53 protein-coding genes, 1 tRNA gene, 1 other RNA gene and 2 pseudogenes (2 of these 57 running past the window's edge) are annotated in these 57,671 nt (G+C 42.8%); 32 read left to right on the top strand and 25 right to left on the bottom strand.

What is annotated here, in order from left to right; genetic code table 11:
- On the bottom strand, window positions 1-643 hold the 5' portion of the coding sequence (locus HMPREF1139_RS01910) for a CsgG/HfaB family protein (protein WP_009649615.1). It extends 179 nt beyond the left edge of the window; the window shows 643 of its 822 coding nt (coding positions 1-643); its start codon is at window positions 641-643; its stop codon lies off the left edge, out of view.
- Window positions 644-757: 114 nt separating this feature from the next.
- On the opposite strand from HMPREF1139_RS01910, the gene HMPREF1139_RS01915 reads away from it, so the two are divergent.
- The 3 genes from HMPREF1139_RS01915 to flgE all read left to right on the top strand — a co-directional run bounded on the left by HMPREF1139_RS01915 (window position 758) and on the right by flgE (window position 5,528).
- Window positions 758-1,150 (top strand): hypothetical protein, encoded by a 393-nt coding sequence (locus HMPREF1139_RS01915; RefSeq protein ID WP_009649769.1) that lies wholly within the window; start codon window positions 758-760, stop codon window positions 1,148-1,150.
- 91 nt (window positions 1,151-1,241) lie between these two features.
- Entirely contained in the window at window positions 1,242-2,609 is a 1,368-nt protein-coding gene (locus HMPREF1139_RS01920) for a Na+/H+ antiporter family protein (RefSeq protein WP_009649444.1), read from the top strand.
- A 459-nt stretch (window positions 2,610-3,068) separates the two neighbouring features.
- Window positions 3,069-5,528, top strand: coding sequence for a flagellar hook protein FlgE (flgE, locus tag HMPREF1139_RS01925; RefSeq protein ID WP_009649502.1), 2,460 nt, complete (start codon window positions 3,069-3,071; stop codon window positions 5,526-5,528).
- A gap of 481 nt (window positions 5,529-6,009) precedes the next feature.
- On the opposite strand, the gene hutX is transcribed toward flgE, so the two are convergent.
- The 4 genes from hutX to typA form a co-directional block, all read right to left on the bottom strand.
- On the bottom strand, window positions 6,010-6,522 hold the full coding sequence (gene hutX, locus HMPREF1139_RS01930) for a heme utilization cystosolic carrier protein HutX (RefSeq protein WP_009649638.1): 513 nt from the start codon (window positions 6,520-6,522) through the stop codon (window positions 6,010-6,012).
- A 207-nt stretch (window positions 6,523-6,729) separates the two neighbouring features.
- On the bottom strand, window positions 6,730-9,180 hold the full coding sequence (locus HMPREF1139_RS01935; RefSeq protein WP_009649743.1) for a molybdopterin-dependent oxidoreductase: 2,451 nt from the start codon (window positions 9,178-9,180) through the stop codon (window positions 6,730-6,732).
- A 116-nt stretch (window positions 9,181-9,296) separates the two neighbouring features.
- On the bottom strand, window positions 9,297-9,872 hold the full coding sequence (locus HMPREF1139_RS01940) for a hypothetical protein (RefSeq protein ID WP_009649849.1): 576 nt from the start codon (window positions 9,870-9,872) through the stop codon (window positions 9,297-9,299).
- Window positions 9,873-10,023: 151 nt separating this feature from the next.
- On the bottom strand, window positions 10,024-11,826 hold the full coding sequence (gene typA / locus HMPREF1139_RS01945) for a translational GTPase TypA (protein ID WP_009649457.1): 1,803 nt from the start codon (window positions 11,824-11,826) through the stop codon (window positions 10,024-10,026).
- Between the two features lie 131 nt (window positions 11,827-11,957).
- Here typA and fliK point away from each other — a divergent pair, with 131 nt between their 5' ends.
- From fliK to HMPREF1139_RS01960, 3 genes are read left to right on the top strand one after another with little or no spacing between them, the layout of a single operon-like run.
- Complete coding sequence (gene fliK / locus HMPREF1139_RS01950) at window positions 11,958-13,382, top strand: flagellar hook-length control protein FliK (protein ID WP_009649633.1); 1,425 nt, start codon at window positions 11,958-11,960, stop codon at window positions 13,380-13,382.
- A 9-nt stretch (window positions 13,383-13,391) separates the two neighbouring features.
- On the top strand, window positions 13,392-14,099 hold the full coding sequence (locus HMPREF1139_RS01955) for a flagellar basal body rod modification protein (RefSeq protein WP_009649695.1): 708 nt from the start codon (window positions 13,392-13,394) through the stop codon (window positions 14,097-14,099).
- An 8-nt stretch (window positions 14,100-14,107) separates the two neighbouring features.
- The gene (locus tag HMPREF1139_RS01960; RefSeq protein WP_009649627.1) at window positions 14,108-15,709 is read left to right on the top strand and encodes a flagellar hook-basal body complex protein; all 1,602 of its coding nucleotides are present in this window, start codon (window positions 14,108-14,110) and stop codon (window positions 15,707-15,709) included.
- Window positions 15,710-15,754: 45 nt separating this feature from the next.
- Here HMPREF1139_RS01960 and HMPREF1139_RS01965 read toward each other — a convergent pair whose 3' ends face one another.
- Window positions 15,755-16,198 carry a copper resistance protein D gene (locus HMPREF1139_RS01965; RefSeq protein WP_009649513.1) on the bottom strand — a complete coding sequence of 148 codons (444 nt, stop codon included), beginning with the start codon at window positions 16,196-16,198 and terminating at the stop codon, window positions 15,755-15,757.
- A 107-nt stretch (window positions 16,199-16,305) separates the two neighbouring features.
- Window positions 16,306-16,740 carry a hypothetical protein gene (locus tag HMPREF1139_RS01970; RefSeq protein ID WP_009649731.1) on the bottom strand — a complete coding sequence of 145 codons (435 nt, stop codon included), beginning with the start codon at window positions 16,738-16,740 and terminating at the stop codon, window positions 16,306-16,308.
- Window positions 16,741-16,854: 114 nt separating this feature from the next.
- On the opposite strand from HMPREF1139_RS01970, the gene ffs reads away from it, so the two are divergent.
- Window positions 16,855-16,952: signal recognition particle sRNA small type (ffs, locus tag HMPREF1139_RS11075), an RNA gene on the top strand.
- Here the strand turns inward: ffs and HMPREF1139_RS01975 are convergent.
- The 5 genes from HMPREF1139_RS01975 to dnaA form a co-directional block, all read right to left on the bottom strand.
- Window positions 16,939-18,177, bottom strand: coding sequence for an HD domain-containing protein (locus HMPREF1139_RS01975; RefSeq protein WP_011991609.1), 1,239 nt, complete (start codon window positions 18,175-18,177; stop codon window positions 16,939-16,941). The genes ffs and HMPREF1139_RS01975 overlap by 14 nt on opposite strands.
- On the bottom strand, window positions 18,178-18,819 hold the full coding sequence (queF, locus tag HMPREF1139_RS01980) for a preQ(1) synthase (protein WP_009649582.1): 642 nt from the start codon (window positions 18,817-18,819) through the stop codon (window positions 18,178-18,180). It abuts the gene before it with no gap.
- Between the two features lie 18 nt (window positions 18,820-18,837).
- On the bottom strand, window positions 18,838-21,150 hold the full coding sequence (gyrB, locus tag HMPREF1139_RS01985) for a DNA topoisomerase (ATP-hydrolyzing) subunit B (protein WP_009649462.1): 2,313 nt from the start codon (window positions 21,148-21,150) through the stop codon (window positions 18,838-18,840).
- A 9-nt stretch (window positions 21,151-21,159) separates the two neighbouring features.
- Window positions 21,160-22,227, bottom strand: a complete 1,068-nt coding sequence (gene dnaN, locus HMPREF1139_RS01990) for a DNA polymerase III subunit beta (RefSeq protein WP_009649830.1) — start codon at window positions 22,225-22,227, stop codon at window positions 21,160-21,162.
- Between the two features lie 153 nt (window positions 22,228-22,380).
- Window positions 22,381-23,691, bottom strand: a complete 1,311-nt coding sequence (dnaA, locus tag HMPREF1139_RS01995; protein ID WP_009649719.1) for a chromosomal replication initiator protein DnaA — start codon at window positions 23,689-23,691, stop codon at window positions 22,381-22,383.
- A 135-nt stretch (window positions 23,692-23,826) separates the two neighbouring features.
- On the opposite strand from dnaA, the gene ruvC reads away from it, so the two are divergent.
- A complete protein-coding gene (gene ruvC, locus HMPREF1139_RS02000; RefSeq protein WP_009649725.1) occupies window positions 23,827-24,300 on the top strand; it encodes a crossover junction endodeoxyribonuclease RuvC in 474 nt (157 codons plus the stop codon).
- Window positions 24,301-24,335: 35 nt separating this feature from the next.
- Here ruvC and HMPREF1139_RS02005 read toward each other — a convergent pair whose 3' ends face one another.
- The 11 genes from HMPREF1139_RS02005 to HMPREF1139_RS02050 all read right to left on the bottom strand — a co-directional run bounded on the left by HMPREF1139_RS02005 (window position 24,336) and on the right by HMPREF1139_RS02050 (window position 33,029).
- Entirely contained in the window at window positions 24,336-24,656 is a 321-nt protein-coding gene (locus tag HMPREF1139_RS02005; protein WP_009649656.1) for an ArsR/SmtB family transcription factor, read from the bottom strand.
- A 77-nt stretch (window positions 24,657-24,733) separates the two neighbouring features.
- Window positions 24,734-25,615 (bottom strand): radical SAM protein, encoded by an 882-nt coding sequence (locus tag HMPREF1139_RS02010; RefSeq protein ID WP_009649522.1) that lies wholly within the window; start codon window positions 25,613-25,615, stop codon window positions 24,734-24,736.
- A gap of 10 nt (window positions 25,616-25,625) precedes the next feature.
- The gene (locus HMPREF1139_RS02015; RefSeq protein WP_009649726.1) at window positions 25,626-26,435 is read right to left on the bottom strand and encodes an NADH:flavin oxidoreductase; all 810 of its coding nucleotides are present in this window, start codon (window positions 26,433-26,435) and stop codon (window positions 25,626-25,628) included.
- A 42-nt stretch (window positions 26,436-26,477) separates the two neighbouring features.
- Window positions 26,478-26,660: a hypothetical protein gene (locus tag HMPREF1139_RS11485; protein WP_009649897.1), complete on the bottom strand. Its 183-nt coding sequence runs from the start codon at window positions 26,658-26,660 to the stop codon at window positions 26,478-26,480.
- Entirely contained in the window at window positions 26,657-27,541 is an 885-nt protein-coding gene (locus HMPREF1139_RS02020; protein WP_009649670.1) for a radical SAM protein, read from the bottom strand. The genes HMPREF1139_RS11485 and HMPREF1139_RS02020 overlap by 4 nt, the downstream gene beginning before the upstream one ends.
- 210 nt (window positions 27,542-27,751) lie before the next feature.
- On the bottom strand, window positions 27,752-28,774 hold the full coding sequence (locus HMPREF1139_RS02025) for a DUF6892 domain-containing protein (protein ID WP_009649816.1): 1,023 nt from the start codon (window positions 28,772-28,774) through the stop codon (window positions 27,752-27,754).
- Window positions 28,775-28,804: 30 nt separating this feature from the next.
- On the bottom strand, window positions 28,805-29,425 hold the full coding sequence (gene thyX, locus HMPREF1139_RS02030) for an FAD-dependent thymidylate synthase (protein ID WP_034965939.1): 621 nt from the start codon (window positions 29,423-29,425) through the stop codon (window positions 28,805-28,807).
- A gap of 402 nt (window positions 29,426-29,827) precedes the next feature.
- Window positions 29,828-30,892 carry a chorismate synthase gene (gene aroC, locus HMPREF1139_RS02035; RefSeq protein WP_009649556.1) on the bottom strand — a complete coding sequence of 355 codons (1,065 nt, stop codon included), beginning with the start codon at window positions 30,890-30,892 and terminating at the stop codon, window positions 29,828-29,830.
- A 16-nt stretch (window positions 30,893-30,908) separates the two neighbouring features.
- Window positions 30,909-31,580, bottom strand: a complete 672-nt coding sequence (rnc, locus tag HMPREF1139_RS02040) for a ribonuclease III (protein ID WP_009649692.1) — start codon at window positions 31,578-31,580, stop codon at window positions 30,909-30,911.
- On the bottom strand, window positions 31,577-32,026 hold the full coding sequence (rnhA, locus tag HMPREF1139_RS02045) for a ribonuclease HI (RefSeq protein ID WP_009649799.1): 450 nt from the start codon (window positions 32,024-32,026) through the stop codon (window positions 31,577-31,579). The genes rnc and rnhA overlap by 4 nt, the downstream gene beginning before the upstream one ends.
- Complete coding sequence (locus tag HMPREF1139_RS02050) at window positions 32,004-33,029, bottom strand: tetratricopeptide repeat protein (RefSeq protein WP_009649785.1); 1,026 nt, start codon at window positions 33,027-33,029, stop codon at window positions 32,004-32,006. Before HMPREF1139_RS02050 ends, rnhA begins: the two co-directional genes overlap by 23 nt.
- Before the next feature lie 61 nt (window positions 33,030-33,090).
- On the opposite strand from HMPREF1139_RS02050, the gene dnaG reads away from it, so the two are divergent.
- From dnaG to HMPREF1139_RS02110, 12 genes are all read left to right on the top strand, one after another.
- On the top strand, window positions 33,091-34,755 hold the full coding sequence (dnaG, locus tag HMPREF1139_RS02055) for a DNA primase (RefSeq protein ID WP_009649684.1): 1,665 nt from the start codon (window positions 33,091-33,093) through the stop codon (window positions 34,753-34,755).
- Window positions 34,756-34,851: 96 nt separating this feature from the next.
- Entirely contained in the window at window positions 34,852-36,087 is a 1,236-nt protein-coding gene (locus tag HMPREF1139_RS02060; protein ID WP_009649772.1) for a M20 family metallo-hydrolase, read from the top strand.
- A gap of 10 nt (window positions 36,088-36,097) precedes the next feature.
- Entirely contained in the window at window positions 36,098-37,414 is a 1,317-nt protein-coding gene (locus HMPREF1139_RS02065; RefSeq protein ID WP_009649664.1) for an amidohydrolase, read from the top strand.
- A gap of 9 nt (window positions 37,415-37,423) precedes the next feature.
- Window positions 37,424-38,122, top strand: a complete 699-nt coding sequence (gene pepE / locus HMPREF1139_RS02070) for a dipeptidase PepE (protein WP_009649823.1) — start codon at window positions 37,424-37,426, stop codon at window positions 38,120-38,122.
- A gap of 11 nt (window positions 38,123-38,133) precedes the next feature.
- Window positions 38,134-39,441, top strand: coding sequence for a C4-dicarboxylate transporter DcuC (dcuC, locus tag HMPREF1139_RS02075; RefSeq protein WP_009649824.1), 1,308 nt, complete (start codon window positions 38,134-38,136; stop codon window positions 39,439-39,441).
- A 15-nt stretch (window positions 39,442-39,456) separates the two neighbouring features.
- Window positions 39,457-40,686, top strand: a complete 1,230-nt coding sequence (pepT, locus tag HMPREF1139_RS02080) for a peptidase T (protein ID WP_009649675.1) — start codon at window positions 39,457-39,459, stop codon at window positions 40,684-40,686.
- 88 nt (window positions 40,687-40,774) lie between these two features.
- Window positions 40,775-41,764, top strand: a complete 990-nt coding sequence (locus HMPREF1139_RS02085) for an argininosuccinate synthase domain-containing protein (RefSeq protein WP_009649587.1) — start codon at window positions 40,775-40,777, stop codon at window positions 41,762-41,764.
- A 176-nt stretch (window positions 41,765-41,940) separates the two neighbouring features.
- Window positions 41,941-42,017: transfer RNA gene (locus HMPREF1139_RS02090), tRNA-Met, on the top strand.
- Between the two features lie 963 nt (window positions 42,018-42,980).
- Window positions 42,981-43,283, top strand: coding sequence for a hypothetical protein (locus tag HMPREF1139_RS02095; RefSeq protein WP_034965941.1), 303 nt, complete (start codon window positions 42,981-42,983; stop codon window positions 43,281-43,283).
- Window positions 43,261-43,806: a hypothetical protein gene (locus HMPREF1139_RS02100; protein ID WP_009649511.1), complete on the top strand. Its 546-nt coding sequence runs from the start codon at window positions 43,261-43,263 to the stop codon at window positions 43,804-43,806. The genes HMPREF1139_RS02095 and HMPREF1139_RS02100 overlap by 23 nt, the downstream gene beginning before the upstream one ends.
- Window positions 43,807-43,958: 152 nt before the next feature.
- On the top strand, window positions 43,959-44,321 hold the full coding sequence (locus tag HMPREF1139_RS02105) for a plasmid mobilization relaxosome protein MobC (protein ID WP_034965943.1): 363 nt from the start codon (window positions 43,959-43,961) through the stop codon (window positions 44,319-44,321).
- Entirely contained in the window at window positions 44,311-46,764 is a 2,454-nt protein-coding gene (locus HMPREF1139_RS02110; RefSeq protein WP_009649835.1) for an aminotransferase, read from the top strand. Before HMPREF1139_RS02105 ends, HMPREF1139_RS02110 begins: the two co-directional genes overlap by 11 nt.
- Before the next feature lie 58 nt (window positions 46,765-46,822).
- Here HMPREF1139_RS02110 and HMPREF1139_RS02115 read toward each other — a convergent pair whose 3' ends face one another.
- Complete coding sequence (locus HMPREF1139_RS02115; protein WP_009649509.1) at window positions 46,823-48,037, bottom strand: ATP-binding protein; 1,215 nt, start codon at window positions 48,035-48,037, stop codon at window positions 46,823-46,825.
- Between the two features lie 303 nt (window positions 48,038-48,340).
- Window positions 48,341-48,580 carry a restriction endonuclease gene (locus HMPREF1139_RS11945; protein ID WP_083845021.1) on the bottom strand — a complete coding sequence of 80 codons (240 nt, stop codon included), beginning with the start codon at window positions 48,578-48,580 and terminating at the stop codon, window positions 48,341-48,343.
- Window positions 48,581-48,584: 4 nt separating this feature from the next.
- Here HMPREF1139_RS11945 and HMPREF1139_RS02120 point away from each other — a divergent pair, with 4 nt between their 5' ends.
- From HMPREF1139_RS02120 to HMPREF1139_RS02175, 12 genes and pseudogenes are all read left to right on the top strand, one after another.
- A complete protein-coding gene (locus HMPREF1139_RS02120; RefSeq protein WP_083827858.1) occupies window positions 48,585-49,304 on the top strand; it encodes a transposase in 720 nt (239 codons plus the stop codon).
- A 156-nt stretch (window positions 49,305-49,460) separates the two neighbouring features.
- Window positions 49,461-50,351: pseudogene (gene larA, locus HMPREF1139_RS02125) on the top strand (nickel-dependent lactate racemase); the annotation flags it as partial.
- 53 nt (window positions 50,352-50,404) lie between these two features.
- A complete protein-coding gene (gene larC, locus HMPREF1139_RS02130; RefSeq protein ID WP_009649430.1) occupies window positions 50,405-51,823 on the top strand; it encodes a nickel pincer cofactor biosynthesis protein LarC in 1,419 nt (472 codons plus the stop codon).
- Window positions 51,795-52,574 (top strand): ATP-dependent sacrificial sulfur transferase LarE, encoded by a 780-nt coding sequence (gene larE, locus HMPREF1139_RS02135; RefSeq protein ID WP_009649818.1) that lies wholly within the window; start codon window positions 51,795-51,797, stop codon window positions 52,572-52,574. The genes larC and larE overlap by 29 nt, the downstream gene beginning before the upstream one ends.
- The gene (gene larB, locus HMPREF1139_RS02140) at window positions 52,561-53,307 is read left to right on the top strand and encodes a nickel pincer cofactor biosynthesis protein LarB (protein WP_009649768.1); all 747 of its coding nucleotides are present in this window, start codon (window positions 52,561-52,563) and stop codon (window positions 53,305-53,307) included. The genes larE and larB overlap by 14 nt, the downstream gene beginning before the upstream one ends.
- Before the next feature lie 51 nt (window positions 53,308-53,358).
- Window positions 53,359-53,805 carry a ribosomal maturation YjgA family protein gene (locus tag HMPREF1139_RS02145; RefSeq protein WP_009649558.1) on the top strand — a complete coding sequence of 149 codons (447 nt, stop codon included), beginning with the start codon at window positions 53,359-53,361 and terminating at the stop codon, window positions 53,803-53,805.
- A pseudogene (gene ttdA, locus HMPREF1139_RS12020) lies at window positions 53,798-54,696 on the top strand (L(+)-tartrate dehydratase subunit alpha). The gene HMPREF1139_RS02145 and the pseudogene ttdA overlap by 8 nt, the downstream one beginning before the upstream one ends.
- Before the next feature lie 97 nt (window positions 54,697-54,793).
- The gene (locus tag HMPREF1139_RS11495; protein WP_034965946.1) at window positions 54,794-55,096 is read left to right on the top strand and encodes a hypothetical protein; all 303 of its coding nucleotides are present in this window, start codon (window positions 54,794-54,796) and stop codon (window positions 55,094-55,096) included.
- 49 nt (window positions 55,097-55,145) lie between these two features.
- Entirely contained in the window at window positions 55,146-55,448 is a 303-nt protein-coding gene (locus HMPREF1139_RS11635; protein ID WP_050998736.1) for a transposase, read from the top strand.
- 52 nt (window positions 55,449-55,500) lie between these two features.
- Window positions 55,501-56,523 (top strand): FecCD family ABC transporter permease, encoded by a 1,023-nt coding sequence (locus HMPREF1139_RS02165; protein ID WP_009649720.1) that lies wholly within the window; start codon window positions 55,501-55,503, stop codon window positions 56,521-56,523.
- The gene (locus HMPREF1139_RS02170; RefSeq protein WP_009649680.1) at window positions 56,520-57,305 is read left to right on the top strand and encodes an ABC transporter ATP-binding protein; all 786 of its coding nucleotides are present in this window, start codon (window positions 56,520-56,522) and stop codon (window positions 57,303-57,305) included. The genes HMPREF1139_RS02165 and HMPREF1139_RS02170 overlap by 4 nt, the downstream gene beginning before the upstream one ends.
- A 23-nt stretch (window positions 57,306-57,328) precedes the next feature.
- Window positions 57,329-57,671: the 5' portion of an aldo/keto reductase gene (locus tag HMPREF1139_RS02175; protein ID WP_009649659.1), read on the top strand. The gene runs 605 nt beyond the window's last position; 343 of the gene's 948 nt are visible here — the first part of the coding sequence; the start codon lies at window positions 57,329-57,331; its stop codon lies beyond the right edge, outside the window.

Below are 57,671 nucleotides of genomic sequence, written 5' to 3' on the forward strand. Positions count from 1 at the left end.
GCCCGCCAAGTCCTGCAAAGTCGTAATTTCTAGCGCTTCCCTCAGCCGCTGCTAGCTGTACGCCCGAGCGGTTTTCGATGAGAGTCAAAACCGTGCTCGCGTCGCTTGTATTAAAGCCACCAGCGACTGCTCCGGCGATGCCGCCAAAGAGTGCGCCCACTACACCGCCTACACCGCTAGTATCCTCAGCGCTAAATATCACCGAAGGAGTGATAGTGTAATCAGCCGCGACCATCTGGCCCTTTTTGAAATTCGAGTTTTTTCTAAGCTCGCCTGATTGCATCAAAGCGCGCTCTTCCATCATTTGATTGAATGCCTTGCCCCGCTCTACGATGATAAAGCAGTTTGACTGCTGAGCCAAGAGCCTGATGACAGGGACCGTCGAAGGCAGTCTGTAATCTCTCGTAAGAATAGTATACCAGTCGGAGTCTCTATCCTCGTAAATAGTCACCGTGCCCAAAGACTGGCTACATCTTTTAAGCTGCGAATTGGCATTTTGAGCGTTCTCTCCACCTGCCGAGCCGGTGGCTGCGGTCTTAGCATTGCTTGAGCCCATATCCATAGACGATAGGCATCCAGTCAAAAGAAACGGCAAAGAAAGTGCGGCAAATTTTGCTAACCTGTTTGGAAATGATTTTATCATTATTTACTCCTTAATATATCTTGGGATTGTAATATACGTGTGCTAAAAATTTACTTTAATTTTAAAATTTATGTTATAGAATGATTAACGAATTAACATAGCAAGGAGCGCATAGTGAAAAAGCTGCTTTTTATCGGCCTGATCGCGGCATTTTGTGTAAATTTAGCATACGCTTACGATAGATATTCAAACGAATCTTTAATAGTCATCCCAAAAAAATATAAAGACCGAAGACGCCATAACGAATATAACAACAATATGCTTTCAAATTCCGACGTCATCTTGCTTTTAGAAGAGCCGCTCGATGATGGTTACAGAAGAAACTACAAAAGAAGAGACTATCGCAAAGAGATAACAAGAGACTACATGAGGCGAAACAACATCCGCGAATACGGCGACGACTACTACGACAGGCGAAACGACGACAGATACGATAGATATTACGATGACGGATACTATGACAGATACGACGAGCCAAGACCCAGCATCGAGATACGTATCAGATAACCCGCACCAAGCCCAAATTTAACGATTTCTAAATTTAAGATATGCAAATGTATAATTTTACGTTTGCAACAAAATTCATAAGGAAATCCCCATGCTCTCTACAAACCCTGTCGTCGTAAGTATCCTTGTCATGACGATCCTTTGTCTGCTACGTTTTAACATACTTTTATCGATCCTAGTCTCCGCTCTCGTTGCCGGAGTGATGTATAAGCATGGATTTAGTGGGTTTGAAGACGGTCTGGCAAGTGGCTTTAAAAGCCTTCTTGATGCGCTAGCGGACACCACATCTACGTTGATAACGGGCATGAAAGGCAACCTCGAAACGTCGCTTAGCTATATCTTGCTCGGTGCGCTCGCAGCCGCGATAGCAAATACGAATTTAACAGCCATCTTGATAAACGGCATAAGCAAATTTTTAAGCTCGAACCGCATAAATTTCATACTCACCATCGCCTTTGTCGCGTGCTTATCGCAAAATTTGATCCCGGTTCACATCGCATTTATCCCTATCCTCATACCGCCGCTTTTAGTCTTGATGAACAAAATGGGCATAGATCGCCGCGCGGTCGCGTGTGCTCTCACGTTCGGGCTTCAAGCGCCATACGTGAGCCTTAGCGTGGGGTTTGGACTGCTTTTTCACAACATACTGAAAAAAGAGCTCGAAAACAACGGCATCAAAGTCGAGCTAAGCGACATCAGCTCGGTTATGTGGATAGGCGGCGCATCGATGCTGGTAGGGTTATTGCTAGCGGTTTTTATATTTTACGTCAAAAGGCGAAAATACGAAAATACGAAATTTGAAGAGCAGGAGCTTCGCGAAGTCGAGCATGCTAGAAATTTAAAAATGACACGCAAAGAGTGGGCGGTGCTAGGCGGAGCGGTCGTTGCCTTCATAGTGCAAATTTACGCAGGCTCGCTGCCGCTTGGAGCGCTCATAGGGCTCATCATAATGGTGATCTTTGGTGGGATCGAATACAAAAAGATAGACAAGATAATGGATAATGGCCTCGCGATGATGGGGTTTATAGCCTTCATCATGCTGGTAGCGGCAGGCTTTGGCTCAGTCTTAAGGGAGAGCGGCGGTATCGAGCAGCTCGTGAATTTCGCCAGCTCTATTTCTGGCGGCAAGCTGGGCGGAGCGTTTTTGATGCTACTTATCGGACTTCTCGTGACGATGGGCATAGGCACCAGCTTTGGCACGATACCGATCTTAGCCTCCATTTATGTGCCGCTTTCGCTTTCGCTCGGATTTTCAAACGCTGCGATCATTTTACTAATCGGCATCGCAGCAGCCCTAGGAGACGCCGGAAGCCCGGCCAGCGACAGCACGCTGGGTCCTACGTCCGGTCTAAACGCCGACGGACAGCACAACCACATCTATGACACATGCGTGCCGACGTTTATATTTTTCAACATCCCGCTGATGATAGGCGGTATCGTTGGGGCTATGCTCTTATAGCTTTACTATAACGCTTTGCTTGCTTAACTATAACAAAGTAAAGCATCGTCGCTCATCTTATTTTTGCAAAGCATAAGATGAGTTTTCTAAATTTATCAAAAAGAATAAAATTTTAACTATACGAAATTTAAGGCTCTGTTTTAAAAAGTATTGATTTTAAAACTTTAAATGTTCTAGCGTAGTCAAATCTTATGAGGCGACACTATCGCCGCCGATTTTCAGCGAAACGAAGTGAGCGCTAAAATCGTGCTATATGTTCGGCGCCTTGTGGAGCAAGTAAGATTTGCGAAGCGTTCAACTTAAGGATATCAACACCTCTTAAAACAGAGCCTAAATTTAATCTTTGACCTGGCACTGACCCACAAGACAGCCGCTTCCAAATTTCTAACTATAAATTTTTGGAACACCTTTTGCTTATAGCTATACAATAAATTTAAAACACACAAAAAGGATAGACTCATGATGAGATCACTTTGGTCTGGCGTTTCAGGCTTGCAAGCCCACCAGATAGCTATGGACGTAGAGGGTAACAACATCGCAAACGTAAATACCTACGGATACAAATACAACCGCGCGAATTTCGCGGATATCTTGAGCCAGACTCCGCGCGTCGCGACTGCACCGCAGGGCGAGCTGGGCGGTCAAAACCCTATGCAAATAGGCCTTGGAACGACGATAAATTCAACTACCAGGATTTTCTCTCAAGGCACACTCACCTCAACCGACAAGCAAACCGACCTTGCGCTTCAGGGCAACGGCTTTTTCATCGTATCTCCGGACGGCGGCACTACGCGCTATTATACGAGAAACGGCGACTTCGTGCGTGATAAGGCGGGAAATTTCGTAAACAATAGTGGTCACATCGTGCAAGGCTGGACTAGAGATGAAGAGACCGGCACTATCGACTCCACAGGCCCTATCAAAAATATCGTCATCAAAGAGGGTCTAACGACTCCTGCACGCGCTACGACCGAGGTCAAGATAAAGGGAAATTTAGACTCAGGCAACACGATCGGTGCTAGAAGTACGCCTATTTATTCTCTTGACTCCGTTGCCGGTGGCAGGGACTATAACAACAACGGTATTAAAGATAATGGCGAAGATCACCTAGAAAATGATGTAAATAACAACCAATTCTATACAAATTCTAAAAATGAACAAGTCCTAACAGAACGCGGTGTCGATTTGGGAGTACTTTATGATGAATTAGGAAATGGACTGGCACTAAGAAACAATCAAGGTATCTGGGTAAGCTATGCGAATGCAAAGTCTACTCCATTTGATATAGGAGATGCTCCCGGCGGTACTACAACAGGACAAATTAATAGTCCGACTGGAGCGACACTTGATATTGAACTTAATGGTACAAAAATTACTAGTGCGCCAAATGCAATGAAAAATATCAGTGATGTCGCTGCGGCCATAAACGCCCAGTATAACAAAACCGGCGTCCAAGCTGAAATTTCAAATGGAAATAAACTTACTCTTATCAACAGAAATAACTCTGGAACAATCGCTAGTACAAAAAATATTCATTTAACTGTAAACGGGAATGATGGTACTGGGCTAAGAAGTACTAAAATTATTACTGCATATCAATATACATACACTAGCTCACAAACAAATGCTGATCATGACTATGATGACACAAAACCTAGAAAAGTCACTACAACAGAAGATTTGCGTGAAGCTATGCAAGAAGATGCGAGAAATTATGTAGATTATAACGGAGATGGAATTATAAAGAATTCCACTACTGCTGCAGCAGAAGTGACACTAGTAAAAGCTGCCAATCAAACTACGGATAAAACAGGAGCGGATCGTGTATTGGGTAATCCTGGTACTACTTACAGAGATGCTTACGATGAAGCTTACAACCATACTACTGGCACAGCTAGCCAAAAACATACTGCTGGCCTAGCTGCCATAAACGCCTTAATTGATATAAATGATGGTGCTAAATTTACGGTAAATAATGCGGGGCAATATCAACTAGAAAATCCGTCAAATGGAGAATTTGATAAAGCTCTTTATATGACGACTACTGGATTAACAACAGAAGCGACAGGAAGCTCAAATGCCAATGCTGCAGTAAGTGAAAACGTAAGGCTCACAACTATAATGAAAGCCCTTGACGGCGCTCTAAGCCCCGGTCAAGCCCTAAGAAACAGCGGCAAACTAATGATGTCAAGCCACGGCTCGACAGCTGAAATTTACGACTCCCTGGGTTCAAAGCACACAGTCAGCATCAAATGGGCTAAAACAGGCACTACAAATGACGGCGGCACCGAGTGGAGCATGATCATACAAGTACCGGAACCGGCAAAGATAAACTACTCTGGCGAGGGTCCGGATAACGTCATCACCGGCTCTCTTAGATTTAACGCTAACGGCTCGCTAGCCAGCTTTCATCCGGCTACATTTACCTTTACGGCAAACAACGGCTCGCAAGCAGGTCAAAACGTGAGCCTAAATTTTGGTTTAGGCACTGATTTTAACGGCCTAACGAGCTTTGATAAAGACTCATCGACCGAGTCTATCTCGCAAGATGGCTACACCGGCGGAACATTGCGAGATATCAAGATAGACGAGACGGGAACTATCATCGGAGCTTTCACAAACGGAAAGAGCTTTGGCCTAGCGCAAGTAGCACTAGCGACATTTACAAACAACGAGGGCTTGCAGTCTGAAGGCGGCAACGTCTTTTCTCAGACCGCAAACTCCGGTGAAGCGGTCATCGGAGCGGCAGGAACGGGAGATAAAGGCACTGTCGCAGCCTCAAAGCTAGAAGCCAGCAACGTCGATCTCAGCCGAGCGCTCACCGATCTCATCGTCATCCAAAGGGGCTTTCAAGCAAACTCTAAGACGATAACCACAAGCGACGAGATGCTAAATACGTTGCTTCAGTTAAAACAATAATCTACTCTTAAAGGCGGTTCGCCGCCTTTTACTTTTTAAAATTTTAAATTTTATAGGCTATTTTGTAAGATTGAAAATTTAGGCTCTGTTAAAATATTTCATTGATTTTTAGTTTCAAAGCAAGAAAATGCAAATAGCATCCCTGTAAAAACCTTGTTAGCGAGCTTATCGCCGCCGATTTTTCACTTCGCTATCGCTCGTGACGTTCTGCTTGCAGTTGCGAACAAAGTCGAAGTAAAACTACGCTACGAGTAGAAAAGCTGCAGGGCTGAGTAGTTTTTTACGAAGCAAAAAGATTTCCTTGAAACGCTGTTCTACTCGAATGCTGTTCGCATTCTCCTGTGCCAGGTCGCTCCTGGAGCAAGTAAGATCTGTCAAGTGTTCGTTTAAGGATAAAACAGAGCCAATTTAATAGTCAAATTTTAGAGAGAAGCTAGAAAATTTAAGAAAATTTTCTAGCAGATAGATCTAAATTTGGTGATTAAAGCTTAGCCTTAAACTCCTCAAAAGCCTTTACCTGAGTCGGCGAAAGCTCTCTTTTTTCATCGCGAGCGACGTAAATTTTAAAGATATTCTCACCATTTTTGTCATAAAACTGCACAGATTTTGTCACTAGCCCCATAAAAGTCTGCGTGACGAAAAATATCTTCTCTATCACATCAGCTCTCAAATGACCACCCAAAATCCCAAGACCGTGCGACTCCTCGCCTTTTGCACCCATGCCGAAGTTGTAAAAGCCTTGTGCGTTACGACCGCTTGGGATCTTTGTCCTAAATTCTATGATGAAATTAGGCGTATTTTTCACAAAAAGCACCTCGCCCCAGCTCTCAAGCTCTTTTATCACCTCACCAAATCTCTCTCCACCTGCCGCCTTGCAAAGCTCCTCTGGCAAATTTAGCAGCACTTCATAATCGCTGATATTTAGCTCTTTGGCTATCTCACCTAGCGAAATCTTAGGGTTTTGCTCCAAAAGCGCTTTGATCTTTTCTCTCATATGTTCTCCTTTGAAAATTTCGCCTTATTTTAGCAGATTTTTAATAATTACTATCATAAATTACCCACAAATTTAACATGCATCTTGTTTGTCTTTTACCCTAGATACAAATTCTATTTTACCCCGAGTTCAAGTGTCTTTTAGACGAGATTATAATAAAATTTAAGACACAAAAGGATTTAGCCTCTCAAACGGAGGCTAAATTTATTAAAGAGATTGCAAAATTTTCGGCTTTGAAAACGCCGTGAGCGGTCTTATCTCGCCTTTAAATTTCTCGATCTGTGCAAGTGCGGTGTGAGCGGAGTTGCTTTGAGCGAGGCTGCTAGTACCCTTGTCAAAGGTTAGCACATTTACGCAACCATGCTGACAAAGGCTTTTTTCGCCCCAGTTTTGCGGGTCGTACCACGCGCCCTCGCATATGGCTGCTACGCGCGGCGGCACGATGTCCGTCACTAAAACGCCGGCTAAAATTTCGCCGCGGTCGTTAAACACGCGCACGATGTCGCCAGTAGCCAGTCCGCGCTCTTTGGCGTCGGCAGGATTTACGAGTATCGGCTCTCTGCCGCTAACCTCGGCGAAGTTGCGGATGATCGAGTTGTTTAGCTGCGAGTGCAGGCGGTAGCGAGAGTGAGGGCTGACGATATGAAGCGGGTATTTCGCCGTCTTTTTCGCGTCTCCTAGCCACTCTTTTGGCTCGAGCCACGTTGGGTGTGCTGGGCAGTCGGAGTAGCCAAATTTTGCAATGGTCGGCGAGTAAATTTCTATCTTCCCGGACGGCGTACCCAGGCGATTTTTGTTCGGATTTTCGCGGAAAGCCGCAAGGCGAGTGTAAAGCTCAGTTTCAGTGTTATCTTTTTCAAAACGCACGAAGCCGTTTTCGTAAAATTCCTCAAAGCTTGGCATCGAAACGCTTAAATTTTTGGCTTGCTCCTGCGCGTCGGCGTAAAATTCCCTCATCCAACCAAGCTCGTCCTTACCCTCGGTAAAGACCTCCTCGCGACCCCAGCGTTTGCAGATCTGCTGGCAGATCCAGTAGTCCGAGCGACTCTCGCCCATCGGCGTGATGACTGGCTTATACGCGACGATATATTCGCCCGTCGAGCCGGTTTGATTGATATCGTTTCGCTCGACCTCGATCGCGACCGGTAGTACGATGTCAGAAAATTTCGCCGTGCTCGTCCAGTAGGGCTCTGCGGTGATGACGGTGTCAAATTTACGCCACTGCTTGACTATGTTATTTACGTCTTGATGACGCGTAAATATCGAGCCAGACGCCATATACGCCACTCTCATTTGCGGCAGTTTGATCTTCGTGCCGTCGTAGTCGATCTCTTTGCCCGGGTGTTCGAGCGCCTCAATCGAGCGAGATGAAGGGATCGTGATGTTTTTGGTCGTTTTCCATGGCGCGCCGCCTACGTTTTCGTATTTTTCGCTGATGCGCGTGCTGATGCCTTTTAGCACGGGAGCGATCTTATCCGTGCCGCCCGAGCTATTGTATCCGAGGCTAAATTCAAACCCGAGCCCCTCTTTGCCGATGTGTCCTAGCATCGCATTTAGCACCACCAGCGCCCAAAACGGCTGTTCGCCGTGATCGGCACGTTGCAGCGCGCGACCGATTAGCACGGTGGTCGGCTCTTTGGCGATCGTCTCGGCAAATTTAGCGATCGTCTCGGCCGGTACGCCGCAAATTTTACTCGCCCACGCCGCGTCTTTTACGATCTTATCATCAGTCTCGCCCATAAAATAGGCTTTAAATTTATTAAATCCGACCGTGTATTTTTTGATAAATTCCGCGTCGTATAGCCCGCTAGTAAAGAGATGATGGCACATGCCAATTATCATCGCGGTGTCGGTGTTTGGGCGCACGAGGATAGTCTCTGAGCCGTAGTAGCGGGCGGTGTCGTTTGTCATGACATTGACGCTAAATGTCTTCGTGCCCGCCTTTTTTAGATCTTGCATGCCGATGTAGCAGTCGTGTGTAGGCGGTATGGATGAAATTTGATTTGTTACGATCGGATCCGTGCCCCAAAATACGACATTTTTAGCGTTTTTGACGATAGCTTTCCATTTCGTTGGCGTGTCATAGACGGCACTACTGCCAAGCACGTGCGGCATGATCACAAGCCCCGCGCCTGTCGAATAATCGCCGCTTTCTTCCACGTAGCCGCCAAGCACCTTTAGCATCCTGTGCGCGACCGTGCGACCCCAGCTAACCTTACCGCTGCCGCCCCACCAGTAGCATTCGCCGTAGATGCTCTCCGCGCCGTATTTGTCGAAATTTTCTTTTAGAGCTTTGGCTGCCAAGTCCAGCGCCACGTCCCAGCTCACGCGGACGAATTCGTCCTTGCCGCGAAGCTCGCTTTTGCTTGGCTTACCGGCTTTTAGATAGCTTTTTCGCACCATCGGATAGAGCACTCGGTTTTCGTTTTGCAAGCTATCTGGTAGGCTGTAGTTCATGGTATTTGGGAATTTATCGCCCTCAAAATCGCTCACGGAAACGAGCTGGGCGGAGTTTGTGTTCGCCCAAAATAGCCCGAACCTGTTCGCGCCAAAGACCTTTTTGTTGTCAAATATCGTCTGCGTGATACCCTCGATCCTGCTTGCTTGCGCTGCGCTTGCAGCAAGCACCGAAGCCTTGATGAAGTCTCGTCTTTTCATCTTTTCTCCCTTGATTAAATTTTGGTTGTTTTTAAAATTTCATCTATTTTGCTAGTTTCCTATCTAAAAATTTAACGTTAGATTCGCCTTTGCCGTGGTTAAAAGCTCAGGCAAATTTACTCCGCCGCCTTTGCATTGTGTTGCAAATATTTAAGTATCAAATTTAAATCATTTTCTTCAAGTGCGACGTATCCAGCGTCGATCATGCCTTGCAAATTTGCGGGCCATTGATTTGCCGTGAAGCTGTTTGGCTCGTGCAGTCTGTGGCATGCCGAGCAAGTACCTTCGTAAATTTGCTTTGCTTGCTTGTAAAGTGCGTTCGCATCGCCAGTTATCACGTCGCTAGGCACGTCATATACGCCTTGTGCCTCATACCAAACTTCGCCGTAGTCGTCTTCTAGCTTTTTGGCTTTGGTAAAATTTTTCTCATTTTGTGCATCAAAAACCACGAAAATTTCGGCATTTTTCATATCTCTTTGAATTTGCTCTTGATAGCTTTCGCTGACGACGCCTTTTACCTTTACTTTTGCCGTTTTGCCGTCCTTAGATACGACTTCAACTGGGGTCAAAACCTCGATCTTGCCGATTTTTTTACCATCCAGTGAAATTTCACTCGTAGTATTTATAAAATCTGCGCACAAAGCAAGGGCGCCACCTAAAAAACAGGAAAGCAATAAAAATAATACTTTCATAAGATTATCCTTAAAAAAATAAATTATTGAATTTTATATTTAGATCACTTAAAGTTATATTGCTATATTTTGGAGATCTTTTTAATAAAAGTACGAGTATTAGGGATTTAGGGCAAATTTTAAGACCCTAGCGGGCCTTAAAATTTTAGATTTATATTTTTGCCATTCTTCTGCGCTGAGTAGGGTCGAGATAGCGCTTACGAACGCGGATATTTAGAGGCGTGACCTCGACTAGCTCGTCATCCTCTATCCACTCAAGCGCGCGCTCAAGGCTCAGCTTTCTAGGTGGTACGAGCTTGATCGCATCGTCCGAGCCGCTGGCGCGCACGTTGGTCAGGTTCTTGCCTTTTATAGGGTTTACGTCAAGGTCGTTTGGACGGCTGTGCTCGCCGATGATCATACCCACATAGACCTTTGCCTGCGGGTCTAAAAACAATACACCGCGATCTTGCAAGTTAAATAGCGAATACGCTAGCGTGACGCCGTTTTCCATCGATACCAGCGCGCCGTTGGTTCGGTGCTCGACCGTTCCACTTAGCGGGCGAAATTCCAAAAAGCTATGATTCATCACGCCCTCGCCCTTAGTATCGGTCAAAAACTGGCTTCTAAAGCCGATGAGGCCGCGAGCTGGGATCTCAAATTCTATCCTGGTCTGCCCATCGCCGGTTGGATTCATCGAGGTCATCTCGGCCTTTCTTTTGCCAAGCTTTTCGATGACCGTGCCGGTGCAATCATCCGGCGCGTCGATGACTAAATGCTCAAAAGGCTCGCATTTTACGCCGTTTATCTCTCTTACGATGACCTCCGGGCGGCCGAGTAAAAATTCATACCCTTCGCGGCGCATATTTTCCGCTAGGATCGTTATTTGAAGCTCGCCGCGACCGCTTACTTTAAATTTGCCCTCGCCGATGTTTTCATACTTCATCGCGATATTGGTTTTCATCTCGTTTTGTAAGCGCTCGTCGAGCTTATTTGAGGTCACGTGCTTACCCTCGGTGCCTGCAAGCGGTCCGTCATTTACGCTAAAAACCACGCTTAGAGTCGGCTCCTCGATATGAAGCGGATCAAGTGGCATAGGGTTGTTTGGATCGACGACGCTATCGCCCACGTCAAGCGCATCAAAGCCTGCGATCGCGACTATATCGCCCGTGCCCGCTTCGTTGATGTCTTGTCTATCAAGACCCAAAAAGCCGATTAGCTTTGAAATTCTGCCGTTTGTCTTGCTACCGTCGGCTTTCATCAAAGTCACGTTTTGATTTTTTGAAATTCTGCCGTTAAAGATACGCGCGATACCGATCTTACCGACATAGTTGTCATAATCAAGCGTGAAAACTTGAAGCTGAAGCGGATTTTCGTCGCTACCGCTTGGTGCCGGCACGTGAGAGAGGATAGTCTCAAAAAGCGGCTTCATATCGATGTTTTCATCGCTTAAATTTAGCTTTGCGTAGCCGTTTTTAGCCGCAGCATAAACGACTGGGAATTCAAGCTGATCGTCATTTGCCTCAAGCGCGACGAAAAGATCGAAAATTTCATTTACCACGCGGTCAGGATCGCCTGCAGGTTTATCTATCTTATTTATCACGACGATCGGGCAAAGCCCCAAAGAGAGCGCCTTTTTGACGACGAATTTAGTCTGAGGCATGACGCCTTCTTGCGCATCGACGAGCAAAAGCACGCCGTCTACCATCTTTAGCACACGCTCGACTTCGCCGCCAAAGTCGGCGTGTCCCGGGGTGTCGATGATGTTGATCTTAGTGTCTTTGTAGCGTATGGCGGTATTTTTAGAAAGTATCGTGATGCCACGCTCGCGCTCGATATCGTTGCTGTCCATGACGCGCTCGCCGATGCTTTGGTGCTCGTTAAATGTTCCTGATTGTTTCAAAAGTTCATCGACCATCGTAGTCTTGCCATGATCGACGTGAGCTATGACGGCGATATTTCGTATCTTTTCCAAAATTTATCTCCATTTTCTAAAATAGGGGCTGATTATATCTAAAAAATTCTTACAAAAATAATAACTCAAAAATTTAAAATTTGGAACAAAATTTGCATACAAGGCTTTAGTCTAAATCAAAAAGGAACTAAATGCAAGCTTATACGGCAAAAAATAGCGTAGATCTGCTGACGCCAAGCCAGACGAAAAAGCAAGCGCCTAAAAGCGATAGCGGTAAAAGCGGTAACGGGGGCGATTTTTTATCCATGGTGCTCGATGCCGCAGCCTCAAAGGCGAACGCAGGCGAAAATATAACTCAAAAAGATGTCAAAGAGATCGTAAAATCAGTAAGCATGCAGCGCGAGCAGCAAGATAAAGAGCTAAACGACTCGATGGCCAAAATAGCGAGCGAATTTGATGAAAAGCTCGACGATGACACCAAAAACGAGCTTTATGAAAATGCAAATTTCATGCAGCTTTTGCAGGTGCTTGAAATTTTAAACGGCGATGAGAAAGTCAGTAAATTTCCAAATTTCACCGATAAGATCGCAAATTTCTTGAGTGTGCCTGAAAACGTCAAAGAGCTTAGCGAAGTAAAAAGCGTAAAAGAGCTTATTGATCTGGCCAAGAAATTTGACCTGAGGCTTGAAAAGATAAGCATCTCTACGCAGGACGTAGCCAAGCTGGAGGATACATTTAAAAATTTAGGTAAGAAAGAATTTTTTACACCCGTCGCTGCAAAACCTCAAAATTTTTATAGTCAAAATCTAAAAAAAGAGGTCGAGCAGACGATAAATCAAAGCCAGGTCAAAGAGCCGCCAAAACTAAACGAGCTGCTTCAAGAGGTCGCAAAAGAGCCCGCACCAAAGGCTAAGCAAGAGCAAGCCGAGCAGACGAATGTAAAAGAGATGATAACGCAGGCGAGTACTCAAAAGGTCAAAGAGGAGCTGACAAAAGAAAAGCCGCAAACGGCTCAAACGCAAAATTTCGTCCCAAAATCGGTAGAAAACGGCGAAAAAACGCAAAAAGCTCCGACATTAGAGTCGCTTTTATACCCCGAGCGTGAGCAAAACGCACAAGAAGGCATGGAGCAAAATAGCGGCGAAAGCAAGGGTGATAACGAGCTAAATTCCATGATAAAAGATATCTCGCGAAGCGCGCAGCATCAGATGCAAAATAAAGCGCAAGTGAGGGAGACGCTAAGCAATTTCAGCGAGACGCTAAGAGATCAGATACAAAGCTATAAGCCGCCTATCACGCGCTTTAACATCACTCTAAACCCGCTAAATTTAGGCGAGGTCGAGATAACGATGGTAAATCGCGGTAATAATTTGCATGTAAATTTCAACTCCAACACCGCTACGATGAACCTCTTTTTACAAAATCAGGCGGAATTTAAAAATAGCCTCGTAAATATGGGATTTACCGAGCTTGAGATGAATTTCAGCGATCAAAACGCCAAACGCGACAATAATCAGCAATCAAGCAAAAGATATACGCAAGATCAACAAAACGACGATGAGGCTGCACAAGCGGAACAAAATTTGCTTGAGCTTGTCATACCAAGATATATTTAGGAGGTTATCATGGCTTCACTACCAGATGTAACTACGAAAACTACGGAGGCAAGAAACGCCGAGAAAAAGGCTGCGGCAAAGCAAGCGGCGACGGGCACGACGGGGGCAAATCCAAATTCGCAGCTTGATAAGGATGCTTTTATGAAATTATTATTGACCGAGCTTCAATACCAAGACCCTACAAGCCCGATGGATACCGAAAAAATGCTGACTCAAACGAGCCAACTAGCAGCGCTCGAGATGCAAGAAAATACAAATTCCACTATGAGGCAACTGGTAGCCCAGCTTCAATCAAACGCGAACGCCTATGCGATCTCGGCACTTGGCAAAATGGTATCGACCGGCTCAAATGCCGTAAATATCACAGACGATACCAAAGAGATAAGCAGTGCGCTGTATTTTAAAACCGATGCCACAAAAGGAAAGCTCGAGATCAAAAATGCAAATTCTCAAGTGGTAAGAACGATAGAATTTAAAGATGTAGCCGCCGGCGTAAGCAAGATAGGCTGGGACGGAAAGGATGACGCGGGCAATCAAGTACCTAACGGATCATACACGATAGAAGCCCAATACGTCGATAAAAACGGCAAATCCTACACTACTCAAGTAGGTCAATACCCTGTCGAAGCGGTGAAATTCGTCGACGGCAAGGCTCAGATCAGGATCGCCGGCGAATACGTCCCTATGGATAAGATCGCAGAATTTTACGAGGCCTAACGATCATGATGCGAGGTTTTTACAACGGAGTCAGCGGCATCAAGACGCAAAGCTTCGGTATGGATGTATGGTCTAACAACATTGCAAATATCAATAACGCTGGCTTTAAGGCTTCGATCCCGGAGTTTAAAAACCTCATAAATCAAAGTGCAGTGTCCGCAGGAAACTACCCTACTACCGACCAAGTAGGACTTGGCGCGGTCAAACAAACCACGGCTTTAAAAATGAGCAACGGCGGATTTCAGACGACGGATAAAAATTTCGACCTGGCTATCGGCGGAAAAGGATTTTTTGGCGTTACGGACGCAAACGGCAAAATTTACTACACCAGGACCGGTAGCTTCAACATCGACGCAGCCGGAAATTTAGTCAATAATAACGGAAATTTACTGCTTGGGACGCTCGCAAATTTCACTCCGACTACGCCCAGCCAAAACGCCTTGAAAAAATTCGGCCAAAGCCAAAACATACCTCAAGCCTTTACGCTATCTCAAACCGACCTCAGCTTAGCCGCCGAAGGAGCGCAAACGGGCATAAAGCTACCTAAATTTTTATATTTGCCCGCCGAAGCGACGACAAAGGTAAATTTAAAAGGCAACCTCGACTCAAGCCTGATAACCAGTCAAACCAGCACCCAGTTAGACAGCACAAGCTACACATACACGCTGGATAATGCGAACAAGACCATAAGCCTCAGCGGTCAAGTAACCATAGGCGGTGCAAATTCCAGGCTTAAAAAAGGCGACAGCGTCGTCGTAAAGGTCGAAGACGCAAGCGGTAAATTCAGCGAATTCTCAACTCAGATCGACGAAAACGGCAACTGGAGCCTAAATAATCAAAGCATAAAATACATGGATATGGCCTCTCTTAACGTATCTGCAAAGGCCATCGGAAACATCGAAGTAGCAAATACTCAAAAGCTCACGACCGATCTTTTCAACGCCGACGGCACGAAAAGCTTGCTGACGCTAAATTTGACTAAAAAGATCCCGCAAGCAAGCAACGAAACCGTCTGGAAAGCGACTGCGACGATCACAGATAGCGCAGGGAACGTGCAAAACAGTGCCAGCGGAGCTTTGACGTTTGACAGCAGCGGACGGCTCGTGTCAAATACATTAGCCAGCGTCGGCAACGTAGCTTTAAATTTTGGCGGCAACGGCGATGCGAACGTCTATAACGGCATGACTAGCGCGGCTAATAAAAATAAAAATTTCAACATCACAAGAGACGGCTATGCGGAGGGGCTACTCTCTAAATATAGCATGGACGATAGCGGAAACGTGATAGCGAATTTCGACAACACGAGGACTTTCCCGGTAGCCAAGGTAGCGCTTTATCACTTTCAAAACGAGCAAGGCGTATCAAAAGTAGGCGACAATCTATATGAAGCCACGCCGAATTCCGGTGAGGCTTTCTTTTATAAAAACAAAGCCGGCCAGACGATATACGGAGCAAATATAATCGCAAATAAGCTTGAGATGAGTAACGTCGATCTAGGTCAGGCACTGACTGAAGTGATCGTGATACAAAAGGCCTATGACGCAAGCGCTAAAAGCATCACGACAAGTGACGAGATGATACAAACTGCTATCAAGATGAAGCAATCCTAAATTTGAAATTTAGCCTGTCAATAGTGACGAACAGGCTAAATTCCGTCAAACCATAAACATAACTTTCGCAAAAAGCACTATAAAAAATCCAAACACCAACACGATCTTATGAAAATGCTCGCGCATGAATCGAGGCGGCTGCTTACCAAAGGCCTTGTGAGTGAGGTTGAAGATCACGCCGCAAGCGATGAGCAAAGCCAAGATCACTTTAGCCATGAAGACCTTTTGAAGCGGAGTCTCAAAGTATCCACCGGCCTTGCTGCCGACCCACGTACTCATCATCATACCGCCAGTCATCACAAGTAGTAGGAGACAAATCGGCATTATTTTTATAGCTCTTGAGCCGATAGCTTGCTTGACGCGCATAAAGTCATCACCTAAAACGCCCTTAAGACGAGAAAAAATGACTACGTCAAAAAAGACATAACCAAGAAAAATGATCGCCGAGAAAATGTGAACGATCTTTAGATAATCATACATATCAGACATATTTATCCTTTGAAATTTTCGGTGATTTTAGGGTATTTCACCCTTTTATGCAATGATTTTTATCAACGGCTTAAACTTATAAATTTTACATTAAGCCGAGCAAAATTTTATTTATCAGGTAGATAGATCCTGACCTCATTTATCAAAAACTCATAAACGCGCTGCTGGATGAGTATCTCCTCCTCACACCCGCTCATAAAACGGCGCAGGTGTGAAAAATCTATCTTTTTAGCGTATCTACGGTGGTCTTTTAGCTCTTTATCTATGCTTAAAAGTAGTGCATCGAGCGTTATGTGATCGTTCTTTTTGATCCTTGCGACATACTCTTTTGTGGTTTGTATCAAAAAATCCTTACGCGTCTGATCGTTCTCGTAAATTTCGTTTGCTATGTCTGCTAGCGTATAAAAGTCGTCCTCATCGGGGTCAAATTTCGCTGATATTATCGCGGCAAAGACCTTCGCGCGAAATTCCAGTGACTTATGATGATATACTAAAAATTCCCGAAAAGTCGATAAAAGATGTAACCTAAATTTAAATGCCATCCAAAATTCTCATATTAAAATCAAGCGAATTATATAGTTTTTAAATTTAAAAATAGCTAGAAAAGCGGCATAAATGAAATTTTAAGCATTGTTTTAGTATTATTCGTCCGCTCCTTCTTAGACCTGTGCAATGCCGTTTATGAGCACCGCTTCAGGGTGGGAACACAGCAGAGCACTTGTTTATGGTGTGTGCCGCAGTTATCTGAGAGGGGGTTTCTCCAAACCGAAATGCTCATTGAACTCATCGCAAATTTTTAAAAAATCCACTCCGTCGATCTTTGGCTTTTGACTAAAATTTTTATGCATATTATTAAAGCCATCAGTCAGTTCCTTTGACTTCACGCCGTAGCTTATAGATATGCCAGCCTCGATGTAAGCAGCTAGTTTGTCACAGTATTTGAGCGCTTTGCCATCTATCGGGTTAAATTTATCCTCGTTTACGTTTTCCATCGTGCCTTCGTGATGAAGGATCTTGCGCTCGTAAATCCTGTTTTCAAACTCATCTTTTATAAATTTCCCGTCTTGTTGGCGGATGCCTAAGATATAGCTAAACTCATCTCTGAAATTTTCAGGCACGAACGGCAAAATTTGCTCGTCTATGAGCCTCATTTCGTATTCGCTGATTATTTCATTTAGCCCTTTCACACCGTATTTTACAGGGCTTATGATATCTCTTGTGAGGCTTTCTGGCAGGTCGTGAAAAAGCGCACAAAAGAAGTTATTTTCCAAGCGTTTTTTACAAGCTTTCACTTCGAGCGAATAAAAATAACTCAAAATCGCGACTACAAGCATATGGCCAAGTACGGCAGTCTCAGGGATACGCGGTGTTTGCGCCCAGCGCTTTTGAAAGCGTAGCCTGCCGCTAAGATCGACTAGGCGGGCTAGTTTTTGATTCATCGCGATCTTGCGAACACCTATTAGCTCAAAATAATCCTCCATCTCCTCCTCTACCTTGCGCTTTAGCTCGTCGATATCGCTTAAAAACTGGCTCGTTTGATAAACGATGGAAAACTCCCAGCGCGTGGCGAGGTAGCTTGCAGCCTTTAATATGAGCCGCTCTTTTTCATGCTTTTTATCGCTTTTGGTTAGGAAAATTTTAAGACGGCTCAAAAATTCTCCGTCTTCGATATCTTTTGTCAAATTTTCAAGATTGCTTAAAACCCAAGCATTTACCTGCTCTTTTTTACTCTTTTGGATATGATGAAACACATCCGGGCGTATGTCTGTCACCACGACACGGCTTAAAAACTCGAATATCCCGGCCTCGATCATATAGTTCATATCAATATCGCGTTCTAGCTTTGCGATGAAATAAGCGATGATAAATTTATGCGCCTGTTTATCGAGCTCGACAAGATTTGTCATCTTTGGATAATCATTCCAGCGCGATATAGACGCGGCTTTAAAGATATGCTCGATCAGCTCGGGGCTTATCATTTATTTTTCCTTTTTGACGACGCGAGGCTTTTTATCGCCCTCATAGCTTATCTTTCTAAAGCCGTCTTTATTTACAGCTCTTTTTGGCTTTTCATCGCTAAATTTCCTAGTCGAGCTTTTAGCATTATCTCTGCCGGAGCTTCTTTTACCGCTGTCACGCTCGTTTATGCGTCTAGCTGTGGCACGTTTGCTATCATTAAAATATTTGAATTCTCTTACCGGTTCTAAATTCTCACTCTTTTTAAGGATACTCTCAGAGCATACTTCGATGATCGTATGCACGTTGCCACGCGGGTTGAAATCACCGATTATCTTCATAAATTTTGGCTCGAGCTTCGTAAAAAGCACATCATAAATTTCGTTTATACTATCCTCATGACTGATATTGCGGTTCATAAAGCTGTTGATGTAAAGTTTGATCGCTTTTAGCTCGACTACCAGCTTATTTGGGATGTATTCAAGATATATCGTCGCAAAGTCAGGATATCCGGAGCGCGGGCAAAGGCAGCAAAACTCGGGCAAAGTGATCTTTATGGTGTATTCACGCTCGTGCTTGTTTTCCCAGACTTCAAGGTCGGTTTGCGGGTCGAATTCTTTTAAAATTTTCTCGCCGTATCTCATTTGGTTTTGCTCTTCGCTCATTTTTTACCCTTTTAAATTTTAAATATCAAGATGTTTGACATCTTTAGCGTGATCTTGGATGTAGTTCCTGCGCGGTTCGACCTCATCGCCCATGAAAAGGTTGAAGGTATCGCTAGCGCTTATAGCATCTTTTATATTTATCTTCAGCAAGCGGCGATTTTCAGGATTCATCGTAGTCTCCCAAAGCTGCTCTGGATTCATCTCGCCAAGACCTTTGTAACGCTGGATATACGCGCCTTTTTTGGCGTTTTTCTCTATCTCATCTAAAATTTCGATCACATCTTTTTTGAAATTTATCTCTCGCTCTTTGATTTTTTGATTGATATAAACGGCCTCTTCGTAGAGTGGATTTGTAAAGAGTCCCTCGTTTACGATGAATTCTTCCAGTCCACTCTCGGTTTGAACGTAAATTCTGATCTCATCGTCATTAACGTAAGAATTTAAGATATTGTGTCCTTGACCTTTTAAATAGGCCTTTAAAATTTCAAAAATTTCAGGATAGCTCTTTGAGACGATATCAGGATTTTCGATCATATAGCGGATCGCGCTAAGCACGTTAAAACGCTTTTCAAGCTCTTTTAGCACGCTTCTGTAAGCTGCTACAATCTTTAAAAAATCTATGAGATCGGCATTTCCGATACCTTCAAATTCCACGCCCTCGATGCCAGTTTCAATCAAAAATTCATTCAAGGCTTTTTCATCTTTTAGATAAATTTCCTTTTTGCCCTTTTTGTAGCGATAAAGCGGTGGCTGGGCGAGATAGATGTAGCCGTTATCCACGACTTGATGTAAAAATCTAAAAAAGAATGTGAGAAGCAGAGTCTGGATGTGGCTACCATCGACGTCGGCATCGGTCATTATGATGATTTTATGATAGCGAAGCTTTTCCGCGTCAAATTCATCCCCGATACCGCAACCAAGTGCTGTTATCATATTTTTTATCTCGTCAGATTTTAAAATTTTATCGAGACGAGATTTTTCGACATTTAAAATTTTACCTTTTAACGGCAAGATCGCCTGAAATACGCGGTCGCGTCCTTGCTTTGCCGAGCCGCCCGCCGAGTCGCCCTCCACTAAGTAAAGCTCGCTTATCGTTGCATCCTTGCTTTGGCAGTCGGCAAGCTTGCCAGGTAGCGTTCCTACGCTAAGTCCCTCTTTTTTACGCGTTAGATCGCGTGCTTTTTTAGCCGCTTCACGTCCGCGTGCCGCCATTAGCGCTTTATTCATTATAGCGCGCGCTTCGATCGGATTTTCTTCAAAATACTTACTCAAAACGTCAAAAACCATCTTTTGAACGATAGGTTTAACGTAGCTTGAGCCAAGTTTGCCTTTCGTTTGTCCCTCAAACTGCGGCTCCGGTACTTTTACACTTATAACCGCGATAAGGCCCTCTCTGATGTCATCGCCGGTGATTTTAGTATCTTTCTCACGCACAGCGGCATTTGCTGCGATGTAATTTGTTATGACGCGAGTTAGGCCCGCACGAAATCCCGCCTCATGTGTTCCGCCATCCGGAGTTTTGATATTATTTACAAAGCTTAGTAAATTTTCACTGTAAGTGTCGTTATACATAAGCGCGAAATCGACCATCACGTCTTCTTCACCACCACTAAATGACACGGCTTTGCTCACAGCCTGAGCTTTATTCATATCAGTTACGAAACTTTCTAGCCCACCTTCAAAATGATAACTCTCATTAAATCCGTCTCTTTGATCTTTAAAATTTATCGTTATTTTAGGATTTAGATAGGCTAGCTCGCGAAAGCGTTTGGCTAAAATTTCCCTGTCAAATTCCGTAACCTCAAATATACTATCATCTACGAAAAACTCGACTTGCGTTCCGGTGCGGTTCGTAGTTTTTATCGTCTCAAGCGCAGTTACCGGGATACCTTTTTGAAATTCTTGCCTATAAACGTTTCCATCGCGTTTTATCGTTAGTATGAGCTTTTTTGAAAGTGCATTTACGACCGAGACGCCCACGCCGTGAAGACCGCCTGAAACTTTGTAAGTATCTTTGTCAAATTTACCGCCTGCATGTAGCACAGTCAAAACCACAGTCGCAGCCGGTAAATGCTCGGTCGGATGCATATCTACCGGGATACCTCGCCCGTTATCGGTCACTATACAACTTCCCTCGTTCGTTATTTCGATATCTATCGTGTCACAATATCCTGCCATCGCTTCATCTATCGAGTTATCCACGACTTCGTAGATCATGTGATGAAGTCCGCCGATATTTGTGTCGCCTATATACATACCAGGACGTTTCCTGACAGCCTCAAGACCTTTTAAAACTTTGATATTACCGGCGTCGTAGTGTTTTTCTTCCATAAAATTTCCTTATATATTTATCGGCATTATAACCGTCGTAAGCTCTTTCGAACTCACTATGAATGCGAGATTGCTATCGTTAAATCCAAGCTCAAAATCATCATCCTCTATGCTCGTTAAGAAGTCCAATAAGTATCTATTTTTGATGCCTATGAAAATTTCATCTTCAAGCCCTGTTTGATACTCTATCGTTGTCTTTGCTTCGGAGTTGTCTTCTATTATGCTTTCAAATGTTATGCTATCTTTTGTAAACGTTATCTTCATCTGATCGCTTAGCATAGAGATAGTCCTGATACCGTCGATCATCTTGTCTCTGTTTAGTTTTAGACGTTTTTTTATCTCTTTTGGCACGACTCGCTCGTAGTCAGGGTATTTTCCGTTTATGAGCTTGGTGAAAAACTCGAAATTTGCGCTTTGAGCGATCAAAATATTTTCATCGTAATAAATTTCGATCCTGTCAAAAAATAGCTTTTGTATCTCGTTTATCGCTTTTTTAGGGATTATGATAGAAAATTCTCTCTCAGTCGGAGTTTCAAATTTAAATATACTAAGTCTTTTAGTATCGGTCCCTACGATGTTTATGAAATTTTGTCTTATATCTAAAAGCGCTCCGTTTAGCTCGAATTTTGGATTATTGCTATCGATGCTAGGTAAAATTTTCTTTAAGCTTCGTCCTAACATTACCGCATCTACGTCAAATTTTGACTTTCCTTCGCTACTTGGAAATTCCGGGAAATCTTCAAATTTATACATCGGAAGCTTATATTTTGAGTTTTTTTGCTTGATATAGAGGTAGTTATTTACGGTTTCTAGTATGACTTCATCGTCTTTTAGGCTTTTTATGATATCAAGTAGCTTTTTACCGTTTGCAGTGGCATATCCCTCGTCAGTTATTTTGACGTTTGAAAGCTTATAGGCAAGTCCTATCTCGTGATCTGTAGCTCTTATGTTTAAGACTCCATTTTTAGCAGCTATGTAGATGTGAGATGTTATAGCGCTCAGGTCTCGTTTTTCCAGATACGGGTTCGTATTTGTGACTATACTTTCAAGGACATTTTTGTTTATCAAAACTTTCATATGTTTTTCCCCTTTATTTTTAAATTTCTTTTAGTAGCATTAGTAGGTTTCGTTAAAATGTGAAAATCACTTTTCTTTCCTAGAAAATCGATATTTGATATGTGAAAATAATTATTTTGTTTTTCACAATTATTCACGAATTTCATTTTGTAATCATCCTTTTGTCAAAATTTTATTTTTGAGTTCGCTCACTCGAAGGTTGAAAATTTCGTTGTTCTCGATGAGCTCGTTTATTTTTTTTATATTGTGACTGACTGCGCTGTGGTCTTTCATACTAAAATAGTTCGCGATCTGCGGCATGGAATTCGTCGTCAGCATTTTTGCCAGATATATGACGATACGGCGCGCTTCTACGATGTTTTGGACTCTTGATTTGCTTTTTATATCGCTTGGTTTGATGTTTAGCTCTTTACTGACGACTTCTATTATATTTTCTAAATTTATATTTTCACGTTTTTCTTTTATGAGGTCGCGCATCACGTTTTTGGCAAAGTCCAGCGTTATCTCCTGGCGCATCAAATTTGCATAAGCGTTTAAATTTATGATCGCACTTTCGATCTCGCGGATATTATCGCCCATATTTGTCGCGATATAGTTTATCACGTCTTTGTTTAGATAAATTTTGTCGAATTCACATTTTTTTTGGATAATGGCTATTTTGGTATCTAGCTCAGGTGGCGTGATATCGGCCATTATGCCCCATTCAAAGCGCGTCCTGAGTCTATCTTCAAAGCCTTTTAAAAGTTTTGGCTGACGATCGGAGGTCATCACGATTTGTCCGTTTTTGCTGTGAAGCTCGTTAAATGTGTGAAAAAATTCCTCTTGAATTTTATCCGTTTTTCCTAAAAACTGCACATCGTCGATCAATAAAACGTCGCAATTTCGGTATTTTTCACGAAAGCGTTCCATCGAGTGATTGTTTATGTTGTAAGTAAAATCAGTCATGAACTGCTCGCTAGTAACGCAAATGACGACTTTGCCTTGATTCAGGCAAAAATTTCCGACTGATTGTAAAAGGTGAGTCTTGCCAAGTCCGGTCGGTCCGTAGATGAATAATGGATTGTAAATTTTGCCCGGCTGCTCGGAGGCTGCTTTCGCGCTTAAAAATGCGTATTCGTTCGAGCCGCCGACGACGAAATTTTCAAATGTATAAGCCGGGTTTAAAAGCGTGCTTTGAGCCTTTATCTGCTTGATATTGACTTGATTTTGTTTTGAGCTTTTTAGTTTCGTTTGCGTCGTGATCTCGACATTTGGCTTTGTTCCCGTTTTGACCTCGAAAAGATGGGCGATCTTGGTTGCGTATTTTGTTTTTATAAATTTTGCTATCAGTTCGTTTGGTGCGTTGAATACGACTGTTTCGTCGCTCGAAGCCTTTTCGTTGAATTTTAGCTGTTTTATGTAGTATTCATATTCGTTTGGCGATATTTCAGCACTTAAGAGTTCCAAGACTTCGTCTGCTAGCAAATTTTACCCTTAAAATTTTGATATTTACGTGATTACTGATTTTATCTTAAATTTAATAAATTGTTTGTTAAACTAGTTACAAATCAAGTTTTTCACGCCGTGAAAAAAACGTGAAAAACTTTTTAAAAGGTAGCGATGAAAATTTTAGGGATCGATCCTGGAAGTAGGAACTGCGGATACGCGATAATCGAAAAAAACGTTAGAAAAACGGCGCTCATTGAGGCCGGACTGATAAAAATCAAACCAAATACACTGCAATACCAAATAACCGAGCTTTGCGAGGGACTTGACGTGATATTTAAAAATCATAAATTTGACGAGGTTGCGATCGAGGACATATTTTTTGCTTACAATCCTAAAACTGTGCTTAAACTAGCACAATTTCGCGGTGCTTTGAGCCTTAAAATTTTACAGCTTCACGGCGATTTTGCCGAATATACGCCGCTTCAAGTAAAAAAGGCTGTAACTGGCAAGGCAAAAGCTCAAAAGGAACAAGTCGCCTTTATGGTAAAGAAAATTTTAGGCATTACAAAAGAGATCAAACCGCTTGACATCACCGACGCCATCGCGGTTGCACTCACTCATGCGAATAATCTGTGCCTGCGTTAGGCGTTAAATTTTAAAATAGCTGAATTTATTTCAGTTTAAATTTCTATTTTTATATATTCAGCAAGCTTTGTTATCGTCTCCTCGTTTCTGCCGTAATACGTCCATTTGCCGTGTCTTTGAGCGTAGAGTAGCCCGGCTCTTTGCAGCTGAGAGAGGTATTGAGAGGTGGTGGATTGCGAGATATTGAGCTTTTTTTGCAGGCTATCTACACAGACCGCACCGTCAAGATTTACACCTTCGAGATGTGTGCCTTGCGGAGGGAAGTGTTCATCGGGATTTTTAAGCCATTTTAGGATATTTAGCCTAGTCTCGTTCGAGAGTGCTTTAAAAATTTCTATCGCATTTTCTTGAGTCATTTTTATCCTTTTTGATGGCATTATATATTAAAAAATTGCAATTTGTCAATTTCGTAAATACCACTGCAAAGTGAAATTTAAAACGAATTTGCTACTATCTCGCGATATTTTTGCATTTTGCTTTCATCTTTACTTTCGATAAGCTCGCTGATAAAATTTATTAAAGCCTCTTTTTCATCCGGCAGATTATATTTGACATGAAATAAATTTGAAGCATGTTCATTCATAAAAATCGTATGATTATCCAGCCTTACGATAAATTCTCTCGCCTCCTCAAGCTTCTCTTTCTCGCTAGATTGCACGTATCTACCTCTTTGAGCTAGGCGGTAAAGCGGTGTAGCAGGCACCAGCGTCATCATCGACATATTTATAATGCTTGGATGCAGTCCCGAGTAGAGTCGCGCGGTCTCTTGCGCGTTTTTTAGTCCATATCTCTTACCGGCAGCTCCGTTTAAAAAATTTACGATGTAAGGCATGCCCGAAATATCTAATTTTTCTAAAATTTCCCTAGCCATAGCTGCGTCATAGCCTTTATTCATCAGTTTTAGCACGTAATCATCTCCTGATTCCACGCCGATATAAGGATCGGCAAAACCCGCATCTTTCATATTTTCAAGCTGCTGCTTACTTTTATCTAAAAAGCTGTCTATCCTCGCGTATCCACCGATACTTTGCACGGACGGGACATATTTTTTCAGTAGCTCGGCAGTCTTCATTAAGGTATCGTAATCCGCGCTAAATCCGTCCGCACCTTGTAAAAATATCCTTTTTGGCGCACCAAATGTTGCTGGGATTTGCCGTATATCGTCCTCTATCTCCTCGATTGACGATTTTTTAAATTTTTGATCCTTAAAATAGGTGCAAAACAAGCAGCGGTTGTGCGAACAGCCCTGCGTAACTTGTAAATATCCGTCCGCACTCTCGTAAGGCGGTCTGTTTATGGAGCTTGAAAATTTCATATTTTCTCCTTTATTTTAGATTAAAAACGCATTGGTGCCCGGCAGTTCGGTAACAGCCGTTACACGAGATACATTTTGCAGGCGCTAGATCGCCGTTTTGCCAGCGGTTTATGAGATCGCTCTCACGTATGAGCGGGCGAGATAGTGATAAAAGCTCTATCTTGCTATCGTTTAGCAAGCGGTTCATATTTTGCACGCTGCGGTGCCCGCCTACTAGCATCACGGGGATATCAAGGCTTTTAGCTAGAGCCTTGGCGTATGGATAGAAATAAGCCTCGTTGATGCCCGCTTTTACGCCGGTTTGGCTGGTGCCATTCGCGCTTACTTCTATGGAATTTAGCCCTGCATCCGCGGCAAATTTAGCGATTTGCGAGCTTTCGTTAAATTCTAGTCCGCCGGGAGTCATATCGCTCATATTCAGCTTCATGCTTATATGGAAATTCGGCATTTTTTGGCGAATTCCTTTGATGATACGACATAAAATTCTAGCTCTGTTTTGCGTGCTCCCGCCGTATTCGTCGTTGCGATGATTTGTAGTGGGCGAGATAAAACGACTTAAAAAGAAAAAGTGCGCCGCATGTATCTGCACCCCGTCAAATTTCGCTTCTTGCGCTCGAATGGCAGCGGCTACAAAAAGCGATACTATGTTTTCTATCTGCTCTTTACTAAGCTCGTCAGGCTCGAAAGTTATAAAATTTTCACTCGCTTTTTCGTAATAGCCTCCAAGCGCGAGCTGGGCTAAAATTCTGACATTTTTAGCGTGAGCTATCTTGGTTAGCTTTTTGTAGCTTGGCACGAGTTGATCGCTGCCAAGTCTCATCATACCGCCAAAATGGATGTCGTTTTGTGAAACGCTCGTAAATCATCCCGTGATGATCGTGCCTACACCGCCATCTGCTAGTTGGCGCGTCATCTCGTAAAGCTCGGGCGTGATCTCTCCGTCTTTGGCGGCTAAATTTTCCCATGTAGCCGAGCGCACGAGGCGATTTTTGGCTTTTAAATTTACTAAATTTACTTCGTCGAATATGCTTTTTTCGTTTTTCATAGTGTTCCTCTTCTTGAAGTTTGTCGATATGAACCGCTGTTAATTGTGTTTGCAGCGTGTTTTAGAGTGCGTATCATCTCCTCTTTTTGAGTTAGATCCCCGGCTATGGCTACCGCATCTAATGGATGCGCCGCCCAAAAATAGGTATTTGGCAGCTCTAAATTTTCAAGCAAAACGACCTCTTCTTCTAAATTTTCTCTTTCGCTAGCGGGGATGAATCGTCCCGCTTTTATATCCTCGTTTAGCTTCGTATCTTCAAATGCCGACATGGTATTTAGCAAAATTTTGCCGGGGCGTATCTGGTTTTGCAGCTTTGCGGTGGCTTTTGCGACCTCTTCGCCCCGTTTGGCTCCGCCGGTACCTAGCATCAAAAGATCGTTATGAGCTATGCCGGCTTCATTTAGCCTTAGACACTGCGTTTTGATCTGTTGCGCGTCATATCCTTTATTTAAGGCTTTTAGTGCGTCATCATCGCCCGACTCCACACCGACGTAAAGATCGTTTATGTCGGCTACTTTTAGCATTTTTAGCGCTTCGTCGCTTTTAGAAGCGATGTTATCCACTCTCGCATACATCGTTATCGTTTTGATGTTGGGTAGATAATTTTTGATGAGCTCTGCTATTTTCGTCAGTCTCGTCGCAGATAGCGCGAAAGGATCGGCGCCCACTAAATAAATTCGGTCTAAATTTTGAACCCTTGCGTAAATTTGAGCTATTTGCCTTAAATACGCCTCTATCTGCTCGTTTGGCAAAACGCGAAAAGGCACACCTTGATACATATTGCAAAATGTGCATTTGTTGTGCGAACAGCCCTGAGTTACGGGCAGTAAAGGTGTATTCGCCTCTAACGGCGGTCTGTAAATCGTGCCTTGGTATTGCATGAAATTCTCCTTTGATTTATTTTGACGTTATTATATATCTAAATATAACGGTTTATCAATATAGTAATCTGAGAATTTCAAAAATTTTTATCAATATAAGGCTAAATTTCGATATTTAGCTTAGAATTTTGAGCTTACTTTAGAAGCGATCATGGATAGGAGAAAACAAATAATGTTTAGGCTAAGATTATAACACGAAGCAAAAAATTATCACTTGTCCACGACTTCCACACCATTTTGCGCCAAAATTTTCCTAGCCTTAGTGCCGATATTTATGCCTGTGGTTGCGATCGTTTTTAGATTTTTAAACTGCCTAAGCTCGTCTAAGTCAATGCTTTTGATGTCGAATATCCCGTCTTCGCCGTCCCAGTCGGGTGCGATTTGCATGTAAATTTCATTGCCACCGTCAAGCTCGATACGCGTCAGTTCGTCCACAAATTTTGCAGCGATCTCATATTCGCCGAACCACTTTTTCACGGCAGGTATCGCGCCAAGGTAGTCGTATGCGTCCTTGCCGCGCTCAGCGCAGTATTCAAAAACGTCTAATTTTGGCTTTAAAATTTCCCCTTCATACATCAGCTCGTTCATCACGGCGAGCTTGAAATTTAGGTTTTTAAACACGAGTTTTGGCTCGTTTGTGCGCACGATCTCATACTTGTCGCTTGGCTTAGCACGAGATTTTTTAGCATCGTGGTAAAAGCAAATCTCGCTGATCGGCACGGGTGCGTTTCGCACGATACCCTCTATCTCGCCAGTTTCGCTTTTTGCTAGGCGCTCGGCAAAGCTAAATTTCTCGATCCGCTCTCTCACGGCGTCCGCTAACGTCAGCGAAATTTGATACTCGCCGATTCGCACGTCAAGATAGATGTAGGCGTCTCGCAGCTGCTTTTCCTTGACCGCATCAAGCGGGGCTTTACCACCAAAGGTGATCTCGCCGTTAAAAAGCTCGCGCGGAAAGAGCCTTTTGCCTGTGTCTTTTTGGCGTTCGATGAGCAAATTTATCTCTTTTATCCTGCCGCTAGGTTCCGCAAAACACCAAATACCAAGCTCGTCGTAAAGGGCTAAGGCGTTTGGCTCATATCCGCCATTTTTTGCTGCTTTGTAATCAGGCGGCACGATGCGCGGGACGAGGTTTAAAATTTTGTTTAGTTCATCGATCAGAGCGTCATTTGCGAGCAAAATTTCATTTATGAAAACACCTTTTTTACTCACGTCGATTTTTATATTTTGCATGTTTTTTCCTTATAAATTTAAGCCAAAATTTCACTCCGGCGCGATGCAGTCCTCAAAGATAAATTTGTGCTCCTGCGGCAGTATCTCGTAGATCTTGTGCGAGAGCTTTTGGATCTCCCAAAGTGCGGACTTTGACGAGCGCAGGGAGAGGAAATTTTGCAGGCTACGAGCGTTCGCGCTCCACGTGAGCTCGGTTTTGTAGCACTCGGGCAGGCAGTATTTGACGATATCAAGGCTCGTCGTGGTCGTGGCTAAAATTTCTCGCAGGTTTTCGAGCGCTTTGATGCTTGCGTTATCGACCATTTCATTGCCCGTAAGCACGATGTAGTCGCTAGCGCGCTCAAAGCCACCTAGCTCGAATTTTGCCTCTTTTTTGAGCTCTTTTAGCGTGTAGCGCGTGGATTTGACGCTAAGGCTCGCGACTCGGTGACGAGCTAGCTCTTGAAGCAGGGCGCGCGAGATGCCTTGGATGTAGAAGTTATAATAGAGGTGCTCGAGCGTGGAGGCGTGCTTGAATTTATTGCCGACGCGCGAGATGAGCTCGATGTCCTTTTCGCCGCCGTTATCGCCTCGCTCGAAGCTTTGCCAGCACGTGCGGATCGCGTGCGAGCAGATGTTTAGCGGTGTGAAATTTAGAAGGGTGACTTGCATTTTTCGCCTTTGAAATTTTTGTTTTATTTTAGCTATCAAAAGCTTTTTACTCAATAAATCGGGCGCGAATTCACTTGTAAGCGCCAAGCTTTAATGGCTGTCTATTATTGTATGAAAAAGGAAAATTTATAAGTGAAAAAGATTTCGCTGAATTTAAGTTTGACGATGAGACCGAGTTTTTCGAGAGTGAAGTAGAATGGCTAAGCCGACAGATCTGACAAACGACTAGCACGAAAAGAGCGATAAACACGAGATAACGTAGGATGAGTTTGCCGCGTGGTTATCGCTGTATAAGAGTGTTTGATGGTTTGATGATCACAATATCGTCGTAGAGGTAGATGACTGTGCGATCTCGGATGCAAATTTAAAAAGCTAGCACCGTAAATATCGCGATAATTTAAATCAATAAAATTTCTTTAAATTTGCTAAATTCGAGCCTAAATTTAAAAGCATCATATCGCAGATCACGAGCCTTATCATCGCTGTGGCTACGACGCTGCCACGCACTCCGATACAAGGATCATGCCTGCCACGCAGCTCAAATTCCACGCACTCGCCCTTTAAATTTTGCGTTTTTTGGGCTTTAAAAATCGATGGAGTGGGCTTGAAATGGCTCTTTAATACGATGCGTTCGCCCGTGCTGATACCTCCTAGGATGCCTCCGGCGTGATTGCTCAAAAAGCCTTGTTCGCTCATCTCATCGTTATTTTGCGAGCCAAAGAGGCGACTTGCATTTACGCCTTCGCCGATCTCGACGGCTTTCACGCCGTTTATCCCCATCAAAGCCGCCGCCAAAACAGCATCAAGCTTGTAATATAATCCCTCGCCAAGTCCCGTTGGCGCGCCGTCGACGACGCTTAAAACCGACGCTCCCACGCTATCGTGCTGCTCGCGGGCTTTCATGATGAGGCTTTTCATCGCATCTTCGTTTCCAAGCGAGTAAATTTCAGATTTTGATGCCAGATCGAAGTCAGGCTCGCCCGCTACGACGTCTGCGACGCTTAAAACTCCGCTTTTCACGCTCACACCAAACTCGTTTAAAAGCATCTGTGCAAATGCTCCGCCAGCGACCCTGACGGCGGTCTCTCTGGCGCTCACTCTGCCTCCGCCTCTGTGGTCTCTTATGCCAAATTTCTTAAAATAGGTAAAATCAGCATGCCCGGGGCGGAAGATCTCGCGTAAATTTTCATAATCGTTTGATTTTTGATTTTGATTTAAAATCACAAAAGCTATAGGAGCACCGCTGCTAACGCCCTCAAATACACCGCTTAAGATCTCGGCCCTGTCTGCTTCGTCTCTGGCGGTGGCAAATTTATTTCGTCCCGGACGGCGTCGATCAAGCTCGCTTTGTAAAAACTGGGTATCGATCCTCACGCCCGCAGGAAAGCCGTCTATCACGCCTCCGATCGCTGCACCGTGGCTCTCGCCGAAGGTAGTCAAGGTTAGTTTACGTCCAAATGTATTCAAAATTTACCTTTAAATTCTACTTTTTCATCTTCTCAAGTGCGATCTTAGCCGCCATTTGCTGCGCCTCTTTTTTAGAATTTGCGATGGCGCGCGAAATTTCTTTATCGTTTAATAAAAGCGCGATCTCAAATTCTTTCTTATGATCGGGTCCAAACGAGCGCACGAGCTCGTATATAGGCGTCGTGCCCAGGCTTGCTTGCGTGATCTCTTGAAGCGCTGTTTTGTAGTCTTTTACAAGGTGGCTAAAATCGATCTTGGGATAGCAAATTTCAAGCAACCTCACGGCTATTTCACGCACTTTATCAAGCCCAGCTTCAAGATAAACAGCCCCCATCACCGCCTCGAAAGCGTCGCTTAAAAGGCTTGCCTTTTCGCGTCCGCCGTTGTTCGCCTCGGCTGTTGAAAGGTGGATAAATTCTCCGATTTGTAGGTGTCTAGCCATATTTGCAAAGCTTTTTTCATTTACGAGTGCGGCTCTTAGCTTGCTCATATCGCCCTCGTTAGTCTTGCTGAATTTTTTAAAAAGATATTCGCCGACGATGAGATCCATGACCGCATCGCCCAGGAATTCTAGCCGTTCGTTGCTATATGGCAGCTTCGTGCTTTTGTGCGTGAGGGCTTCGTTTAGCAGCTTCGTGTTTTCAAACTCATACCCCAAAAGCTTTTGTAAATTTTCTAAATCTTTCATATATCGGCCTCGTTTTGAAATTTCGTCGCCTTTTCGCGCGCCATCGTATCACACTCCTCGTTTTGCGGGTGCCCGTTGTGGGCTTTTATCCAGCTGGCTGTGACCTTGTGCGGGCGACTGACGCGCAGATACTCTTGCCAAAGCTCGATGTTTTTGACGGGCTTTTTGTCCGAGCCTATGAAATTTTTCTTGACCCAGCCGTCTAACCACGAATTCACAGCATTTGCGACGTATGAGCTATCGGTAAATAGCCTCACCTCGCAGGGCTCTTTGAGTGCTTTTAGCCCTTCGATGACGGCGGTGAGCTCCATTTGATTGTTCGTCGTCATGGCCGCACCGCCGCTATCTTTTTTCACGGCACCGTTAAATTCTAGGATATACGCCCAGCCGCCGGCTCCGGGGTTATTCAGGCATGAGCCGTCGCTAAAAAGTGTTACCGTTTTCATCGTCTGCTTGCGTGATATGAGGCAAAATTTTGACACTTCCTAGCTCGTGGCACATCGGACAGCGGTAAAAGTGCATAGGAAAGGAATTTTTGCAGCTTTTACAAACGTAGTTGAAGCTTAGTGTCGCACCTTTGTAGCCAGCGTCGTTCAGATGCTTTATGACATTTAACTCAAAGCCCTTTATATCGCACTTCTCATCGATCAAGCCCTTCGCGTAAAATAGTGCCCTATACTCGTCGTCGCTTAAATTTACGGGCTTGGTTTGCAGATAGATGAGGTCTATGACTTCGTCTAAAGGCGGGAAATTTTTAAATTCGCTTAAATTTAGCCCGTTTTTTATGAGGATCTGCATCGCCATGCGTTTTAAAAGCGCAAAGTCGCTACTTAAAGCTAAAATTTTATCGCTCTTTTGCTTCGTGTCCAAATTCTTATCGTCAAGGATCGCTATGGCCTTTATATAGGCCTTTTGAGCGCGAACGCTCACGCCCAGCTCTTCTAGGGAATTTAGCGCATAAAGCGCCTCGTCATAGTTTTTTAGCTTCTCGTCTATCATCGTTAAAAAGCGAAGAGCGACCGCATTTCGCGGCGAGAGCTTCAGCGCCTCTAAAAATATATCGTCCGCACGCTTCAAAAAGCCGGCCTTAAAATAAACCTCGCCAAGCTCGTTTAGGATGAATTCTTTCTCGTTTTTGTCCTTGACCTTTGAAAGTGCGATGAGATAGACGCTGATCGCCTTTTCAAAGTCGCCGTTTTTAGCAAAGGTCATACCAAGCACGCTCAGGCTTTGGCTATCTACCTCGGGGCTTAGCAGAATTTGCTTATGTTGCTCGCTGATAGCACTTTGACTGTCAAATTTTCTGATAAATTTCTCGATCTTTTTTTTCTCTTCTTTACTGGAAAATATGCCCCACGCATAGCTAAGTGCGGCTATCATCAAAACGATGCTAAAAAGCACGATGAGGCTAAATATCGGGTCTCGATGCTCTATAAAAAATATATCCACGTTGCTGCTTTAAGTTTAAAATTTACTTGCATTATAGCAAAGCCATAGTATAATTTCGCTTATGATAGAGCCAAAATCCATACAAAAGCTTAAAGATCAAATCGACATCGTAGACATCATCTCACACTACATCCCGGTGCGTAAAATGGGTGCGAATTTCAAATGCGTCTGCCCGTTTCACGACGACAGGAACCCTAGTATGAGCATCAGCCAAAGCAAGCAGATATTCCACTGCTTCGCGTGCAAGGCCGGAGGCGACGCGATAAAATTCGTGATGGATTATGAGAAGCTAAACTACGTAGAAGCCATAGAAAAGATCGCTCAAATTTCAAATTTCAGCCTCGAATACACCAGCGAGCGAAATTTCGCCCCAAAAGAGAACAAACATATCCTTGAAAACGTGAATGCATTTTATAGAAGCGCCTTTTACAAAAACGACGAGGCGGTGCGCTACATCTACTCGCGGGGCATAAACGACGCGATGATAGAGCGCTTCGAGCTTGGCTGGGCGGGCGATAGTGCGCAGACTATAAGGCTACTGGAAAACGAAAAGATCGAGCCGTCCGAGGCGCTGGAGGTCGGCATCGTAAAGCAAAACGAGCGCGGAATTTATGCAAGCTTCATCAGTCGCATAACCTTTCCTATCTATAATCACACGGGAAGGCTCGTGGGATTTGGCGGGCGCACGATCTCGAACAATCCCGCAAAATATGTAAATTCTCCCCAAAGTGCGGTATTTGACAAGTCAAAGCTGCTTTACGGCTATCATTTGGCAAAACAAAAAATTTTCGAGAAAAAGCAGATCATCATCACCGAGGGCTATCTTGATGTCATAATGCTGCATTTTGCGGGCTTTACTAATGCCGTAGCGGTGCTTGGCACGGCTCTAACCGAGAAGCATCTGCCGCTTTTAAAAAGAGACGACATAAGCGTCGTACTTTGCTTTGACGGCGACGTAGCGGGCATAAATGCGGCGATAAAGTCCTCTCATCTTTTAAGCCTGAACGAAATAGACGGCAGCGTCGTCATCATCGCTGGCGGAGCCGATCCTGCCGACATGGTCTTTGCAGGGCGGATAAAGGAGCTTGAGGAGCTTTTTGCTTCAGGTGTGGAGCTTGGAGAATTTTATATCCGTCAAATAGCCAAAAACTACGATCTAACGCGCCCCGTGCAAAAGCAAAAGTGCCTTGAAGAGATCGAGACCTACACGAAAAATCTAAAAAATATCGTCGCTTCCAGCTACGCTCCGTTAGTCGCCAGCTTGCTTGGTATCGATATGAATTCGTTCTCTTTAGGCGGTGCAAGAGCGCAAAATCCACAGCCAAATAGCCAAAATTTCATAAATCGGCCTATCGCTCGCACCCAAAAAGATATCCTTGAAATTTCGATCCTAAAAAGCATGCTTTTTAACGAAAATTTCGCTGCGATCGTGCTAGACACGATAGATGAGAAGTATTTTTTACATCATAAAGAGGGCTTTAGAGCGATCTTGTCTAACAGCAGCGAGAGCGATGAAATTTTACTGCGCGAGATCGAGCTTGACGAGAGTGCGATGGTGATTGGCGATGAGAAAAAGCTGCTGTCGGCCATAGCAAATTTAAAGATAAAATTTTATGAAAATTTACAGCTTCATATCCGCTCTAGTAGCGACTCCGACAAGATAGAAAAGCTACAAAAGATAGCCGCCATAATCAATAATCTAAAATTTCAGATCCGCAACTCATAGATAAATTCCGGGCTTTTTACTACAAAATTACCAAATAGTGCTAAAATTACAAAAGTAATAAAATAATTTAAATTTATTTTTATTTTAGGAGTGCGCATGATAAATCGCAAGAGGCTTCAAGGCGAATTTGAAGCCATTTCTAAATTTGGCGCCCTAGAGAGTGGAGGACTGACTAGGCTTGCCTTCACAAAGGAGGACAAGCAGGCAAGAGAGTATCTGATATCCCTCGTGAAAGAGGCCGGCTTTAGTTTAAAAGAGGACGCGGTGGGCAACATTTACGCTAAATTTGACGACGTGAGCGAGCCGAATTTACCAGCCGTTAGCGTGGGCTCGCACGTAGATAGCGTGCCGTTTGGCGGCTTTTATGACGGCACGCTAGGCGTCATGACCGGGCTTGAGGCCATGCGAGCGATCAAAGAAAGCGGCGTGAAGCTAAAGCGCCCTATTGAGCTCATCGTGTTTTGCTGCGAGGAGTCCAGTCGCTTTAAGATGGCGACCATAGGCAGTAAGATAGTAAGCGGCAAACTGCCTCTTTCAAGGCTGCACGAGCTAAAGGACGAGAGCGGCGTCTCGCTTTACGATGCGATGAGGGATTTTGGCCTAAAGCCGCAAAATTTAGCCGATGCCTTGCTGCCAAAGGGCGCTTTTCACAGCTATCTCGAGCTTCACATCGAGCAAGGCCCAGTGCTAGAGAGGCAAAACATCCCCATAGGCATAGTCACTGGCATCGCAGCGCCTATACGTTATGAGATTTTAGTGCGAGGCAGAGCCGATCACAGCGGCGCTACACCTATGAATATGCGAAACGATGCGCTCGTGGCGGCCAGTCACATCATCATCGCCGCGCAAAATTTCGCCCGAGCTAAAAAGACCGCCGTAGCGACGATCGGCTACGCTCAGACAAAGCCTGGTGTTTTAAACGTCGTGCCGGGCGAAGTGAGGCTTGGCGTAGATATAAGAGATATCGACAAGAGCGATCTTGAGGCGCTTGATAGAGAGCTTAGAGCTTTCGTACAAGATCTTTCGCAAGAGCTGAATTTTAGCTACGAGATAAAAGAGCTCATCAAAGATACGCCGGTCAGACTTAGCGATGAGGTCATAAATTTACTCGAAAACGAGGCGAAAGGACTAGGTATAAAGACGCTGAGGCTTCCAAGCGGAGCTGGGCATGATGCGATGAATATACCGGGTATCGCAAAGCTTGTGGGCATGCTCTTCATCCCGTGCAAGGACGGCATCAGCCACAACATAAATGAGAGCATAAATTTCGATGATGCGTTCAAAGCGACTGAAATTTTAGCCGCTGCAATGATAAAACTATCACAAAACTAAGGAGCAGGATATGGATGAGATCGCAAATAGGGTCTTGGCCCTAAAGGACGAGTTGGTAGCCGATCGTCGCTTTTTCCACTCGCACCCGGAGACCGGCTGGTTCACGTTTTTCACGACCGCCGTCATCGCAAAAAGGATGCGAAATTTAGGCTACGAGGTCAAGCTGGGGCGCGAGGTCGTCGTACCGGAGGCCAGACTTGGCCTTGGCAGTAAGCAACAGTGTGAGGAGGCGATAAAGCGCGCGCGAACGCTTTTAAACGCCGATGAGGCTAAATTTTTAGATGCTATGGAGGACGGACTGACCGGGCTTGTAGCTACTATCGATACGGGCAGGAAGGGGAAATGTATCGCTTATAGGTTCGACATTGACTGCGTCGATGTGACCGAGTGCGGCGAGGATAGCCATAGACCGACGAAAGAGGGCTTTAGCTCCGATAAGCCAGGATGTATGCACGCTTGCGGACATGACGGGCATATCACGATGGGGCTAGCGCTAGCTAAGCTCATAAAGGAAAATTTAAACGATCTAAACGGCAAATTTAAATTTATCTTTCAGACCGCAGAGGAGGGCACTAGGGGCGCCGTGGCGATGGAAAAGGCCGGAGTGCTGAAGGGGGTGGATTATCTTTTTGGCGGACACATCGGCTTTCAATCGACCGAGCCGAGGGCTTTGATATGCGGCACTAAAAAGCTGCTGGCTACGACGAAATTTGACGTGAAGCTCACGGGTCGTTCGGCTCACGCGGCGGGCGCTCCGCAGGAGGGTGCAAACGCCTTGCTAGCCGCCGCTCAAATGGCTCTAAACATGCACGGCATCACTAGAAATTCAAAGGGCGTGACGCGTATAAACGTGGGTGTATTGCGAGCAGGCGAAGGGCGCAACGTCATCGCTCCAAACGGCTATCTAGCGTGCGAGACTAGAGGCGAGACGACCGAGCTTAATGAGTTTATGTTCAACGCTTGTAAAGACATAGTCGATGGCGTTTGTAAAATTTACGGCGTCAGCAGCGAGATAACTATAACCGGAGGCACGGCAGGCGGCGATAGCAGCGAAGAGGTGACGCAAATTTATTACGACGCGGCTTTGGCATCGCCATTTATAGATGATGATAAAATCAAACGCGAGTCTGATTTCAGCGCGTGCGAGGACTTCGCTCACTTTATGCACGCCGTGCAAAACAGCGGTGGCAAAAGCGGCTATCTGATGATAGGCACGAGCCTAAAAGCAGGCCATCATAATGCGAAATTCGACTTTGACGAGGACTCGCTGATGGCAGGGGTCGATGTATTTTTACGATGCGCTTATGCGCTAAATTCAAACATCTAAGGAGGAGAGATGAAAAATGCTTTATTGATCAGCGCTTCAAGCTACCAAGACACGGGCTATCTGCGTCACTGCAAAAACTGGGTCAAGGACTTTTTAGGCGACGCGGGCAAGGATGAAATTTTATTTATCCCATACGCCGGGGTCAGGCGAACGAACGACGAATACGAACAAAAGGTCATCGACCGTCTAAAAAACAAAAATATCAAATCCATACATCACTACGAGGATAAAAAGGCGGCGATAAAGGGCGCAAGAAGTATCTGCGTGGGTGGCGGCAACACCTTCATGCTGCTGCACGATCTTTATAAATTCGGCCTAATCGAGCCTATAAAAGAGGCCGTAGAAAAGGGCGCGAAATACTTCGGCTGGTCCGCAGGAGCGAATATCGCGGGCAAGACGATGATGACCACAAACGATATGCCTATCATCAGGCCTCGCTCTTTTAAATCGCTGAATTTATTTCCCTATCAGATTAACCCTCACTTTATCAGCGGTAAAATTTCAGGTCATAACGGCGAGAGCAGAGAGGAGAGGCTGGAGGAGTTTTTGATAGCGAACAAAAAAGACATCGTCTATGCGCTACCAGAAGGTACGGCACTTGTCATAAAGGGCGACCAAGCAGAGGTGATCGGATATAGCGATATTTTGAAATTCGCTTACGGCAAAGAGATCTCATACATCAAATCAGGAAGCAAATTTAAAATTTAAAGGGGGAGAGAATGCAGACTTTAAAGTTGATCTTATCGGTCTTAGGCGTCATCGCCGTCATCTATCTTTTGATCAAGAAAAGAGAGACCAAAACCGTGCTCATAGCCGTGGGTCTGATACTTTGCGTAGTGGCGTTAAAGCCGATGGGTGCTCTGAGCGCATTTACCGAGTATATGACAAAAGCTGGGCTCATAAAGGCTATTTGTGCTAGTATGGGCTTTGCCTTTGTTATGAAATACACCAAATGCGACCAGCACCTTGTCACGCTACTAACAAGACCGCTTAGGAACATCGGCTTTGTTTTGATACCGATGACTACGATACTGACGTATTTCATCAATATCGCGATACCTTCGGCCGCCGGCTGCTCGGCTGTCGTCGGAGCTACTCTCATACCTTTACTCATGGCTAGCGGCGTTCATCCTGCGATGGCTGGTGCAGCCGTGCTTGCCGGCACATTCGGCGGCGTTTTGAGCCCGGGCTCGGCTCACAACATCTATGTGACCGATCTAGTAAAGAAAAGCGTCGAGACTTACACCGTCCAAGACGTCATCAAAGTGCAAATTCCAAGTGCGTTTATCGCTCTTGCGATAGTTTTGGTCGTTATGATGGTGATGGCGGTCGTTTTTAAAGACTATACCAAAGGCAAAAACTATATGAATGAGAGCGATGCTGTCCAGCCTGAAGCCAGCGAATTTAAGGTAAATTTGATATATGCGCTCATGCCGCTCGTTCCTTTGGCGATATTAGTCGTGGGCGGAACGGAGCTAAGTAAGATAGAGCTGCTCAAATGGACCAAAATGGGCGTGGCTGAGGCGATGATACTAGGAGCTATCGTCACTATCATAGCGACTCTTACAAATCCAGAGAAGATAACGAAGGAATTTTTCAGTGGCATGGGAAAAGCCTACGCCGATATCATGGGTATCATCATCGCAGCCGGGGTATTTGTCGCGGGACTAAAGGCTTGCGGAGCGATAGATGTGGTCATCGAGTGGCTAAAAGTCGATCAAAGCTATGTGAAATTCGGCGGGACTTTCGTGCCTTTCATCATGGGCGTAGTCACGGGCTCTGGCGATGCGGCTACATTTGCGTTCAACCAAGCCGTCACTATCCACGCAGCCGATCTTGGCTTTGCGCAAGATAAGCTTGGTATGGCGGCTGCTATTTCAGGAGCGCTTGGCAGGAGCGCATCGCCTATCGCTGGAGCTGCTATCGTGTGCGCCGGACTTGCCATGGTAAATCCTATCCAACTTGCGAAGCGAACGTTTTTAGGTATGCTGCTTTCAGTCGTAGCGATCGCATTTTTCGTTATCTAAATTTAGGAGGCGGACATGGATATAGTGCAGAGGTTTTTAAACTACACCAAGATAAACACGACCACAAACAGAGCTAACGGCGCAGCAGGCATCATGCCGTCAAATCCTACCGAGCTCGAGCTGGCCAAACTCATAAAAAGCGAGCTGGAAGCGCTTGGCATAAAAGATATCAGCCTCGATGAAAGAGCGATATTGATCGCCAAAATCCCGGCAAATCACGATAAAATTTCGCCCAAGATCGCCTTTTTCGCACATCTTGACACGAGCGCAGAGCAAACAGCCGACACGAAAGCCAAGATCGTAAAATACGAGGGCGGCGACATCTGCTTAAACGACGAGCTTGGAATTTTTCTAAAATTTAGCGACAACCCAGAGCTTGAAAACTACGTAGGAGACGATATCGTCGTGACTGACGGCACCAGCCTTTTAGGAGCGGACGATAAAGCCGCGATCGCCAGCATCGTAAATGCGCTTGAATATTTCGTGAAAAACCCGGACGTCAAGCACGGCGAAGTGATCGCTTGCTTCGTGCCTGACGAGGAGCAGGGTTTGCGTGGTGCAAAGGCGCTTGATGCGAGTAAGCTGGGGGCTGATTTTGGATACTGTCTGGACTGCTGCGAAATAGGCGAGTTCATCTATGAAAACTGGAATGCCGGAGACTGCGTGCTTACTTTTAAAGGCGTCTCGGCTCATCCTATGAACGCCAAAGGAAAGCTCGTAAATTCGCTTTTGATGGCGCATAAATTTATCTCGCTCCTACCGGGTGGCGAAGCACCCGAATACACCGAGGGCAAGGAAGGATATTTTTGGGTCAAGGAGCTTAGTGGAAACAGCGCGAAAACGATCCTAAAGCTTGATATAAGAGAATTTGACGAGCAAAAATACAAAGAGCGGATGCAGTTTTTGCAAAATTTAGCCGATGGCCTGAACGTCGTTTGGGACGGCCGCATCGAGATCACGCTAAATGACAGATATAAAAACGTTTATAGCTTTTTAAAAGACGAGAGTGCGCCGGCGATAGTGCTGGCCAAGCAAGCCTTTAAAAACCTCGATATCGTGCCAAAGATCAAGCCTATGCGCGGCGGATACGACGGAGCGGTGATCTCTAGCAAGGGCGTGCCTACACCAAATATCTTTACCGGCGGGCATAACTTTCACTCCATTTACGAATACTTGCCGGTCAGATCGCTAAGAGCCGCGAGTGAGGTGATAAAAGAGATAGTAAAACTAGCCGCAAAGGGGTGAGATTAAAATTTCACCCCCGCCACTTACCGCGCCATCTTTACAAAATTTCAAATTTTAAGTAGTATTTTGGCTTTAAAATGGAGTTAGGATGAAGGCATTAGCGTTATTTAGCGGCGGACTTGACAGTATGCTCGCGATGAAAATCATCAGCGATCAAGGCATCGAGGTCGTGGCGCTTTATATGGATACCGGCTTTGGCGTGGACGAGGACAAGCACGCCGTTTTAGAGCGCCGGGCGAATTTAGCCGGGGCGAAATTTAAGGTCGTAGATATGCGAAACGAGTATCTACGCGATGTGCTTTTTAGCCCGAAATACGGCTACGGCAAGCAGTTTAACCCCTGCATCGACTGTCACGGTTATATGTTTAAGACCGCCTTAAATATGCTAAAAAGCGAGGGGGCGGACTTTATCATCACGGGCGAGGTCTTGGGGCAGCGACCGATGAGTCAGCGCAGGGAGGCGCTATTTCAGGTCAAGCGCCTAGCAGACGATGAAAACGACCTCGTGCTTCGTCCGATGTGTGCGAAGCTCTTAGCCCCTACAAAACCCGAGCGCGAGGGCTGGGTCGATCGCGAAAAGCTCATGGCCATAAGCGGGCGCGACAGAAAACCGCAACTAAAAATGGCGGCGGAATTTGGCTTTGAGGACTATGCGACGCCGGGCGGTGGGTGTTTGCTCACTATCGATAGCTTCGCCGTAAAGATAAAAGACTATCTGAAATTTGACGCGCAGATGCGCGATATCGACGTTACATGGCTAAAGCTGGGGCGTCATTTGCGCCTAAAAAACGGCGCGAAGCTAGTCATAGGGCGCGACGAAGCGGACAATAACGCGCTTGAAGCCAGCCCGAACGATAAATTTAAAGCCGTAAAATTTGACGAAAATGACGATATCGTGGGGGCTAGAAGCTTTTTAAGCGTAGGGGCTGATGATGAGGATGCGCGCTTTGCCGCTCGTCTCGCGCTCGCTTATACAAAGGCCGCCAAGGATAGGACTTACAAAGTAACGATCGCAGATAAAATTTTAGAAGTAGAGCCTATCGATAAAAGCGCGGCGCAGGAATTTTTCGTCAAGTAGCTTGAGATGAGATCGTGCGCGTTTGACGAGAGCTTGCTTTTTGAGATGTGAGTAGAGCGATTTAAAGGCGCTTGAAGCTCTAAATTTCGGCTAGATTTGCTGAAATTTAAAATTTGCTAAATTTTAGCTAAAAATAAGTTCGCAGATTGTATAATCCACGCACTCATTATTTTGTAGTCACGGTAGCTCAGCTGGTTAGAGCGCTGGTCTCATAAGCCGGAGGTCGGGAGTTCAAGTCTCCCCCGTGACACCATAAATACCTAAACTACGATGTTTCTACAATATTATATTGCAGTTACCTTTCATTAAATATAGCTTAATGTTTGTAGCAAAACAAAATTTTATGTAGCAAATTTTTAAGCTTGCAGTAATTTTAACACGTTTTTTGTAAAATTTTAAAAAACAAGTAAAATTTTTTAACGAATCATCTACTATGATATAATCTGTCACTCTACTGGGTTAAATTTTTACCATAACTTAAATAAAATGAGTATAGATGTGTAGTAAAAATGGCGTTTATAGCTATTGAATATGGGCTAAAAAATATTTTTGATGATTATGATTTATTCATATTTCCTAGCAATAAAACACAAAATAGAGATAGGCTGCATAAGCATCACGAGATCCTGCGTGTGTCAAATACCGGCTCCCATTTATAAAGATAAAAGAGCCAGAGTATTTAAAGGCAAAATTTGAGAATTTGCTTGGAGAGTATTTGGTGCGCAATTGATGATGATGCAATAATTTTTATTTGGTAATTTTAAGATATTTGTTTCGATTCCTCATATAAATACTAGCATTAAGTAATTCATAAGTATTTTTATGCTATACAATCAATTATAAGCAAAAACCCCTTGATATATCGTGCTTTTTAAAACATAAAATCATTTTTTTATTCTACTTACTATCAAATTCATTGACTCGACTATAAAAAAAGATTATAATGCTCACAATTTTTAAAAATATATTAATTAAAAAAGGAACCAGCATGAATAAAACTAATTAAAAGCAGAGGCTCTATTTAAGTTGTTAAAAGAGAACCTCTACGATAGGTTGTTAGGACTCCTATTGTAATAGTTCTCTACTTTTAAATTACTTAAATAAAAACCTTATCAACAACTACTATATTAAAGCAATGGGCACACTATAGGTATGCCCATTTGGTGAGATAGCTATTGCTGTCTTTATAAAATTTTAAAAGTCATAGGAGAAAAATATGGCAATCAAAAATACAATTTTAAATGATTTAAAAATCATTAGAAAAAACAAGAAAAAAGAGGAGATTAAACAAGTATGTATTGAAGTCTTGTTCCCAGAAAAAGCAACACTCAAAGAATGCAAGTTACTAATCGAAAGTCATTATAGCGTAAAGCTATCAAATAAAGAGTTTTTCAAATGGAAGAAAGAATATGAAGTACAAATAACAAATCAATCATCTGATGCAGATCAAATTTCTGAGGTTAAAGAAGATAATAAAAAAGATGAGGAACTAAGCAATGGCACTAACAATCAAGAGTAGCGATACAGCAGTTGCGGCAAATGCCGTAATTGCTCTACAAGAACATATCGAAATGAGCAATAAGGCTAGTGAAAATATTAGAAATAATATTGAACTTTTTAATCAAGCCGCAGATAGCTTTGATAAAAGCTTTAAAGAAAAAATAGAACTTATAGAGCAAGGAGGTATTGAACTTATAAATGCAACAAAAGAGATTCAAAACAACTTTCAAAATACTCTAAAGAGTGCAGATAAAACTATATCAAAGATTAACTCATCTTTTAGCTCTTTGATGAAAAAGATAGTATATGCATTAATTGCCTTTTTATTTATAGAAGTGGCCTTCTTTTTGGGCTACTTGTTTTATGATAGCTATAAGACAAATGAAACCAAAGCTGCGCTACAAAATAGGCTAGATAAAGCACTTTATAACGTGTCTAATCTTAAAGGCTTTATCATTCATATCTACAACCAAGATAGCCAAAAAGCTAACGAAGATTTTACTAAATGGCTAAACACAAATGGTGGCAGCAATGTTTGGTAGTAAGCAAATTTTTCTAATAGCAAGACACATACAATGTATGACACTTCGTTTTCATACCTTGTATAATCTTGCTCTGCCGAGGGCTACAATGCGAGATATAAGAAGCGTTAAAACGCTTCATCTCGCTAACACATTTTATGAAAGGATATCATATGTCAAAAAATGTCAAGGATAAGGTGCTCTCCGCAAGGATCACTTATCAACAATATGATAAGTTATCTAAAATAGCTTTAGAGTTAGATATGTCAAGATCAGAAATTATTTCCTATCTTATTGATAATGGAATTACAAACTCTGAACCCATAAAAAAGAAGGAGCTAGATCCAGCAATCCTTGCAAATTTTTCTAGACCTTTTAATAACATTAATCAAATAGCAAAGAAACTAAATATAGCTTATAAGACCAGTGGTAATATAGATTTAGAAGTGATACTGCGAGCACAAGAAGATTTGTACAAAACTCAATCAGTGCTAACTGAAATTTTAAGCCTAATAAGGAGTAGATATGATAGTTAAGATCTCAAAGGGAGAAAAAGGCATAGCTGATTATCTAAAAACTGGCAAGAAAAGAGATTCAAAGCTAACTAGAGATGAAAAAGATGATAGATTGCCACTGGCTGGAAATTTAGATCTTATTGAGATGTCTGAAAAGCACCAGAGCAAGAAAAAGAGTAAGAAACATAACTACTATCATATATCCTTGTCATTTACTTCAGAGGAGTGGAACAAACTATATGAAAGTGGCAATATAGATGAGTTTATAATGGACTTTTTGAGGCTCACTTTCCCAAATCACGACATAGATGAGCTACTTTTTTATGCTGAAGCTCATTTGCCTATAATCAAAGAAGAACCATATATTCCTCGTCCAGAAGGGGCGCTAGAAAATAGAACATTAAACAAGAAACATAAAAACGGTGAACCACTAAAAAGAGAGCCTCATATTCATCTAATAGTCTCTTTTGAAAATATGAAATTTACTCATAGTGTAAAAACTGGTGGAGTTATATATACAAAAGGTGCAGCCAAGCAACAAGTAAAAGCTATTATGGCTAAATCAGCAGAGAAATTTAAAAGAGTAGTTAATGACATCTTATCTAACAAGTATGGATTAAATAATATAGAGCCTTTAAGTATGGATGAAGACCAACTAAAAAAACAATATGAAAGCTTTAAAAGTGCAGCACAAAAGGTTAAGAAAGGCAAAGAAAAAGATACACGGATAAAGATAGAAACAGATGTGGTGATCGAGCCAAAAGCTAATACAAAAGAGCAAAATATAAGTGTTGAAGAGCTGCTAGCTGACGCTAAAAATTCTACAGCTGATTATCTATTAAGAATGATAGAAGAAGATGAGAGTTTCAAAAAAGACTACTATGATAGAGCAAAGAGGCTTAATGCAGTGGATATAAGAGAATTTTTGCCTATGATCAATGCAAAATTTAACATCACCGCAAAAGCTGAAATGGTAAATGATAAATATAAAGTAAGAGTGGATGGGTTTAAGGGAACTTATAATCTAACTGATCTAATGTGTAAGATAGTCTATAATGGTAGAAAAGGAGCGTTATTTCACGTGGTTAATGAACTAGAGCAAATGCTTATAGAGCTTCAAGCCAATAAAAATGAGCCAAAGATAACATTGAGTGTGAGCAGTGACTTTGGCGCGCCAAATAAGGACCCAAAAACTCAAGTGCTAAATAACTGGGAAACGATACTAATAGAGCCATACAATCTAAAATCAATACTTAAAAACTATTCAGCTATATCAGTGGCAGGTTTTAAAGATAAAAGTGAAGAAGCTAGTAGTATTGATGGCATAACTCCTACACTTATATATGATATAGATAACTCTAAATTTAGTGCAAATGATGCTCAAAATTTACTACAAAGCAAAGGAATAAAAGGCTTCATATACCCAACTACCTATCAAGTACCGGATACAAAAGTAGAGAAATTTAAACTTATCATACCCACAACAAGGGCTCCAAGCTTAAATGAATATGATGAATACATAAAAGAGATAACAAGAGAGCTTGGGTTATATAACATAGTAAATAACTCCAGCTTGCATCCTAGTAAATTTCACTACACTCCAGTGCCAGGATCTGAAGTTATAAGCATTAGTGGAAAAACTTTTGATAATACAAGAGCCATTGAAGATGCGGGCTTAAAAACAGATATTAATAATATGGATATTAAAGCCATATATGAAGATTTACAAAATCTAAGAAAATATGAGCTTGGCCGTGAACCAAAAGATACCAACTCACATATTAAAAGAGCAAGCTATCAAGCTATATCATCAAAGATTCCAATAAAAGAGTTAATAGAATACTTTGACGAGAGTACTATGGTTAAAAAATATAAAGATTATCAAATACTTTCTGGTAAGAGCGGCAGATACCTATACCTACCAGAAGAAAACACAGCCTACTCTTTTAACCAAAATAGACACTATACTCCATATATCTACATTAGAGATAAATTTTATGAAGCAGCCAGAAAGATAAAAACTAGATTTTATGATGATGACGATCTCATTAAAAAGCTAGGTATTACACAAAATGAATATGAAGGCTTCGTAAAAGGCATCGATTACCATCTAGATATAAATAGATACTATTTAGCTTTTATAAATAGAACCGAAAACTTTAAAAAATATCTATCAGATATAGTTCGAATTAACTACCAAGGCCTAATTTATAACATAAAAACCTATATGAAAAATTGGCAGGATATGCAAGGTTTTAATAAGCTAAAGGAGCGTTATAAAACAGATAAGATATATCTAACAAATGATCATATATTATTTGGTTCACTAAAAATAACAAAGCAAGAGCTATACGATCAAGGACTTGATAAGAACTTTGGAGTAAAGCAATCAAAACAACAATCAAGTGAGATAAAAGCTATAGAGCAAAACGTGAAGTCAGGATATGATAGTTTGGGAAGGTAGATTATCGTAAGCTGTTATAGAGGTCAAGTTATTGGCATTATATCTTCTTGGCCATCTCTCACCCCATAAAACCAAACGGCAAGGCAAACATATCATCATCTAGCTTCATAGCCGTATCTCCAGCATAAAAAACTATGCCCTTGTCAAATTTACTTTGCAAATTCTCTTTTAGATGGTAGATATGTTTAAAGTCATCTTTGCTGATTGTTTTTGAGGACTTGACCTCTATGGCTATGAGTTTACCTGATATCTCAAGGATAAAGTCTATCTCTTTTTGATCGCTCGTTCTATAATAATATATATTTGCTCTTTTTTTGCTACTTGTATTTGCCTTTAGTAGTTCATCAAATACAAACGTCTCATATATGGCACCTTTATATGAAGAATTTGCAAGCTCTTGCGCTGAAGAAATTTGAAGTAAGTGTGCCAGCACCCCTGTGTCGGTAGCAAAAATTTTAGGTGTTTTTATGAGCCTTTTTAGAGCGTTGTTAAAGTATGGCTGAAGCTTTTGGATCTGATAGGTATGCTCAAGCACGCTAAAATAGCTATCAAAGGTCTTGTTATCAAGCCCAGACTCTAAACATAGCTCGTTTTTGTTAAAGATGTTGCCGCTTCTTAGCATACATAGGCGGTACATAGTGATAAATTTATCCATATTTCTGATGTTGCCTATCTCTTTGGCGTCTGATTCTATATATGTTCTTATATATGAGCTAAACCAGAGATATTTTGATTTCTCTGAGCTTATCTTTGTGATCTCTGGGTAGCCGCCGTTTATGATCTTCTCAGATAAGCCGTCGTTGTCATATTTTCTAAGCACCAGATGGCCTATATCGCTACTTAAAATATCTATCAAATTTTCATCACTATGGCCTAACTCTTTTTGAGAAAGCGGATAGAGTTCCACTATGCCTATCCTACCAGCAAGTGAGTCTGATATATCTTTAAAGCCTTTTAAATTTGCAGAGCCGGTTAGTATGAACTGACCGTTTGTTCTGTTTTTATCTACAAATTCTTTTATAGCTAAAAGCAGTATGGGAACTCTTTGTATCTCATCTATCACGATAGGCTTACTACAGTGTTCTATAAAGCCTTTTGGGTCGTTTCTTGCGGATTCATATATATTAATATCGTCAAGCGTTACGTAATTTGGTATATCTAAATTTAATGCAAGGGTTGATTTGCCAACTTGCCTAGCTCCGCTTATCAAAAGCACAGGAAAGCTTTTCATATACTCTTTTATCTCATCAGCTACGGCTCGTTTGATGTACATAGTATTTTATCCTTAAATATTTAGGAGTATAATACTACAATATATATAAATTTACAAGGATGGTTTGGTTAAGATAATTGTATATTTAAATTTAATTCGAACTAAAACTGGCAAGATTAAGTCAGTCACTGTGATTTTCCATCACACTGAGTATTTTATTGGTAGAGTTTTAAGCAATATCACCTCAGATTTTCATATTGACAAATGGTGGCCAAATTTTACCTCAAAAGGAGCAGCACAATAACCATTTTTGGAATATTGCACAGGCTCTTTTATATTGCGACCTAACTTCCCAATAAATTTTTACCTCATAACTTTATCCAGTAGTGATTTATAGCTATCCACTACGTCATAGACCACGCTATCGTTGCTTATAGCCTTAAAATGCTCCTTTGCGCAGTGGATTTTGGACTCTTCGACTTGGCGAAGCTGCATAGAGTTCATAGACCCTTTAGTCTCCGCGACAAAATAAACGTGCTTGATATCACCCTCATAAAATGCAATCGCCCTAAAAAGACAAACCTCTCCAGATACATCAGTCATATATATAGACGAATTTAAAGGAAATATAGAAAAAGAGAAATATCAGCTAGCGATGTATGATAAAAACCGTAAACTAGTAGATATATTAAGAAATAGACATTCACAAACAATAAAAAATATAATAAACGAATTTGAAATACAACCACAAGTAGTTGTAATGGATATGTTTAAGCCATTTAGAAGCGTAATAAATAGTAATATAGTTCAGGCCCAAATAGTAGCAGATAAATATCATGTAATAAGACAAGGGATATGGGCATTAAGAGATTTAAGAGTAGAATTATTTAACAAAGACAATGAAAAGTATAAGAAGTTAAAAAAATATTGGAAAATACTAAGTAAAAGCCCAATAAGTCAGTTTAGTCAAAGACAAAAAGAAATATTAAAAGAGATATTAAAAGTAGATAAGACATTGAAAAAGATGTATAGAATAATAAAAGAATTTTACAAGATGTTTGAGAGCAAGACAGTAAAGACAATGAGAAGGAGAATAGAACAATTAATTGAAAAATTGAGAGTATTTAATATAAAGCAAAGTATAAAACTAGCAGATACAATAACAAGTTGGAAAAAAGAGATAATAAATATAGTAGAATATAAAATAAACAATGGGTTTGTAGAAGGAAATAACAACAAAATAAAAGTAATAAAAAGAGTATCTTATGGACTAAGAAACTATGAAAGATTTAGAAAATTGATATATTTACGTCTTTGCAATAGATAGAGGTGTTTTTACACCCCCACTATTGACAAAGAACCATAATAAATTTTATCCGCTCTATAAATTTAAAAATTGAATACCCTTTTTACATACATTTAAAAGAAAAATTTATATATAATCCTAAGATAAAAAATTAATAATTATACTTAAGGAGCAAACGTGCAAATTCCTATTCGCTACGGCAAAGATGATATTATCGACCTAAGCGTTCCGGAAAAAAATTTACTGAGAGTTTTTAACCCCAACCCCGTGACTAAATTCGACGAAACGACACTCATCGCAAAGGCTCTAGCTAATCCGATAAATCAAAAAAGCTTTGATGAGTTTATCGCTGGCGATGAAAAAATCGTCATCATCGTAAACGACGGCACTCGTCCGACTCCTACAGCTAAAATTTTAAAGCAAATTTACCCAAAAATTCGCGATAAAAATAAAATTTTCATCATCGCTACTGGCTGCCACAGAGAGGGCATACTAGATGAATACAATATGATATTTTCTAAAGAAATTTATCCAGAGATCAGAGCTAAAAACGAAGTTCATGACCACGACTCAAAGCATGATGAAATGGTCTTTTTAGGCGAGAGCAAAAACGGCACGCAGATGTATCTAAACAAGATCGTGGCTGAAGCTAAAAAAGTGATCGTCATAGGTTCGGTAGAGCCTCATTATTTTGCAGGCTACACTGGCGGTAGAAAGGCCTTTTTACCAGGCACCGCATCATACGAGAGCATCACACAAAACCACAAACTAGCCCTTAGTCCTGACGCTCAGGCACTGCGCCTTGAAGGTAACCCCGTGCATGAAGATATGATCGATGCGATGAAGGTGCTTTCAAATATCGACGTATTTTCTATACAAACCGTGCTTGATAGCGAACATGGCGTCTATTACGCAAGTGCTGGCGATCTAAACGATAGTTTTTATGACTGCGTGAAAAAGGCAGACGAGGTCTTTTGCGTAAATATTCCGCGCAAGGCAGATATCGTGATCTCGGTCGCGCCCTATCCGATGGACGTCGACCTTTATCAGGCGCAAAAGGGTGCGGACGCAAAAATAGTCATCTTGCCGTTTGGCTCTATGACTGTGCCTAAGGTTTAAGTATGGCTAAAATTTTATACTATGATGCTAGCTGCGGTATTAGCGGAGATATGAATTTAGGCGCGCTGGTGGATCTGGGCGCGGATTTTAGCTATCTTTGCGCCGAGCTTGCTAAGCTAAATTTAGCTAGCGAGTTTTACCTACGCAAGCGCAAAGTGCTAAAACACGGTATCTCCGCAACCAAAATAGACGTCGTCTGCGCGGCAAATCGGGGTCAGCTTCCGCTTGGCCTCTTAGGCGCTAAATTTAGCCCGCGTCAAAATTTAAACGGCAAAATTCACGGCGCCGAATTTAGAGCAGATAAGCCCGCCCAAAACCATCCTCGTCCGCGAAATTTCACGCAAATTTTAGAGCTTATCGAGGGTTCTAGCCTAAGCGCTTTCGTAAAAAAAACGGCAAGCGAAATTTTTAGCGTTATCGCGCAGGCCGAGGCCAAAATCCACGGCACTAGCGCAGAGCAAGTACATTTCCACGAAGTGGGCGCCGCGGACAGCATCGCGGACGTAGTGGGTGCGGCTATTTGCTTGGAGGCCTTGGGTGCGCCGCAAATTTTTGCTTCGCCTATCGAGCTTGGCGGCGGTTTTGCGCACTGCGCTCACGGCAGGCTGACCGTACCGGCGCCTGCGGTTTGCGAAATTTTAAAAGGCGCGCAAGTAAGCCTAGGGCGAGCGAATTTCGAGATGACTACGCCCACAGGAGCGGCGATTTTAAAGGCCTGCGCACTAAATTTAAGGGAGCAAGACCGCCGCGAGTCGCCGCGAAATTTTAAAATTTTAAGCACGGGCTACGGCGCTGGCGATAAAGACGTCGCAGATTTTGCCAACGCACTTCGCGTGATACTTTGCGAAACGAGCGAGGATTTAGGCTTAAAAGATGAGCCAAATTTGAGCGTGCAGATCGGCTATGGCGAGCTTTGCGAGCGGATTTTAATCTCCACTAATATCGACGACATGGACGCCGAGAGCTTTGCCTTTGCGTGCGATATTTTGCGAGATAGCGGCGCGCTGGACGTATTTAGCAGGTCTATTTTTATGAAAAAGGGGCGCGCGGGCTTTGAGCTAAACGCGCTGTGCCGCAAGCAGGACGCCGCGCGGATAAAGGGGCTAATTTTCGCGCATACGACGGCGATCGGAGTTAGAGAGTGCGCCGTGAGGAAAACCGAGCTTGCGCGCGAGTTTTGCGAAGTAGAGACTAAATACGGCAAAATAAGGCTTAAAATTTCGCGCGGCCGGGTTTACGGTTTTAACGCCGAGCAAAATTCGACGGATGAAAATTTAGCCCGAAATTACCCCGAAATTTTAAAAATCAAGCCCGAATTCGAGGACTGCAAAAAAGCCGCGCAGAGATTTCAAACGACGATCTGCGAGGTTAGAAACGAGACTTTAAAAAAATATGACGAAACTAGAAATTCTAAAAAATGATATAAAAAAGCTGGAAAATTTAGCCGTAGCGTTTAGCGGCGGCGTGGATAGCTCGCTACTGCTGCGCGTTGCCGCCGATACGCTAGGCCGGCGCGCGGTAGCTATCACGCTAAAATCGCCCTATATGTCGGGGCGCGAGATAAAAGAGGCGGTGGAATTTACCCGTACTTACGGCATCAGGCACAAAATTTTAGAGCTAGAAGCGCCCGAAGCGGTAAAAAATAATCCGCAAGATCGCTGCTACGTCTGTAAAAAGGCGGTTTTTACGCGGCTAATCGAGCTGGCAAAGCATCTAGGCTTTACAAACGTCGCCGACGGTACGAACTTAGACGACCTTGGCGAATACCGCCCGGGGCTTAAAGCAAAAGACGAGCTTGGCGTGCTTTCGCCGCTTAAAGGCCTCAAAAAATCAGAGATTAGAGAGCTTAGCCGCGAGCTTGGACTGCCGACCGCGGATAAGCCCAGCTACGCGTGCCTTCTGACGCGTTTACCGCACGATAGGGAGTTTTCTGCGGAGGAAATTTCGCTCGTGGAGCGAGCCGAAAATCTGCTAATCTCGCACGGATTTTTAAATATTCGCGCGCGATTTGACGGCAAAGCCTTTAGGCTGCAAATGGGTGCGAGCGAGACTAGGCGCTTTTGCGCGGGAGATTTTAGCGCCGTCGTACGCGAGATTGCTTCGCTTGGCGAGTATGATATTTTGCTTGATTTAAAAGGGCTTCGCGGGGAGATTTTAAATGACGAGAGATGAGGCTTTAAATTTCATTCGTACCGTAAAATCGGGCGAAAAAAGCGAGCGCGAAGCGATAGAGTTTTTACGGGATTTTCCTTTTAGCGACGTGGGATGCGCCAAGATCGACACTCAGCGTGCTTTGCGAAATGGTACTGGTGAGGTGATATATGGGGCAAATAAAACAGATGATGAAATTTTGCAAATTGCTAGTGTGATCGGCGAAAAAAATGAAAATATCCTAATCACAAGAACAAATGAGAATGTTTTTGAACGCATACGTGAGATCTTTCCGCAGGCAAATTTTAATGCTCGTGGCCGCGTCATCAGCGTCAAATTTAAAGAGCCCGCGCTCACGCAAAGCTACATCGCGATAGTTTCCGCAGGCACCGCCGACGGCGCGGTAGTGGAGGAAGCGTACGAAACGGCGAGATTTCTAGGCAACGACACGCGTAAATTTAGCGACGCAGGCGTGGCAGGACTACATAGGCTGGTCGCAAAGCTCGATGAGATACGTGGTGCAAAGGTCGTCATCGCCGTTGCTGGCATGGAGGGCGCACTTGCTAGCGTATTAGCAGGCCTTGTGAGCGCGCCGGTGATCGCAGTGCCTACTAGCGTGGGATATGGGGCAAATTTTGGCGGAGTTGCGGCACTGCTAGCCATGCTAAATAGCTGTGCAAATGGCATAAGTGTCGTAAATATCGACAACGGATTCGGCGCCGCGTATAACGCGAGCCTGATAAATCATCTCTGAATTTACGCCGCTTGCGAGGCAAATTTAACGGCTAAATTTAAAAGAAAAGCGTTGCTAGAGGAAAATTTAAGCGAGCAAAAAAGTGCTGCAAAGCGCATGCAAAAGCTGCAAACAAGGCAAAGCGCGCGAACTAGGCTAGTATTTTTAGCCGCGGCTGGCATGATTTTAGCGGTAGAAATTTACATCGCGATCTGCGTAAAGGGCGGCTTTGTGCGCCACTACACGGGCGACGTTTTGGCGGTTATCTTGCTTTACGCTTTGACGCGGGCTACATTTAGCGCGCCGCCGTCAAATTTGCCACTTAAAATTTTCGCGTTCGCGGCAGCCTCGGAGCTCGCGCAGTATTTTGGTGCCGTGCAAATTCTAGGCATAGAAAATAAAATTTTAAAGATAATGATCGGCGGGACGTTTGATTTTAACGATCTGATCTGCTACGCGGCTGGCTGTATTTTAGCGGGTGCGTATGAAAAATTTGAAAAAAGGAGAAGCGATGGATAAAGAAAAATCCATAAAAAAGATGACTGAGGTCATGGCAAAATTTGTTGGATACACGGGCAAGGTGCTGCCTGATGACGTGACGGCGAAGCTGCTTGAGCTTAGTAAGCGTGAAACGCAACCACTGGCAAAAGAGATCTATAAAACGATGTTTGAAAACCAGCGCCTAGCTAAGCAGCTAGACCGTCCGTCCTGCCAGGATACGGGCGTGATCCAGTTTTTCGTCCGTTGTGGCGCAAATTTTCCGCTCATCGGAGAGCTTGAGGAGCTGCTTCGAGAGGCCGTACTGAGAGCGATGCACGAGGCTCCGCTGCACCATAACAGTGTCGAGACATTTGACGAGTATAACACCGGTAAAAACGTCGGCAAGGGCACGCCTAGCCTGTTTTGGGAGATCGTGCCAAATAGCAGCGAGTGTGAGATAGACACATATATGGCAGGCGGCGGCTGTAGCCTACCTGGCAAGGCGACCGTGCTGATGCCTGGCTGGGCTATGAGGGCGTCGTTAAATTTGCTATGGATATAATGACAAGCTACGGCATAAACGCCTGTCCGCCACTACTAGTGGGCGTTGGTGTGGGAACTTCGATCGATGTGGCATCTTTGCTGTCTAAAAAGGCGCTGATGAGGCCGCTTGGCTCTAAAAATTCAAACGAACGTGCCGCACTAACCGAAAAACTGCTCGAAGATGGCATCAATAAAATAGGTCTGGGCCCACAAGGTATGAGCGGTGCAAGCTCTGTAATGGGCGTGCATATAGAAAACTGCGCTCGCCATCCAAGCGTCATAGCTGTCGCCGTAAATGTGGGCTGTTGGTCGCACCGCAAAGGCCACATCGTCTGGGACGCAGATCTAAATTTTGACGTAAAATCGCACAAGGAGTTCGCGCTATGAGTAAGAAAATTTTAACCACGCCTATAAGCGCCGAGGATCTAGCAGATATCAAGATCGGCGACGTGATCTACCTCACGGGGCACATCAGTTTGTAGATTTGGCTAGCACACAAAGAGAGCTAGCAGATGAATTAGGAGCTAAGTTTTTAGAATTTTGCAATTCATACCTAAATGAAAAATGTGTTATTGCCAAAAGTGAATTTACTTACCAAGAATCTTTTTTGCCAGCAAGCCTAACTATCGAAGCCTACACTAAAAAACCGACTGCTAATACAACAATGGTAGATGCGTACATTGGTAATGTGCATTTTAGGTTAAATTATGATTATGTATATGAAGAGTATGATGATGACCATTTTAAAGATGAATATGCGTATCAATATCTTGACTTTCAAATATAACAAGTGCTATAATATAACTAAGTTATATTTAAAGAAAGGAGGGTAAATCATGGCAAACGGAGATTATGAAGTAACTCATAATAGGATTCTTAATAGTGTAAAGAAAAAATATCATTCATACAAAGGTAAAGTAGGCAAGATTGCTGATAATATAATAGACAGAAATTTTAAAGCTGATAAGCCGTTACAAAAATGGAGTACTGATGTATCTCAATTTAACTTTTCATGGGGTAAATGCTACATTTCACCAATACTTGATATGTATACAAATGAAATAATCTCTTATGACTTATCCTTAAGTCCTAATTTAGAGCAAATATCTAAAAAGATTTTGTTAACTTCTTTATATTGAGGATAGGAGACTATATAAAAGATTTTTACTATTAATTAGAAAGAGTGGATAAATGGGAAAAGGTTTCTTTAAGAATAAAAAATTATGCATATTGGTTCTCTCTGTATTGCTATTGCTTTTAATACTAACTTTTATTTGTTTAGGAAGATATCCGGTTAGCCCCTATGAAGCATTTATGATTATATACAAAACAATAACCGGAGATGTTAGCGGCTTAGGCGTACATGAAACTAGTGTAGTAATTGACATAAGACTACCTAGAATACTTATGGCAGTTTTAGTAGGTGCAGGGCTATCACTGGCAGGAGCAGCATATCAAACTGTTTTTTCAAACCCTTTAGTTAGCCCGGACTTACTAGGGGTGTCTTCAGGAGCAGGTTTTGGGGCGGCTTTATCTATATTATTATCCCTAGACATGATAGTGACTCAGCAAGTTTCTTTGCTTCTGGGGCTTTTAGCAGTTTATATAGTTTTAAACCTATCCAGAGTAAAAAAACGAACAGATTTGTATGTGTTAGTTTTATCCGGAGTAATTGTAAAGTCACTATTTGATGCTTCAATATCATTTATTAAATATATAGCAGATCCGGAAGATAAGCTTCCAACTATCACTATGTGGTTGCTGGGAAGTTTAGCAAGTGTATCCTATAGAGACCTTGTTATTTGTTCAATAATAATAATACCTTGTATTTTCGGCTTCTTTCTATTAAGGTGGAAATTGAATCTTTTATCTCTAGATTCTGATGAGGCTAGGTCTTTAGGAATTAATGTAAAAAAATTACGTATTGTGGTTATTTTACTCTCAACATTGATAACTGCAACTACAGTTTCTGTATGTGGAATTATAGGATGGATAGGTTTAATAATTCCCCATTTGGCCAGAATGGTTATCGGAAATGATAATAGGTACCTTATTCCAACTTGTTGTGTTATGGGAGCAATTTATTTATTACTGATAGATACCCTTGCAAGAGCAGCTACAAGCAATGAAATTCCCATTTCAATATTAACAGCATTTATAGGTGCGCCATTATTCATAACTATACTTAGAAAAAATTTGGGAGAAAGAAGATGATACTCCAAGTTAAAAAAGGTACTTTTTCATATGGCAAGAGAAAAATTTTAAAAGATATTTCATTTGATTTAAAAGAAGAAGAAATAATGTCCATTCTTGGACCCAATGGGGTGGGTAAAACTACTTTCTTAAGGTGTCTTATGGGGTTTTTAAAATGGGACACGGGAAAAGCCTTATTGTTCGGCAAAGATATAAATGAATATGCAGAAAAAGAATTATGGGAAAACTTAAGTTATGTTCCTCAAGTTAAGAAAAGTGTGTTTAGTTATGGGGTTTTAGAAATGGTTGTGATGGGTTTAGACAAGGAAAACAGTTTTTTCCATATCCCTACGAAGGAAGATTATGATAAAGCTTATGAAACTTTAAAAGAATTAGGAGTTGAAAAGCTATCAAATAGATACTGTGATGAGCTATCCGGAGGAGAGCTTCAAATGGTTATGATTGCGAGAGCTCTTGTTTCTAATCCAAAACTTCTTATTTTAGATGAACCGGAGTCAAACCTGGATATGAAGAATCAAATTAGAATCATAGAGGCAATTAAACATATAAATGTAAATAAAAAATCTGCTTGCATAATAAACACTCATTTTCCTAGTCATGCATTGCAGATATCTGACAAAACTTTGTTTATCGGTAGTGACTACAAAACAACCTTTGATGAAAGTTCGAAAGCCATTACTGAAGATAACTTACAAAAGTATTTTCAGATCAAAGCTAAAATTTTAGTTTTTCAAGCAGAAGAAGTTGAATACAAAACAGTTGCACCTTATAAAACCATATAGAACTGTTAGAAGGAGGTTAATGAATGGAATATAGAAAATTAGGATCTACAGGCATACAAATTTCAAGAATATCTATGGGAAGTCATCACTTAAAGAATCCCCAAGATATAGATAAACATGCAGAAAATTTCTTCTATGCATATAAACAAGGAATAAATTTCTTTGAAACCGGCGATACTTATGGAAACAATTGTTCAGAACTTATATTAGGTACAGCCATAAAAGAAATGAAGAAGCATAAAAAACCATTTTATATTATGTCAAAGACACATGCCGGAGATTCTAAAACATTTCGAAAAAATCTTGAAAATTCTTTGAAGAATTTAGGAATAAGTTGTATTGACTCCTTTACTTGTCTTTGGGGTG

Source organism: Campylobacter sp. FOBRC14, from assembly GCF_000287855.1.
GTDB classification, from domain to species: Bacteria; Campylobacterota; Campylobacteria; order Campylobacterales; family Campylobacteraceae; genus Campylobacter_A; species Campylobacter_A curvus.

Bases quoted from the DNA above. Each gene is read 5' to 3' on its own strand.
- HMPREF1139_RS01920 (WP_009649444.1), top strand. From the start codon at position 1,242: ATGCTCTCTACAAACCCTGTCGTCGTAAGTATCCTTGTCATGACGATC.
- flgE (WP_009649502.1), top strand. From the start codon at position 3,069: ATGATGAGATCACTTTGGTCTGGCGTTTCAGGCTTGCAAGCCCACCAG.
- hutX (WP_009649638.1), bottom strand. From the start codon at position 6,522: ATGAGAGAAAAGATCAAAGCGCTTTTGGAGCAAAACCCTAAGATTTCG.
- HMPREF1139_RS01935 (WP_009649743.1), bottom strand. From the start codon at position 9,180: ATGAAAAGACGAGACTTCATCAAGGCTTCGGTGCTTGCTGCAAGCGCA.
- HMPREF1139_RS01940 (WP_009649849.1), bottom strand. From the start codon at position 9,872: ATGAAAGTATTATTTTTATTGCTTTCCTGTTTTTTAGGTGGCGCCCTT.
- fliK (WP_009649633.1), top strand. From the start codon at position 11,958: ATGCAAGCTTATACGGCAAAAAATAGCGTAGATCTGCTGACGCCAAGC.
- HMPREF1139_RS01955 (WP_009649695.1), top strand. From the start codon at position 13,392: ATGGCTTCACTACCAGATGTAACTACGAAAACTACGGAGGCAAGAAAC.
- HMPREF1139_RS01960 (WP_009649627.1), top strand. From the start codon at position 14,108: ATGCGAGGTTTTTACAACGGAGTCAGCGGCATCAAGACGCAAAGCTTC.
- HMPREF1139_RS01965 (WP_009649513.1), bottom strand. From the start codon at position 16,198: ATGTCTGATATGTATGATTATCTAAAGATCGTTCACATTTTCTCGGCG.
- HMPREF1139_RS01970 (WP_009649731.1), bottom strand. From the start codon at position 16,740: ATGGCATTTAAATTTAGGTTACATCTTTTATCGACTTTTCGGGAATTT.
- HMPREF1139_RS01975 (WP_011991609.1), bottom strand. From the start codon at position 18,177: ATGATAAGCCCCGAGCTGATCGAGCATATCTTTAAAGCCGCGTCTATA.
- queF (WP_009649582.1), bottom strand. From the start codon at position 18,819: ATGAGCGAAGAGCAAAACCAAATGAGATACGGCGAGAAAATTTTAAAA.
- gyrB (WP_009649462.1), bottom strand. From the start codon at position 21,150: ATGGAAGAAAAACACTACGACGCCGGTAATATCAAAGTTTTAAAAGGT.
- dnaN (WP_009649830.1), bottom strand. From the start codon at position 22,227: ATGAAAGTTTTGATAAACAAAAATGTCCTTGAAAGTATAGTCACAAAT.
- ruvC (WP_009649725.1), top strand. From the start codon at position 23,827: ATGAAAATTTTAGGGATCGATCCTGGAAGTAGGAACTGCGGATACGCG.
- HMPREF1139_RS02005 (WP_009649656.1), bottom strand. From the start codon at position 24,656: ATGACTCAAGAAAATGCGATAGAAATTTTTAAAGCACTCTCGAACGAG.
- HMPREF1139_RS02010 (WP_009649522.1), bottom strand. From the start codon at position 25,615: ATGAAATTTTCAAGCTCCATAAACAGACCGCCTTACGAGAGTGCGGAC.
- HMPREF1139_RS02015 (WP_009649726.1), bottom strand. From the start codon at position 26,435: ATGAGACTTGGCAGCGATCAACTCGTGCCAAGCTACAAAAAGCTAACC.
- HMPREF1139_RS11485 (WP_009649897.1), bottom strand. From the start codon at position 26,660: ATGAAAAACGAAAAAAGCATATTCGACGAAGTAAATTTAGTAAATTTA.
- HMPREF1139_RS02020 (WP_009649670.1), bottom strand. From the start codon at position 27,541: ATGCAATACCAAGGCACGATTTACAGACCGCCGTTAGAGGCGAATACA.
- HMPREF1139_RS02025 (WP_009649816.1), bottom strand. From the start codon at position 28,774: ATGCAAAATATAAAAATCGACGTGAGTAAAAAAGGTGTTTTCATAAAT.
- thyX (WP_034965939.1), bottom strand. From the start codon at position 29,425: ATGCAAGTCACCCTTCTAAATTTCACACCGCTAAACATCTGCTCGCAC.
- rnc (WP_009649692.1), bottom strand. From the start codon at position 31,580: ATGAAAGATTTAGAAAATTTACAAAAGCTTTTGGGGTATGAGTTTGAA.
- rnhA (WP_009649799.1), bottom strand. From the start codon at position 32,026: ATGAAAACGGTAACACTTTTTAGCGACGGCTCATGCCTGAATAACCCC.
- dnaG (WP_009649684.1), top strand. From the start codon at position 33,091: ATGATAGAGCCAAAATCCATACAAAAGCTTAAAGATCAAATCGACATC.
- HMPREF1139_RS02060 (WP_009649772.1), top strand. From the start codon at position 34,852: ATGATAAATCGCAAGAGGCTTCAAGGCGAATTTGAAGCCATTTCTAAA.
- HMPREF1139_RS02065 (WP_009649664.1), top strand. From the start codon at position 36,098: ATGGATGAGATCGCAAATAGGGTCTTGGCCCTAAAGGACGAGTTGGTA.
- pepE (WP_009649823.1), top strand. From the start codon at position 37,424: ATGAAAAATGCTTTATTGATCAGCGCTTCAAGCTACCAAGACACGGGC.
- dcuC (WP_009649824.1), top strand. From the start codon at position 38,134: ATGCAGACTTTAAAGTTGATCTTATCGGTCTTAGGCGTCATCGCCGTC.
- pepT (WP_009649675.1), top strand. From the start codon at position 39,457: ATGGATATAGTGCAGAGGTTTTTAAACTACACCAAGATAAACACGACC.
- HMPREF1139_RS02085 (WP_009649587.1), top strand. From the start codon at position 40,775: ATGAAGGCATTAGCGTTATTTAGCGGCGGACTTGACAGTATGCTCGCG.
- HMPREF1139_RS02095 (WP_034965941.1), top strand. From the start codon at position 42,981: ATGGCAATCAAAAATACAATTTTAAATGATTTAAAAATCATTAGAAAA.
- HMPREF1139_RS02100 (WP_009649511.1), top strand. From the start codon at position 43,261: ATGGCACTAACAATCAAGAGTAGCGATACAGCAGTTGCGGCAAATGCC.
- HMPREF1139_RS02105 (WP_034965943.1), top strand. From the start codon at position 43,959: ATGTCAAAAAATGTCAAGGATAAGGTGCTCTCCGCAAGGATCACTTAT.
- HMPREF1139_RS02110 (WP_009649835.1), top strand. From the start codon at position 44,311: ATGATAGTTAAGATCTCAAAGGGAGAAAAAGGCATAGCTGATTATCTA.
- HMPREF1139_RS02115 (WP_009649509.1), bottom strand. From the start codon at position 48,037: ATGTACATCAAACGAGCCGTAGCTGATGAGATAAAAGAGTATATGAAA.
- HMPREF1139_RS11945 (WP_083845021.1), bottom strand. From the start codon at position 48,580: ATGACTGATGTATCTGGAGAGGTTTGTCTTTTTAGGGCGATTGCATTT.
- larC (WP_009649430.1), top strand. From the start codon at position 50,405: ATGGCTAAAATTTTATACTATGATGCTAGCTGCGGTATTAGCGGAGAT.
- larE (WP_009649818.1), top strand. From the start codon at position 51,795: ATGACGAAACTAGAAATTCTAAAAAATGATATAAAAAAGCTGGAAAAT.
- larB (WP_009649768.1), top strand. From the start codon at position 52,561: ATGACGAGAGATGAGGCTTTAAATTTCATTCGTACCGTAAAATCGGGC.
- HMPREF1139_RS11635 (WP_050998736.1), top strand. From the start codon at position 55,146: ATGGCAAACGGAGATTATGAAGTAACTCATAATAGGATTCTTAATAGT.
- HMPREF1139_RS02165 (WP_009649720.1), top strand. From the start codon at position 55,501: ATGGGAAAAGGTTTCTTTAAGAATAAAAAATTATGCATATTGGTTCTC.
- HMPREF1139_RS02170 (WP_009649680.1), top strand. From the start codon at position 56,520: ATGATACTCCAAGTTAAAAAAGGTACTTTTTCATATGGCAAGAGAAAA.